The sequence below is a fragment of the Mycobacterium pinniadriaticum genome (assembly GCF_026242045.1).
Taxonomy (GTDB): Bacteria; Actinomycetota; Actinomycetes; order Mycobacteriales; family Mycobacteriaceae; genus Mycobacterium; species Mycobacterium pinniadriaticum.
This window is the reverse complement of sequence record NZ_JAPJDO010000019.1, coordinates 1-57,671: the sequence shown is the minus strand read 5'-3', so window position 1 is coordinate 57,671 and position 57,671 is coordinate 1. Positions and strand designations below refer to the sequence as shown.

General features: G+C 67.5%; 40 protein-coding genes (1 of these 40 running past the window's edge). 26 read left to right on the top strand and 14 right to left on the bottom strand.

Annotation, left to right across the window (positions count from 1 at the left end; translation table 11 throughout):
- The 3 genes in view from ORI27_RS19995 to ORI27_RS19985 are tightly spaced (each overlapping or abutting the next) and all read right to left on the bottom strand, a layout consistent with a single transcriptional unit that may run on beyond the window.
- Nucleotides 1–573, bottom strand: partial view of an ABC transporter permease gene (locus tag ORI27_RS19995; protein WP_265998754.1) — the 5' portion only. The gene continues 171 nt to the left of window position 1, outside the view; the window shows 573 of its 744 coding nt (coding positions 1–573); it begins with the start codon at nt 571–573; its stop codon lies off the left edge, out of view.
- Nucleotides 570–1,496, bottom strand: coding sequence for an ATP-binding cassette domain-containing protein (locus ORI27_RS19990; RefSeq protein WP_323055635.1), 927 nt, complete (start codon nt 1,494–1,496; stop codon nt 570–572). The genes ORI27_RS19995 and ORI27_RS19990 overlap by 4 nt, the downstream gene beginning before the upstream one ends.
- Complete coding sequence (locus ORI27_RS19985; protein ID WP_265998756.1) at nt 1,496–2,215, bottom strand: glycosyltransferase; 720 nt, start codon at nt 2,213–2,215, stop codon at nt 1,496–1,498. The genes ORI27_RS19990 and ORI27_RS19985 overlap by 1 nt, the downstream gene beginning before the upstream one ends.
- Nucleotides 2,216–2,376: 161 nt before the next feature.
- Between ORI27_RS19985 and ORI27_RS19980 the strand changes: the two genes are divergently transcribed.
- Nucleotides 2,377–3,723 carry a salicylate synthase gene (locus tag ORI27_RS19980; RefSeq protein WP_265998757.1) on the top strand — a complete coding sequence of 449 codons (1,347 nt, stop codon included), beginning with the start codon at nt 2,377–2,379 and terminating at the stop codon, nt 3,721–3,723.
- Nucleotides 3,724–3,728: 5 nt separating this feature from the next.
- On the opposite strand, the gene ORI27_RS19975 is transcribed toward ORI27_RS19980, so the two are convergent.
- A complete protein-coding gene (locus ORI27_RS19975; protein WP_265998758.1) occupies nt 3,729–5,324 on the bottom strand; it encodes a (2,3-dihydroxybenzoyl)adenylate synthase in 1,596 nt (531 codons plus the stop codon).
- Between the two features lie 111 nt (nt 5,325–5,435).
- Between ORI27_RS19975 and ORI27_RS19970 the strand changes: the two genes are divergently transcribed.
- The 16 genes from ORI27_RS19970 (at nt 5,436) to eccE (ending at nt 35,355) form a co-directional block, all read left to right on the top strand.
- Nucleotides 5,436–8,858: a non-ribosomal peptide synthetase gene (locus ORI27_RS19970; protein ID WP_265998803.1), complete on the top strand. Its 3,423-nt coding sequence runs from the start codon at nt 5,436–5,438 to the stop codon at nt 8,856–8,858.
- A complete protein-coding gene (locus tag ORI27_RS19965) occupies nt 8,851–15,282 on the top strand; it encodes a non-ribosomal peptide synthetase (RefSeq protein ID WP_265998759.1) in 6,432 nt (2,143 codons plus the stop codon). Before ORI27_RS19970 ends, ORI27_RS19965 begins: the two co-directional genes overlap by 8 nt.
- Complete coding sequence (locus tag ORI27_RS19960) at nt 15,279–19,541, top strand: amino acid adenylation domain-containing protein (protein ID WP_265998760.1); 4,263 nt, start codon at nt 15,279–15,281, stop codon at nt 19,539–19,541. The genes ORI27_RS19965 and ORI27_RS19960 overlap by 4 nt, the downstream gene beginning before the upstream one ends.
- Nucleotides 19,538–20,824 (top strand): NADPH-dependent L-lysine N(6)-monooxygenase MbtG, encoded by a 1,287-nt coding sequence (mbtG, locus tag ORI27_RS19955; RefSeq protein WP_265998761.1) that lies wholly within the window; start codon nt 19,538–19,540, stop codon nt 20,822–20,824. Before ORI27_RS19960 ends, mbtG begins: the two co-directional genes overlap by 4 nt.
- A complete protein-coding gene (locus ORI27_RS19950) occupies nt 20,805–21,002 on the top strand; it encodes an MbtH family protein (protein WP_265998762.1) in 198 nt (65 codons plus the stop codon). Before mbtG ends, ORI27_RS19950 begins: the two co-directional genes overlap by 20 nt.
- 94 nt (nt 21,003–21,096) lie before the next feature.
- Nucleotides 21,097–22,923, top strand: a complete 1,827-nt coding sequence (gene eccA / locus ORI27_RS19945) for a type VII secretion AAA-ATPase EccA (RefSeq protein WP_323055637.1) — start codon at nt 21,097–21,099, stop codon at nt 22,921–22,923.
- Nucleotides 22,920–24,449: a type VII secretion protein EccB gene (gene eccB / locus ORI27_RS19940; protein ID WP_265998764.1), complete on the top strand. Its 1,530-nt coding sequence runs from the start codon at nt 22,920–22,922 to the stop codon at nt 24,447–24,449. The genes eccA and eccB overlap by 4 nt, the downstream gene beginning before the upstream one ends.
- On the top strand, nt 24,446–28,441 hold the full coding sequence (gene eccCa, locus ORI27_RS19935) for a type VII secretion protein EccCa (protein ID WP_265998765.1): 3,996 nt from the start codon (nt 24,446–24,448) through the stop codon (nt 28,439–28,441). The genes eccB and eccCa overlap by 4 nt, the downstream gene beginning before the upstream one ends.
- On the top strand, nt 28,438–28,749 hold the full coding sequence (locus ORI27_RS19930; RefSeq protein ID WP_265998766.1) for a PE family protein: 312 nt from the start codon (nt 28,438–28,440) through the stop codon (nt 28,747–28,749). Before eccCa ends, ORI27_RS19930 begins: the two co-directional genes overlap by 4 nt.
- Complete coding sequence (locus tag ORI27_RS19925; protein WP_265998768.1) at nt 28,749–30,266, top strand: PPE family protein; 1,518 nt, start codon at nt 28,749–28,751, stop codon at nt 30,264–30,266. Before ORI27_RS19930 ends, ORI27_RS19925 begins: the two co-directional genes overlap by 1 nt.
- A 13-nt stretch (nt 30,267–30,279) precedes the next feature.
- Entirely contained in the window at nt 30,280–30,573 is a 294-nt protein-coding gene (locus ORI27_RS19920; protein WP_265998769.1) for a type VII secretion protein EsxS, read from the top strand.
- Nucleotides 30,573–30,860: a WXG100 family type VII secretion target gene (locus ORI27_RS19915; protein ID WP_265998770.1), complete on the top strand. Its 288-nt coding sequence runs from the start codon at nt 30,573–30,575 to the stop codon at nt 30,858–30,860. Before ORI27_RS19920 ends, ORI27_RS19915 begins: the two co-directional genes overlap by 1 nt.
- A 3-nt stretch (nt 30,861–30,863) precedes the next feature.
- Entirely contained in the window at nt 30,864–31,709 is an 846-nt protein-coding gene (locus ORI27_RS19910; RefSeq protein WP_265998771.1) for an ESX secretion-associated protein EspG, read from the top strand.
- An 18-nt stretch (nt 31,710–31,727) separates the two neighbouring features.
- Complete coding sequence (eccD, locus tag ORI27_RS19905; protein WP_265998772.1) at nt 31,728–33,122, top strand: type VII secretion integral membrane protein EccD; 1,395 nt, start codon at nt 31,728–31,730, stop codon at nt 33,120–33,122.
- Entirely contained in the window at nt 33,119–34,489 is a 1,371-nt protein-coding gene (gene mycP / locus ORI27_RS19900; RefSeq protein ID WP_265998773.1) for a type VII secretion-associated serine protease mycosin, read from the top strand. Before eccD ends, mycP begins: the two co-directional genes overlap by 4 nt.
- On the top strand, nt 34,486–35,355 hold the full coding sequence (eccE, locus tag ORI27_RS19895) for a type VII secretion protein EccE (RefSeq protein WP_265998775.1): 870 nt from the start codon (nt 34,486–34,488) through the stop codon (nt 35,353–35,355). Before mycP ends, eccE begins: the two co-directional genes overlap by 4 nt.
- Nucleotides 35,356–35,529: 174 nt before the next feature.
- Here eccE and ORI27_RS19890 read toward each other — a convergent pair whose 3' ends face one another.
- Nucleotides 35,530–36,735 (bottom strand): DNA polymerase domain-containing protein, encoded by a 1,206-nt coding sequence (locus ORI27_RS19890; RefSeq protein ID WP_265998776.1) that lies wholly within the window; start codon nt 36,733–36,735, stop codon nt 35,530–35,532.
- A 66-nt stretch (nt 36,736–36,801) separates the two neighbouring features.
- Here ORI27_RS19890 and fadD2 point away from each other — a divergent pair, with 66 nt between their 5' ends.
- Nucleotides 36,802–38,499, top strand: a complete 1,698-nt coding sequence (fadD2, locus tag ORI27_RS19885; RefSeq protein WP_265998777.1) for a long-chain-fatty-acid--CoA ligase FadD2 — start codon at nt 36,802–36,804, stop codon at nt 38,497–38,499.
- A gap of 181 nt (nt 38,500–38,680) precedes the next feature.
- The gene (locus ORI27_RS19880; RefSeq protein ID WP_323055634.1) at nt 38,681–40,462 is read left to right on the top strand and encodes a DUF1214 domain-containing protein; all 1,782 of its coding nucleotides are present in this window, start codon (nt 38,681–38,683) and stop codon (nt 40,460–40,462) included.
- Between the two features lie 12 nt (nt 40,463–40,474).
- Here ORI27_RS19880 and ORI27_RS19875 read toward each other — a convergent pair whose 3' ends face one another.
- From ORI27_RS19875 to ORI27_RS19860, 4 genes are read right to left on the bottom strand one after another with little or no spacing between them, the layout of a single operon-like run.
- Nucleotides 40,475–42,673: an acyl-CoA dehydrogenase gene (locus tag ORI27_RS19875; RefSeq protein ID WP_265998778.1), complete on the bottom strand. Its 2,199-nt coding sequence runs from the start codon at nt 42,671–42,673 to the stop codon at nt 40,475–40,477.
- Nucleotides 42,651–44,042, bottom strand: a complete 1,392-nt coding sequence (locus ORI27_RS19870; RefSeq protein ID WP_265998780.1) for an MFS transporter — start codon at nt 44,040–44,042, stop codon at nt 42,651–42,653. The genes ORI27_RS19875 and ORI27_RS19870 overlap by 23 nt, the downstream gene beginning before the upstream one ends.
- The gene (locus tag ORI27_RS19865; protein ID WP_265998781.1) at nt 44,020–45,006 is read right to left on the bottom strand and encodes a 2-hydroxyacid dehydrogenase; all 987 of its coding nucleotides are present in this window, start codon (nt 45,004–45,006) and stop codon (nt 44,020–44,022) included. The genes ORI27_RS19870 and ORI27_RS19865 overlap by 23 nt, the downstream gene beginning before the upstream one ends.
- Complete coding sequence (locus tag ORI27_RS19860; RefSeq protein ID WP_265998782.1) at nt 44,982–46,103, bottom strand: alpha/beta hydrolase; 1,122 nt, start codon at nt 46,101–46,103, stop codon at nt 44,982–44,984. Before ORI27_RS19860 ends, ORI27_RS19865 begins: the two co-directional genes overlap by 25 nt.
- Before the next feature lie 124 nt (nt 46,104–46,227).
- Between ORI27_RS19860 and ORI27_RS19855 the strand changes: the two genes are divergently transcribed.
- Nucleotides 46,228–46,806, top strand: coding sequence for a VOC family protein (locus ORI27_RS19855; protein ID WP_265998783.1), 579 nt, complete (start codon nt 46,228–46,230; stop codon nt 46,804–46,806).
- Here the strand turns inward: ORI27_RS19855 and ORI27_RS19850 are convergent.
- Nucleotides 46,803–47,423: a TetR/AcrR family transcriptional regulator gene (locus tag ORI27_RS19850; RefSeq protein ID WP_265998784.1), complete on the bottom strand. Its 621-nt coding sequence runs from the start codon at nt 47,421–47,423 to the stop codon at nt 46,803–46,805. The two genes, ORI27_RS19855 and ORI27_RS19850, sit on opposite strands and share 4 nt — an antisense overlap.
- Before the next feature lie 84 nt (nt 47,424–47,507).
- Between ORI27_RS19850 and ORI27_RS19845 the strand changes: the two genes are divergently transcribed.
- Together ORI27_RS19845 and ORI27_RS19840 are read left to right on the top strand one after the other, a co-directional pair.
- The gene (locus tag ORI27_RS19845; RefSeq protein WP_265998785.1) at nt 47,508–48,404 is read left to right on the top strand and encodes an oxygenase MpaB family protein; all 897 of its coding nucleotides are present in this window, start codon (nt 47,508–47,510) and stop codon (nt 48,402–48,404) included.
- Nucleotides 48,405–48,437: 33 nt separating this feature from the next.
- On the top strand, nt 48,438–49,337 hold the full coding sequence (locus ORI27_RS19840) for an SAM-dependent methyltransferase (protein WP_265998787.1): 900 nt from the start codon (nt 48,438–48,440) through the stop codon (nt 49,335–49,337).
- Nucleotides 49,338–49,366: 29 nt separating this feature from the next.
- On the opposite strand, the gene ORI27_RS19835 is transcribed toward ORI27_RS19840, so the two are convergent.
- Entirely contained in the window at nt 49,367–49,759 is a 393-nt protein-coding gene (locus ORI27_RS19835; RefSeq protein WP_265998788.1) for a hypothetical protein, read from the bottom strand.
- On the opposite strand from ORI27_RS19835, the gene ORI27_RS19830 reads away from it, so the two are divergent.
- Nucleotides 49,749–52,361 carry a hypothetical protein gene (locus ORI27_RS19830; protein WP_265998789.1) on the top strand — a complete coding sequence of 871 codons (2,613 nt, stop codon included), beginning with the start codon at nt 49,749–49,751 and terminating at the stop codon, nt 52,359–52,361. The genes ORI27_RS19835 and ORI27_RS19830 overlap by 11 nt on opposite strands.
- Nucleotides 52,362–52,370: 9 nt before the next feature.
- Here ORI27_RS19830 and ORI27_RS19825 read toward each other — a convergent pair whose 3' ends face one another.
- The gene (locus ORI27_RS19825; RefSeq protein ID WP_265998790.1) at nt 52,371–53,558 is read right to left on the bottom strand and encodes an alpha/beta hydrolase; all 1,188 of its coding nucleotides are present in this window, start codon (nt 53,556–53,558) and stop codon (nt 52,371–52,373) included.
- 58 nt (nt 53,559–53,616) lie between these two features.
- The gene (locus tag ORI27_RS19820) at nt 53,617–55,521 is read right to left on the bottom strand and encodes a glycosyltransferase family 39 protein (protein ID WP_265998791.1); all 1,905 of its coding nucleotides are present in this window, start codon (nt 55,519–55,521) and stop codon (nt 53,617–53,619) included.
- 29 nt (nt 55,522–55,550) lie between these two features.
- On the opposite strand from ORI27_RS19820, the gene ORI27_RS19815 reads away from it, so the two are divergent.
- On the top strand, nt 55,551–56,321 hold the full coding sequence (locus ORI27_RS19815) for a trans-aconitate 2-methyltransferase (protein WP_265998792.1): 771 nt from the start codon (nt 55,551–55,553) through the stop codon (nt 56,319–56,321).
- 13 nt (nt 56,322–56,334) lie between these two features.
- On the opposite strand, the gene ORI27_RS19810 is transcribed toward ORI27_RS19815, so the two are convergent.
- Nucleotides 56,335–56,817, bottom strand: a complete 483-nt coding sequence (locus tag ORI27_RS19810; protein ID WP_265998793.1) for a hypothetical protein — start codon at nt 56,815–56,817, stop codon at nt 56,335–56,337.
- 38 nt (nt 56,818–56,855) lie between these two features.
- On the opposite strand from ORI27_RS19810, the gene ORI27_RS19805 reads away from it, so the two are divergent.
- Both ORI27_RS19805 and ORI27_RS33180 read left to right on the top strand, forming a co-directional pair.
- Nucleotides 56,856–57,503, top strand: a complete 648-nt coding sequence (locus tag ORI27_RS19805) for a phosphatase PAP2 family protein (protein WP_265998794.1) — start codon at nt 56,856–56,858, stop codon at nt 57,501–57,503.
- Nucleotides 57,504–57,556: 53 nt separating this feature from the next.
- Nucleotides 57,557–57,671: DUF2563 family protein (locus ORI27_RS33180; RefSeq protein ID WP_410174324.1), on the top strand; the 115-nt coding region annotated here is incomplete at its 3' end.

Sequence of the window (57,671 nt, the reverse complement as noted above, 5' to 3'; positions counted from 1 at the left end):
CCAGTTCGGGAACGCCTCGGCGGGAGCCAGTCCCGTCGACACCAGAATCAGGATCAGCTGCGGCATCAGCAGCAGCTGAGTGCCGCCGATTCGGCGAAGCCGGGTGCCGGTGGCGTCGGCACCCAAGGAGATCGCCAACGTCAGGCATAGCGGGATCGCCACGAATGCGACAGTGCAGCCGAACCCGCCGGTCAACCGGAAGCCCAGGAGTAGATAGCCGACGGCAAGGGCCGCGGCCAGCGACAGCACTCCGCGAAGAAGGCAGTAGGTGATTCGGGCGATCATCGGAGCGAGAAGCGAAATCGGGTGTGTCCGTAAGCGGAATGTGAGTCCCGAGGATTGTTCGCGCCCGGCTCGATCGGCGCTCGTCACCGCACCGAGCAACATTGCCTGAACGATGATGGCCGGCACCAGGTATTCGGCGTAGCTCATCGCGCCGGTGTCAATGACGTTCCGCAATGCGCCATTGAGCCCCAGCAGAGTGCCCACCGGCACCAGCACTCCCAGCGCCAGATCGAAATCGCGGACGGCGGTGTGCACCACCCGCTCCGTCAGCGCGGTTACCGCCGTCATGGTGTCAGCGCCGTGCTCAGGTGCAGGAACACCTCGTCGAGAGTCGGTTTGCGCAGACAGATGTCGACGAGGTCGACGCGCAGCCGGTCAGTGCGGCGCACCACCTCGGCGAGTGTGCCGACGCCATCGCGAGCGCGCACCGAGACGGTGTTGGTTTCGTCGTCGGCGTCGACATCGTCGATATCGGCCAGTGTTGCGACGACGCGGGGGATATCCGCGGGACGCACGAGAGTGAGCTGACAGTAGGTCGTGCCGGTCTGACGCTTGAGTTCATCAGCGGTGCCGTGGGCGACGACCTGGCCGGAGTTGAGGATGACGATCGAATCGCTCAGCAAGTCAGCCTCTTCGAGGTACTGGGTGGTGAGCAATACTGTGACCCCCTGGGTGGCCAGCGTGGACACCAGCTCCCAGACCTGGCGTCGGCTGCGGGGGTCCAAGCCGGTTGTCGGCTCGTCGAGGAAGAGCACGTCGGGAGTCACCACCAACGCCGCGGCGATGTCGAGCCGGCGTTGCATCCCACCGGAATAGGTCGAGACGGGCCGGTCGGCGGCGCGGTCCAGCTCGAACTGGCCGATCAGCTCGTCCGCTCGACGCCGTGCCTCACCGCGCCGCAGCCCGCGCAGCCGGCCGAACAGTGTCAAGTTCTGCCTGCCGGTGATCACGTTGTCGAGGCTCGTGTTTTGCCCGGTGACACCGATGCAGGACCGCACGTGGTCGGCCTGATCGACGACGTCGTATCCGGCGACCGTGGCCCGGCCCCCGCTGGGCGGTATCAGTGTCGAGAGAATCTGCACCGCCGTCGTCTTGCCCGCGCCGTTGTGCCCGAGCAGCGCCAGTACCGAACCGGTCGGCACCGTGAAGCTCACGTCGGTCAGCGCCGCGACCCCGTCGTAGGTCTTTGTCAGCCCATCAAGTTCGATCATCAGCGGATCACCTTCCATTCCCTACTGACCGATCGGCTGAAGAAGAACACCGCGACCGAGTTGCTGAACCACTGCCACAGCAGCTTTCGCCAGCCGATGGCCTTCGCTCGCCTGCCGGAGTGGTAGACGGTCAGATCCCGGGCGAAATGTGTTCGCCCAACGCGGGACAGCCGCCGGAACAGATCCATGTCCTCGGAGGCGACGAGCTTCTCGTTGAACCCCCCGATCATCTGGAACGCATCGGCGGCGACCATCTGGAACTTCCCGCTGGCGGCGCCGACCCGCAGGACATTGTTCTGTAGCAGGAACTGCAATCCGAGCATCGTGAACACGAATCGATCCGCCGCGGTGGCAGATTCGGGCGTCACCCGGTACTGCCCGGTCAGCGCCACCAGGCGACTGTCCGACTGGAACCGGGTGTGCGAACTGCGGAAGAATTCGTCGATGTCCGGGATCACGACGTCGGCGTCGACGAACACCAGAAAATCGCCCCGGGCCGCGGCCGCGCCCCGGTTTCTCACCTGGGCGATGGTTTGTTTCTCCGGTTGGGTGTAGCGGACGACCGTGTGGGCGTATCTCCGGCAGATCTCGACGGTCGCGTCGGTGCTGTTGTCGTCGGACACGATGATCTCGTGTTCGCCCGAGTACCCGGCCAGGCACTCGAGTGTCTGCTCGACGGTCTGCTGTTCGTTGAGGGTCGGAATGACGAACGAGATCACCTCAGCCCCTTACCACCGTCGACTCGCAAATGAGCGCAGCCTAACCTTTGTATTTCGAGAATGGTGACCTACGGTTCCCCGTATCAACCCCGTGACGAGGGGCTATGTAGTCCGGGCGGGGAGCCCCCGATTCGTTAGGCAGGTTAGGCTACCCTCATCTGATGACCGAGACCGCGGCACCGCGATCGCCGACCGACGCAACTGGGTGGGCAGCATTGCCAGCGGGGATGTCCGCGGGGGAGGTGGCCGCAGCGCTGGCCGCCGCGGTTCCGGAGCGCAGCGGCGACGACTACCTGGTTTATGAGCAGGACGGCTGCTGGACGCTGGCGATCGGTACCCGCGCGTCCATCGAGCTCGACCGGGACGAGTGCCGCATCAGCGATGGCGGCCCGGTGGTGCGCCGGCGCTGGAGCGGACGGCCTGCCACCGTACTGGCCGACGCCCTCGATACCGTGCTGGCCGAGGGCGAACCGGCATTCGGATGGATCGCCTTTGAATTGGGCGCACATCGGCTGGGATTGTTCGACCGGGTCCCACCCGGCACACCGCTGGCCCGAATCTTCATCCCGGTCAGCCGTGTCTTGGTCTCGGCCAGCGGAATCGACATCGTCAACGGCGACGAAGACCTCCGCGCGGCCGTGCGGAACCTGCGGCCCGGCGTGCTGAGTCGCCGGGTCCGAGGCGTCGACGTGTCGGCCGATCACAGCCGATACCGGGACCGAGTCGCCACGGCCGTCACCGAGATCCGGGATGGCCGCTACCAGAAGGTGATCCTTTCCCGTTCCGTCGACATCCCATTCGCCGTCGACTTCCCGGCGACCTACAGCCTGGGCCGCCGGCACAACACTCCCGCCCGTTCATTCCTGATGCGGCTCGGTGGCATCCGGGCGCTGGGATTCAGTCCCGAGCTGGTGACCGCGGTACACCGTGACGGCACAGTGACGACCGAACCACTGGCCGGTACAAGGGCTTTCGGTCGTGGTGCTATCAACGACCGAGCAGCCCGCGACGACCTGGAATCGGATGCCAAGGAGATCGTCGAGCACGCTCTGTCGGTCCGCACGGCGTTGCTGGAGATTGCGGAAGTCGCGGAGCCGGGCAGTGTCGCGGTGACCGACTTCATGACCGTGCGGGAGCGCGGCAGCGTCCAGCACCTGGGCTCGACCGTCGGGGCCAGACTGAGTCCGGCGCAGAACCGGATGGATGCACTGGAGGCGTTGTTTCCCGCGGTGACTGCCTCGGGCATCCCGAAAGCACCTGGCGTCGAGGCGATTCTGCGACTCGACGAAATGCCACGCGGCCTCTACTCGGGCGCGGTCGCGACGTTCACCCCCGACGGCGGTCTGGACGCCGCGCTCGCGCTGCGTGCGGTCTATGAAGCCGATTCCCGGACCTGGTTGCGCGCCGGGGCAGGCATAATCGCCGCGTCGTCATCGGACCGTGAGTTCGAGGAGACCTGCGAGAAGATGGGGTGTCTGGCACCCCACCTCGTCCCGCGTGGTGATTGATCGACTCATGGACACAGGTGTGCGACGAGCGTCCGCTTGTCCACCTTCCCCACCGCCGTCGTCGGCAGTGCGCGCATCGGCACGACCATGTCCGGACGGCTGTGCGCGGCAACACCGCGGGCGTCGAGATGGTCGTTGAGTTCGGACAGTGGCACCGAGCGGCCCCGGAAAACGATGGCGGCACAGATCTTCTCGCCAAGATACGGGTCGGGGAGACCGACCGTGGCCGCCGCGTATACCGCCGGATGGGTCAACAGATGGCTCTCCAGGTCGAGGGCGGACACGGTCTCGCCGGCCCGCAGGATGACGTCCTTGACACGGCCGGTGACCTCCAGATAGCCGTTCGCGAATCGACGCACCGTGTCGCCGCTGCGGTAGAAGCCGTCCTCGGTGAATGAGCGCTGATTCTCCGCCTCGGCGCGGAAGTAGCCGTTGATCGTGTAAGGCCCGCGCACCAGCAATTCACCGGGCTCGCCGTCGGGCGACGCAATTCCGTTGTCGTCGACGATGCGCAATTCGTCATGCTCGGCCAGCGGGCGACCCTGGGTATGCTCGACGACCTCGGCGGGATCACCGATTCTCGTGTAACACAACAGCCCTTCGGCCATCCCGAACACCTGCTGCAGTCCGGGGGTGAGCACCGATCGGATGTGCCGGGCATCGTCGGCGGTCAGTTTGGCGCCGCCGACTTGCAGCAGACGCAGTGTGGTCGGGCGCTGTTCTTCCCACTCGCACGCCTGCGCCCACAACCGTGCCAGCGCGGGCACCAGTGCGGTGGCCGTGACGCGGTGGCGGGCAATCGTGGCGAAGGCCGCTTCCGGGCTCGGGTCCGTCCCGAAGACCACGCTCGCGCCGACCGCCATCGCGCCGAGCAGTCCTGGACACGCGAGCGGGAAGTTGTGGCCGGCCGGCAATGCGACGAGATAGACGTCGGCGTTGGTCAGGCGGCACAACCGGGCGCTGGCGGTGGCGTTGTAGACATAGTCGTCGTGGGTACGGGGGATCAGTTTGGGTGCGCCCGTGGTGCCGCCGGACACCAGCAGCAATGCCGGCGCGCCGGTGTCGGGGTGCAGGGGCGGTGGTCGGCCGTCACCCGAGCAGAGCGTTGACCACGAAACGTGCGGGCCCGCGTCGCCGTCGATGATGATGTGCCGCAGGTGATCGCTGCGGTCGAGTAGCCGCTCGGCCATGGTGCGGTAGTCGAATCCGGCGCCGGTACCGACGATGATGCCGGTCGCCGAGCTGACGTCGAGGAAATGCGCGAGCTCCGCGTCGCGGTGACCGGGCAGGCACATCACCGGCAATGCACCCGCGCGCACGAGCCCGAACAAGGCGACCGCGAACTGGCAGCTGTTCGGTAGCTGTACCAGCACACACTGGTCATTCCCGATGCCCAACGCGGCGAGTCCGGCTGCCGCCGCATCGGCGCGCTGGTCCAGCTCAGCGTAGGTGAGGGTGGTTCGCTCGTCGACGACGGCGGCGTGATCGGGCCAGCGTGCCGCAGCCGACCGCAGGATCTCGTCGAGGGGCTTCCCGGACCAATAACCCGCCTTCCGGTAGGCCGCCGCGCGGTCTGTCGGAAAGGGTGTGAACCCGGTCATTGCGCTCCCTGAGGTAGGCGTGTCGGCCCAGTCAGAATAGGGTAGCCTTCCCAAAATTAGGTGAGGCTCGTCTGGTGCAGGGAGGTGGCAGTGACCGCGGCTGAGGCGGCCATGATCACCGACCGGATCGCTGAAGTGCTCGGTATCGACCCCGCCGATGTCGACCCGGATGGCGATCTCATCGCCCAGGGCCTGGACTCGATCCGGATGATGACGTTGGCCGGACGTTGGCGCCGTGCCGGATTCGACATCGACTTCGCCCGGCTTGCTGCCGCCCCGTCGGTGCGTGGCTGGGCCGACTTGTTGGCGCCGGCCAGTCGACCCGATCCGGTGCCGGTCCAGCCCGAGCCTGTCGAGGGCGAGCCCTTCGGCATGGCGCCGATGCAACACGCGATGTGGGTCGGCCGGCATGCCGACCAGCAACTGGGTGGGGTCGCCGGTCACCTCTACGTCGAATTCGACGGCACCGCGGTGGATCCCGAGCGGATCCGCCGGGCGGCCGGTCACCTCGCGGCCCGCCATCCGATGCTGCGCGTGCAGTTCTTGCCGGACGGCACTCAGCGCGTCGGCAACTGTGCGGACCCGCTTCCGGTCACGGTCGTTGACCTTCGCGGCGCTGATGAGACCACGGTCGACGAACGGCTGACGAGCATTCGCGCGGCCAAGTCGCGCCAACAGCTGGACGGTCAGGTGCTCGAGTTGACGCTGACCCAACTACCCGGGGGGCGCACCCGCCTGCACGTCGACCTCGACATGCAGGCCGCCGATGCGATGAGCTACCGGGCCCTGATGGCCGATCTGGCCGCGCTGTACCGCGGTGATCCACTCGCCGAAATCGGATACACCTATCAGCAATATCGCCAACAACTTCCGCCGCCCGAACGATTCGACGCGGACCGGCGATGGTGGGCCGACCGGGTTCCCGGATTGCCCGCTGCCCCCGCGCTGCCGCTACGGCCGCTCGCCCAGCAGACCGACCCGCACCGACCCGGCCGCCGGTGGCACTGGCTGGATCCGGCCACCCGCGACGGCCTTTTCGATCGCGCCCGGCAGCGGGGAGTTACCCCGGCGATGACGCTGGCGGCCTCCTTCGCCGACACGGTCGCCGGCTGGTCGGCAGATCCCCACTTCCTGCTCAACGTCCCGCTGTTCGGCCGTGAACCGCTGCACCCCGACATCGACAAGATCGTCGGCGACTTCACCTCGTCGCTTCTGCTCGACATCGATCTCACTGCCGCCGACACCCCGACGCAGCGTGCACGCATGGTGCAGGACATCATGCACGAGACGGCGGTACACGCCGCGTATCCGGGCCTGTCGGTGCTCCGAGACCTCAGCCGCCATCGCGGGACGCAAGTACTCGCACCCGTTGTCTTCACCAGCGCACTCGGCCTCGGCGAACTGTTCAGCTCAGATGTGACAACACAATTCGGCACGCCGCAATGGATGATCTCGCAAGGCCCTCAGGTTCTGCTCGACGCCCAAGTGACCGAATTCGACGGAGGCATCCTGCTGAATTGGGATGTCCGGGAAGACGCCTTCTACCCGGGTGTGATCGATGCGATGTTCGCCCGCCACATCGAGGAAGTGCGGGGCCTGGCTCACGACGACGACGCCTGGGACGCCCCGCGCAAACCGCTGTTGCCGGTACATCAACGTGCTGCGCGGGAGGCGGTGACGACGACCACGATCCCGAGCGGGCGCATGTTGCACGACGGCTTCTTCGCCACCGCGGCCCGACAACCCGACGCCCCAGCAATTTTCAGCAACAGGGGCGACGTGACCTACCGGGAGCTGCACCGGCAGGCACTCACGATCGCTGCCGCGCTACGTGCCGCCGGGCTCGGTGATGGAGGCACTGTCGCAGTGCTCGGCCCCAAGACAGCCGAACAAGTACCGGCCCTGTTGGGCATTCACGCGGCCGGCGGGGTCTATCTACCGATCGGTGCTGACCAGCCCCTTGAGCGGGCGCAGCGGATTCTCGCGGACGGGGCGGTGGATATCGCGCTGGTGTGCGGCGCCGAGCTACCCGACGTGCCGGTGCCGGCGATGACGATAACCGGCGTGATCGCCCGCGGCGGAGAAGCCGAATTCGAGCCCTTCACCGGCGATCCGGACCGGCTGGCGTATGTGCTGTTCACCTCCGGCTCGACCGGCGATCCCAAGGGCGTCGAGGTCACCCACGATGCCGCGATGAACACCGTCGAGTTCATCACCGCGCACTTCGGGCTGGGACCCGACGACCGCTGCCTGGCGCTGTCCACGCTCGAATGCGACATCTCGGTGCTGGACATCTTCGCCACCTTGGGCACCGGCGGCGCGATCGTCGTCGTCGACGAACCGCATCGCCGGGACCCGGACCATTGGGTGCGGCTCATCGATACCCACCGGGTCAGCGTGCTGCACTTCCTGCCCGGTTGGCTGGAGATGCTGCTCGAGGTCGCCGGCCCCCTCCCGACGATACGCGTGGTCCCGACCGGCGGGGACTGGGTCACCCCCGCAATGGCCGGGAAATTGCGTGAGCGTGCTCCGCTGGTGCGTTTCGCCGGCCTCGGTGGCGCCACCGAGACGGCGATTCACAACACGGTCTGCGAAGTGGCAGATATCCCGGCCGGCTGGACCGCGATACCGTTCGGAAAACCGTTGCCGAACAACCGCTGCCGAGTCGTGACCGCCGGCGGTGCGGACTGCCCGGACTGGGTGGTCGGTGAGCTCTGGGTCGGGGGTCGTGGTATCGCCCGCGGTTATCGGGGCAGAGGAGACCTGACTGCCGAGCGGTTCGTCGAGCACGACGGCACCACCTGGTACCGCACCGGTGATCTGGCCCGCTTCTGGCCGGACGGGACGTGCGAATTCGTCGGCCGGGCCGACAACCGCGTCAAGATCAGCGGCTACCGGGTCGAACTCGGTGAGGTCGAGGCGGCGCTGCTGCGGGTCCCCGGTGTGCACGGTGCCGTCGCGGCGACCATCCCCGGCCGCACCGGCTCGCCGGACTGGTTGGTTGCCGCCGTTGCGCTGGCAGCTGAATCACTGCCGGTCGCGGAGTTGCGCAGCCAGTTGGACAAAGAGCTTCCACCGCATATGGTTCCGCGGCAGATTGACGTGTTCGACCGCATTCCCTATACGGTCGGCGGGAAGGTGGACCGGCAGGCCGTCAGGCGACGGCTCGCCGAGCGTGCCGAATCCGCAGTCGGAGGCCGGTCTCCGCACGGCCCGCTGCAGACGGCACTGGCTTCGATCGTCGCCGGCGTCCTCGGCGTGATGAGGCTGGGGGCCGACGACGACTTCTTCGGTGTGGGTGGGGATTCCGTCCTCGCCACGACCGTGGTCGCCCGCATCCGGCAGTGGCTGGATGTCTCGGCCGTGAGCGTTGCCGACATCTTCGCCACGCGCACGGTCGAAGGACTGGCGAACCGTCTGAGCCAGCTCGAACCCGGCGGACGGCTCGATGAGATTGCCGAACTGTATCTCGAAATCACCGACATGGATGCCGCCGAGGTTGCCTTGGCGCTCACCAGGAGATCCCATGACTGAAACCCTGGCCGCCGACCGACAGCGTCTGGAGCTGTTGCGCCACAAGCTCGCCCAACGCGGACTGCTATCGGAACCGACGACTCAGGCCGATCACCCGGTGATGTCCGATGGTCAGCGCCGCATGTGGTTCGTCCAGTCCATCGACACCACCGGTGCGCTGTTGAACGTCTGCGTGTCGTATCGGCTGACCGGTCAACTCGACGCGGCCCGGCTGAGCGCCGCGGTAGACGCTGTCGCGGCGCGTCACCCGGTCCTGCGCACCACGTACCGCACCGGCCCTGACGGCGAACCGGGCATGACCGTGCACGACGACCTCAAGCCCGGTTGGGAGCAGCACGACCTTTCGGAGCTCAGCCCGCAGGCGCGGGGGCTGCGGCTGGAGGTCCTTGCTCAGCGGACCTTCACCACGCCGTTCGATCTGGGCACCGAGGCACCGCTGCGGATCACGCTGGCCCAGGTCGGCCCCGGCGAACACGTCCTGTTGCTGGCGGCCCACCACATCGCCTGGGACGACGCTTCGTGGCGGGTGTTTTTCGCCGACCTCACCGGTGCCTATCAGGGCGACACCCTTGAGCCCCTGACTGCGGCCCCGCCGCCACCGTCGGGCACCGACGAGGCCGACGTGGAGTACTGGCGCGCACTGTTGGTCGACCCGCCCGAGCCGCTGGAATTGCCCGGGCCCAGTGGATCGGGGGTGCCGTCGGAGTGGCGGGCTGACCGCTGCACGACCCGATTGGACGCTGACACCGTCGACGCGGTGACGAAACTGGCCCACGAGTCTGGGGCGACCCCATACATGGTGCTGCTGGCCGCGTTCTCGGCGTTGCTGCACCGCTATACCCACACCGACGACTTCCTGGTCGCCGCACCGGTTCTCAATCGCAGCACCGATGACTCCATCGGCTACTACGGCAATACCGTCGCGCTGCGGATGCGGCCCGACCGCTGGGGCACCTTCCGTGATCTGGTCGGCACCGCGCGCGACACCGCGGTGGGGGCATTCGCCCATCAGCGGGTCAACCTCGACCGGCTGGTGCGAGAACTCAACCCCGATCGCCGCTACGGCGTCGAACGGATGGCTCGGGTGGGTTTCGGCATGCGCGAGTCCGAGGGTGAGGGTTTCAGCCCGACCGGTGTGCATTGCCGGCGAGCCGAGTACCGTGGCCAGTTCGCCCAGCTGCCCTTGGGTTTCATGGTCGAGTTCACCGGCGGCGAGGTCGAGGTGGAGGTCGAGTACCTGACCGAGGTGATCGGCCCTCGCCTGGCGCGGCAGCTGCTCGACAGTTTCACCGTGTTGGTGCGCGACGCTCTGGCCGACCCCGATTGTGCGCTCGCCTATCTGTGCCTATTGGACGAGGCGGACACCGCCTGGCTCGAGCGGGTGTCCCGCGGCGAAGAGTTCCACTGCCCGGCAATGACACTCGGCGACCTGATCGCCGAGCGCGCGGCGCGACAACCCGGTGCGATCGCCGTCGTCTCCGAGGGCCACCGCTACAGCTACCGCGAGATCAACGAAGCCGCCAACCAGCGCGCCCGCTGGCTCATCGCGCACGGTATCGGTGCCGAGGACCGGGTCGCGGTGCTGCTCGACAAGTCACCCGAACTCGTGGTCACCGCGCTCGGCATTGCCAAGGCCGGCGCCGTCTACCTGCCGGTCGATCCGGAATACCCCGCGGACCGCATCGCGCATATCCTCGCCGACGCCGATCCAAAGTTGACTGTGCGCAAGCCGATTACCGGCACCGAGGATCTACCGTCGAGCAATCTGGTCCCGTCGGATTTGGTGCGACCGTTCGGCCCGGACAACACCGCCTACCTGATCTACACGTCGGGCTCGACCGGTCTGCCCAAGGGTGTGCCGGTGCCGCACCGGCCCGTCGCCGACTATTTCCGGTGGTTCGCTCAGGAGTATCAGATCAGCACGGATGACCGCCTGCTGCAGGTGGCCTCGCCGAGCTTCGACGTATCGATCGGCGAGATCTTCGGGGTACTGGCTCAGGGGGCCCGCCTGGTGATACCGCGCAGCGACGGCCTGCGCGATATCGGCTACCTCACCGATCTGCTTCAGCGTGAAGCCGTTACCTCGATGCACTTCGTGCCGTCGCTGCTCGGCCTGTTCCTGTCGCTGCCCGGAGTCGAGCAGTGGCGGACTCTGCGCCGGGTGCCGATCGGTGGTGAAGCCCTGCCCGGCGAATTGGCCGACAAGTTCCATGCCACTTTCGACGCGCTGCTGCACAATTTCTACGGTCCCACCGAGACGGTCATCAATGCCACCCGCTACAAGGTCGAGGGCAGGCAGGGCGCTGGCATTGTGCCGATCGGGACGCCGAAGATCAACACCACGATCCGGCTGCTGGACGATGCGCTGCAGCCCGTTCCGGTCGATGTGATCGGTGAAATCTACATCGGTGGCACACACCTGGCGCACGGCTACCACAGCCGTCCGGTGCTGACGGCCGAACGGTTTGTCGCCGATCCCTTCAGTCCGGGCGGACGGCTGTACCGGACGGGCGACCTGGCCCGGCGGAACCACGACGGTGATCTCGAGTTCGTCGGCCGCGCCGATGAACAGGTGAAGATCCGCGGCTTCCGCATCGAGCTCGGCGAGGTGGCCGCCGCGATCACCGTCGATCCGAGTGTCGGCAATGCGGTCGTGATCGCGGCCGAGCGGCCGGAGATCGGGAAGAGCCTGATCGCCTACGTGGCGCCGGCCGCAGGTGAGAGCGCTGACATCGATCGGATCAAGACCCGGGTCGCCGCTGCGCTGCCCGACTATATGATCCCGGCGGCATACGTCGTCGTCGACGAGATTCCGGTCACCGCCAACGGGAAGCTGGATCGAGCGGCGCTGCCCGAGCCGGAGATCGGCCCCGTCGTCGAATATCGCGCACCGGTCACCGAGACCGAACGCGCCGTTGCCGCGCTGTTCGCCGAGCTACTCGGTTCCGGTAAGGTCGGCTGCGACGATTCCTTCTTCAGCCTCGGCGGACACTCGCTGCTGGCCACCAAGCTGGTCGCCGCGGTCCGCGAGGCCTGCGGGGTAGAGGTCAGTGTGCGTGACGTTTTCGAACGCGGCACACCCGGCGAGATCGCCGCCCTGATCGACGATCTGCGCAGCGGGCAACCGACTTCGAGCCGGCCTCGGCTTGTCGCCCGCAGCACCGATGCCGAGCATTCCCCGCTGTCGGCAGCACAGCTGCGAGGCTGGTTCCAGTATCGCGTGGACGGCCCCAGCCCGGTGAACAACATCCCGTTCGCCGCCAGGTTGACCGGTCCGTGCGACGTCGACGTGCTGGGCGCCGCGGTCGGCGACGCGGTCGCCCGGCACGAGATCCTGCGCACCCGCTACCGCGAGATCGACGGGGTGCCGCACCAGGTCGTCGAGACCGCCGACACGGTCGAGGTCCGGCGGCTCTCTGGTCCCGACGATGCTTGGCTGACAACGCAACTGGACATCGAGCGGGCGCACCGCTTCGAACTCGAGTCGGAGCTGCCGATCCGTATCGCGGTGTTGAGCACACCCGGAGGATGCGCGCTGTCGATGGTTGTGCATCACATCGCTGCCGACCACTGGTCGGCAGGTGTGCTGTTCACCGATGTGCTCACCGCGTACCGGGAACGGCGTAAGGGGAGTGTGCCGTCCCGCCCGCCGCTGCCGATCCAGTACCGCGATTACGCGGCCTGGCAGGTCGAGTTGTTGTCCGACACCGAGCTGATGGACGCGCAACGACGGTATTGGGCGCGTCAGCTTGACGGGCTACCGGAGGACACCGGGTTGCGGCCGGATCTGCCGCGGCCGCCGATCGCGGGCGGGGCCGGCGCGGCCGTCCCGTTGCGATTCGATGCCGATGTGCGGGAGCGCCTCACCGCGCTCAGCCGTGAGCTGGGCATCACCGAGTTCATGCTGCTGCAGACGGCCGTCGCTGTCGTCCTGAGCAAAGCTGGTGGCGGCTATGACATCCCGCTCGGTACCCCGGTGGCCGGCCGTACCGACACCGAACTGGACCGGCTGGTCGGGTTTTTCGTCAACATCCTGGTGTTGCGCAACGATCTGTCGGGCAATCCGACACTGCGCGAAGCTTTGCTGCGTGCCAGACAGATGGCGCTGGCGGCCTACGCCAATCAGGACCTTCCGTTCGACCGGGTGGTCGACGCGGTCAACCCGGTGCGATCGTTGTCCCGCAATCCACTGTTCGGAGTCGTCGTGCACGTCCGTGATGAGCTGCCCGAGAACCAGCTGATCGAGTCCGGACCCGACGGCGAGACCAGGTTCACCGCGCTGGAACCGACATTCGACGTCGCGCACGCCGACCTGAGCGTGAATATCTTCGTCGGCGACGACGGCTACCGCGGCCATGTCATCTACCGCACCGAGCTGTACCACCCATCGACGATGCAGCGCTTCGCCGGTTGGTTGAACCGGGTCATCGAAGCCTTCGCGACCGACCCCGACACCGCATTGCGGGACGTCAATCTGCTCGGCGATGCCGAACACCGCCAGGTGCTGGCACAGAGTCGAGGCCTCCCGTCGCCCACCGACCGACCCAGGACGGTGCCGGAAATGCTGGAGGGCAGCCGAGCCTGGGGCACCGGCCGGATCGCGCTGCGCTGCGGTGACGAGAGTCTCGATTACCCTGCGCTGCATCATCGCTCGGATCGTTTCGCGCACCTGCTCGCGTGCCACGGTGTCGGCCCGGGCGCCCTGGTCGGGATGTCGATGCGCCGCGGCATCGACCTCGTCGTCGCGCTGGTGGGGATCATGAAAGCCGGTGCCGGGTTCTTCCCGCTGGACCCGGCCTATCCGCCGGTGCGCAAGCAGTTCATGCTCGACGATGTCGCGCCGCAGGTCGTGGTCGTCACCGCCGAGGCCGGCGCGGCGATGCCCGCCACCGAGGGTGTCACGCTGATCTCGATGGACGATCCGGCGATCCGCGCCGAACTGGACGCTCCCGATGCGGTTGCACCACTGGCCTATCCGCGTCCGGACGACCCGATGTATCTGATGTTCACCTCGGGCTCCACGGGTAAGCCGAAGGGCGTGGTCGGCACCCACCGCGCCATGAGCACCAGGTTGGCGTGGCAACTGAAGCACTACCCGGTGCCCGGCGACGACATCCGGCTGGCGCAGGCGCCGATCTCGTTCCTGGAGGGGTGTATCGAGACGCTGGCCGGGCTGGTGGCCGGTTCGACGCTGATCGTCGCCGACGACGCCGAGCACCGCGACGCCGAGGCGCTGGCCGGACTGATCGAGCGGTACTCGGTGGCCCAGGTCACCGGCGTAGCCAGTCTGGTGTCCGCGCTCGTCGACAGCGCACCGGATGCGATCCGCGCGCTGCGCCGGTTGGTGACCTGTGGCGAACCGGTCAATGTCGCACTGCTGCAGCGGCTGGTCGGCTGCGTCGGCGACAGTACGTCCACGCAACTGCTGAACGCGATCGGTGCCACCGAAACCTCAGGCGCGCTGATCCGTGGTCCGCTGGACCTGCCCATCCCGAAGATCGGCAAACCGATGGAGGGGTCTGAGGTCTACCTGCTCGATGATGCGCTACAGCCGGTGCCGGTCGGTGTCGTCGGCGAGCTGTACTACGCGGGGGAGCAGATCGCGCGCGGGTACTGGAAGCAACCCGGGTTGACGGCAACCCGGTTCATCCCGAATCCCTATGCCGCCGAGCCGGGCTCGCGTTTCTACCGCAGCGGCGATCGGGGCCGGTGGACCGAGGACGGCCGACTCGAATTCGTCGGCCGCACCGATCACCAGGTGAAGGTGCGCGGATTCCGGGTCGAGCTCGCCGAAGTCGAAGCGGCGCTGCGGTCCGCGGACGGTGTCGCCGCCGCGGCCGCGCGTACCTGGGACGGACCGGGTGGCGCCAGCCTGGCCGGCTACGTGGTGCCCCACGAGCCGGTGTCCGACCCGGCGGCGTTCGTCGCGGCGGTACGCGCATGTGTGGCCGCGGCACTGCCCGGTTACATGACGCCGTCGACGATCTCGGTGCTCGACGTGATGCCGTCAACCGAGTCCGGAAAGTTGAACCGGCCCGGCCTGCCCCGGCCCGAGGTGCACACCACCGGGACGAGTGAGCCGGCCAGGACCGACACCGAGCGGGCCGTCGCGGCAATGATGGGTCGACTGCTCGATGTGGCCGGGATCGGCCGGGACGACGACTTTTTCGCGCTCGGTGGCGACAGCATCCGGTCGGTGCAGTTGGCGGCTCGGATGCGGGCCGTCGGTCTGCAGGTCGACCCTCGGATGATCTTCGAGTACTCGACCGTCGAGGCGCTGGCCGGCGCCATCGACGACAAGCCGGACGCGGGCCGGGCAGAGGTCCGCACCGACACGCGGCGCGCGGCAATGACTGTGTCGGGACTGTCGGCGGCCGATCTGGATGCGCTGAAATCGTCGTGGTCGAAGGCCCACCCCTCGTGACGGTTGCCGACATCGACGACGTTCTGGCGTTGTCGCCGCTTCAGCTGGGTCTGTACTCGCATGCCACCCTGATCGGACCCGACGGCGAGGACCCGTACGTCATCGCGATGACCGCGGATGTGACCGGGCCGCTCGACGTCACCCTGCTGCGGGACTGCGCCTCGGCGATGCTGGTCCGCCATCCCAATCTGCGTGCCAGCTTCTGGCATCAGGACCTGCCCCGGCCGGTGCAGATCGTTCCGTCGTCGGTGGAACTGCCGTGGCAGCAGGTGCGCGCCGATGACGATCAAGCGGCCGCGCTCGAAAAGCAAGAACGAGGTAGACCGTTCACGTTGGATGCGGGACCGCTGATCCGCTTCCTGCTCATCGAGTTACCGGAGGCGCGCTGGCGCCTGGTGGTCACCGCACACCACATCGTGATCGACGGCTGGTCACTGCCGGTGTTCATCGGCGAAATGCTCACGCTGTATCGCAGCGGCGGCAATCCGGACACGCTGCCCCCGCCGCGGCTGTATCGCGACTACATCGGCTGGCTCGCTGATCGCGATCTCCGAGTGGGCGAACGGATCTGGCGTCGGCATCTGGCGGGGATGCCGGGGCCGACCCTGCTGTCACCGGCCCTCGGCGGCGACGGCACCGGACTGCCCAAGCGTACCGAGCTGACGTTGCCGGCCGCCGACGCCGAGCGGCTCGCCGCAGCGGCGGGTGGCCGCGGTGTCACCCTCAACACCCTGCTGCAGATGGCCTGGGCGCTCATCCTGTCCCGGCTGACCGATCGCGACGACGTGGTGTTCGGCGTCACCGTATCCGGGCGTCCGCCGGAGCTGACCGGCGTGGAGACCATGGTCGGGCTGTTCATCAACACGATCCCGCTTCGGGTGCGTCTGAACCCGAACACGACGGTGGGAGGGCAGTGCTCGGCCCTCCAGCGGGATGCCGCGGAGCTGCGCGACCACAGCCACCTGACGCATTCCCAGTTGCGGAGCTTCGCCGGGGTGGGTGAGATGTTCGACACCCTGCTGGTGTACGAGAGTTTCCCCTCCGGCGGCATGGTCGGCGGCCAAGAGTTCATGGCAGGACGGGTGAGTTTCCGGCCGGCCGCGATGGAAAGCCTCACGCACTTCCCGGTGACCATCGCTGCCTATCGCGCTGACGCCGAACTGACGCTCCTGGTAGAGGTCACCGACAACGCACTCGGCGTGTCGACGGCCGAGACCCTCGGCAGACGAGTCCTGCAGACCATGAGCCGGCTGATCGACATGTGGGACCGGCCGCTGGGTGCTGTCGTCATCCTGCTCGACGGTGAAGTGCGACCCATCGCATCGATGCACCCCGGCACCGCATCCCAGCCGGGGGTCCCCGAGAGATTTGCCGACACTGCTGTGGCGCACAGTGATTCGACTGCACTGCGCTGGGATGGCGGCCAGCTGACCTATCGGGAGTTGCACGAAAGGTCGGATCGCCTCGCCGGGCTGCTGGCCGAATCCCGGGCGCATTGCGAAACCGCGGTGGCGATCCGGCTACCCCGGGGTGCTGACTACGTGGTCGCGATGCTCGGTGTGCTCAAGGCCGGCGGGATGTACGTTCCCCTCGAGCCGGGCATGCCGGCCGGACGGGTGGATTCGATTCTCGCCCAAACCGGCGCCGCCCTTGTCATCGACGAAGACACCATGGCAGCCGCCCGCACCGCGCCGAGAATCATGTCACCCACCGTGCCCGGCCAAGCCGCCTATGTGGTGTTCACTTCGGGTACCACCGGAGAACCCAAGGGTGTCATCGGGACCCATCAGGCGCTGCTCGCCTACGTCGACGACCACGCCGAGCGGATGCTGCGCCCGGCCGCCGACCGCCTGGGCCGGCCGTTGCGCATCGGCCACGCGTGGTCGTTCGCGTTCGATGCCGCGTGGCAGCCGCTGGCCGGGCTGCTGTACGGCCACACCGTGCACCTCATCGACGAAACGGACCGCCGCGACCCCGAGGCACTCGTCGACATCATCGACCGGCACGGCATCGACCTGCTCGATGTGACCCCATCACTGTTCACCAACCTGCGACGCGCGGGGCTGCTGGATCGCGGCACGCTGCAGGTGCTCGCCCTGGGTGGGGAAGCGGTGGGATCGGTCGACTGGACCGATATCCGCAAGGCCTGTACGCACACCCTGCTGGCCGCGCACAACTGTTATGGCCCAACGGAGACAACGGTCGAGGCTGTCGTCGCCGCCATCGCCGACCACGACGCACCGGTGATCGGTTATCCGACCCGATCAACCACCGCCGTGGTGCTCGACTCCTGGCTGCACCCCGTGCCCGACGGCGTGGTGGGCGAACTGTATCTGGCCGGTGAGCAGGTGACCCGCGGGTATCTCGGCCGTCCTGCCGAGACCGCGACGCGGTTCGTCGCAGCGCCCGGTGGCGCCCGGATGTACCGCACCGGCGACCTGGTCCGCCGGGATCGCGATGGCGCCTTGGCTTTCATCGGACGGGCCGACGCCCAGATCCAGGTCCGGGGTCACCGGGTCGAGCCGGGCGAGATCGAGGCGGTGCTGGCCGAAGTGCCTGGCGTGCGGCACGCCCACGTCGCCGTACACCGACAAGCCACCGATCTCAGGCTGATCGCGTACGTCGTGGGTGAGGTGGCCGCCACCGATCTGCGATCGCTGTTGCGAAACCGGCTGCCGCGCTACATGATGCCCCACCGGCTGGTGGTGGTCGAGGCCATACCGCTGACCGCCAACGGGAAGGTCGACGAGGCGGCGCTGGCGGCGGCGGCCACCCCCGACGAGACTCCGGAGCTTCCCGTTACGGCGACGGAAGTCGCACTCGGACAAGCGGTCGGCGAACTATTGGGCATCGCCGAGGTGGATGTCGACGCCGACCTGTTGGAGCTGGGGCTCGACAGCATCGTCGCCCTGTCGCTGGTGCAAGCCGCGCGCCGGTCCGGGCTGCCGCTACGGGCGCGGCTGGTCCTCGAATGCGGTACCCTTCGCGAGCTGGCGGCTGCGGTGGATCGGGACAGCGCCGGCGAACTGGCTGCCGTACCCGAACCGCAGGGGCCGATTCCGGCCCTGCCGGCTGTGCACTGGCTCTACGAACACGGCGATCCCCGCCGGCTGGCGCAGATCGAGGCGATCACTCTGCCAGCCGACGCGACCGCCGAGCGGCTGCGCCGGCTGCTGGACGGTATCGCCGCCGGGCACGAAATGTTCCGCAGCCGACTTGATCTGGCGACGATGACGTTCCTGCCGGCCGATTCCCAGACCATTCCGCTGACCGCGGTGGAGGTCACCGGTGAGCTCGGCGACGCCGTCACCGAGCTCACCGGCGCCGTGATCGACCGGTTGGATCCTGAGCGCGGACACTTGACCGAAGCGCTCTGGCTGCACCGGCCCGACGAGGCCGGTGTCCTGGTCCTGGCCGCCCATGTGCTGGCGATGGACCCCGCGTCCTGGCGCATCGTGCTGGGCGAGTTGATGGCCAATTGGTCGGTCGACGGTGCCGGCCTGGTGAGCGGAGAGCGGGTCAGCTATCGCCGGTGGGCTCACTCGCGCACCGAGCGGGCGGCCGAGCTCGACACCGTCGAGTTCTGGCTAGCACAACTCGACGGCGACGATCCGGTACTGGGGGACAGGCGAATCCGGCCAGGAGCGGATCGCTTCGCCGATCTCGCGATCACCTTGTCGGTCACCGAGGCCGATATCACCGGTGCACTGCTGCGCGCACAGACGCCGATCCAGGATGTGCTGGCTGACGCCTGTGCCCGGCTGATCACGTGCTGGCGCGACCAGCGCGGCCAGTCCGGCCCGATTCCGCTGGTGGCATTGGAGACCCACGGACGCAATGGTGCCGACGACACCGTCGGCTTACTCAGTGCCATCTATCCGCTGCGCATCCGCCCCGGGGAGCCCCTGCCCGAGATAGCCGGGGAACCAACCGACTACGCCATGCTGCGCTATCTGCGGCCTGATACCGCCGAGCGGCTGCGGGGGTTCCGCGGACCCCAGGTGCTGCTGAACTATCTGGGACGGTTGGACCTCGATGCCGGCTCGCTGTTGGACCGGGGGCTGCTCGCCCATGTCCCGATCATGACCGAGCCGAATGTCGCGGTGCGCCACGAGCTGACCCTGGTCGCCGCCGTCGCGGGTGGGAAGCTGGTCACCCAATGGCGTACGGTGCCCGATATCTTCAGTGACACCGATGTGGCTGCGCTGCAGTCAATCTGGCAGGACGTCCTGCGCGAACTGGCGGAGGTGTCCCGATGAGGTTGGCGATCCTTGGTGCGGGCGCCAAAGCGGTGGCGGTGGCGGCCAAGGCTGCGATGCTGCGGGAAATGGGCGTGGCCACACCCGACATCGTGGCTGTCGAGCAGACGACGATCGCCGCGAACTGGCGGGCGGGCGGCGGCTGGACCGACGGCCAGCACCGGCTCGGTACCAGCCCGGAGAAGGACGTCGGTTTCCCATACCGGTCCACGATCCTGCCAGGCCGCAACGCCGAGCTCGACCAGCGGATGCTGCGGCTGAGCTGGCAGTCCTACCTGGTGGCGACCGGACGTTTCGCCGAGTGGGTCGACCGCGGCAAGCCGGCTCCCACCCATGACAGCTGGGCCGGTTACCTGCGCTGGGTCGCCGACGCCGTGGGGCTCGACGTCGTCGAGGGTGAGGCCGTTCGGCTCTCGCTCAACGGCCAGTCATGGCTGCTGCACACCCCCGATGACACCGTCGCCGCCGATGCGGTGATGATCACCGGCCCCGGACAGCCAGACCGATCGGTGTTGCCGGGCCATCCGCAGGTCCTCTCCATCGCCCAGTTCTGGCAGCTGGCGGCCGAGCACCACCGCATCGACGCCGGCCGGGTGGCCGTGATCGGCGGCGGCGAGACCGCGGCGTCGATGCTCAACGAGCTGTTCAAACACCGGGTCTCGACGATCACGGTGATCTCCCCTCAGGCGACTCTGTTCACTCGCGGTGAGAGCTTCTTCGAGAACAGGATGTTCAGCGACCCGACGGATTGGGCCGGGTTGACCCTTGCCGAACGACGCGACGTGATGGCCCGCACCGACCGTGGTGTGTTCTCGGCGCGCGTTCAGGACTCACTGTTGGCCGATGAGCGGATCCGGCACCTGCGAGGCCGCGTCGCCCACGGTGTTGCCGCCGGCGACCGGATTCGGATCACCTTGCACACCGACCGGCACGGTGAACGGCTTGAGACGGTGCACGGATTCGACCTCGTGATCGACGGTTCGGGAGCCGACTCCCTGTGGTTCCTGCCGCTCCTCGGCCAGGACGCGTTGGACCTCCTCGAGGTCAGGCTGAACGGCCCGCTCACCAGCGACCGGCTGCAACAGGCCGTCGGCGACGACCTCGCGCTGACCGGGGTCGAGCCGAAGTTGTTCCTGCCCAACCTGTCCGGTCTTAGCCAGGGCCCAGGCTTTCCGAACCTCAGCTGTCTGGGCCTGCTGTCCGACCGCGTCCTGCGCGGGGGCGGCAACACCCGTCCGGCGAATTCGACAACCAGGAGGAACGTTGAGTACCAATCCCTTTGACGCCGAAGACGGCCGGTTCTATGTCCTCGTCAACGACGAGGAGCAGCACAGCCTCTGGCCGGCCTTCGCCAAGATACCCGCCGGTTGGCAGGTGGCGTTGGCCGATGCCGCCCGCGATGAGTGCGTGCGGTTCGTCGAGCAGAACTGGGCTGACATGCGCCCGAAGAGCCTGCGCTGAGGCCTCGACAGGTACCTTGTGCAATGCTAGCTTTTTGAGGTTAGGCAAACCTAAGGAGATGGGTGGCATCGACCGCTGCCCTGCAACGATGCCCATGGATAACGGTGTGGTGACTTCTGGGCGCGCAGCGCGCCTCGACACGGACCTGGTGAGCAGGTTCGCGACCTGCTGCAAAGCACTGGGCCTGCCGGTCTACGACCGGCGCCGACCCGCTGACATGGCGGCCGCTCGGCGGGCGTTCACCGAGCTCACCCGGGTGGCGCACGACCAATGCGATGCCTGGACCGGGCTGGCCGCCACCGGCTGCACCAACGTGGATGTGCTCGCCGCGGTCGTCCGTACCGCCGACACCGTCGGTGTGCTGCAGCGACATATCGAACTTCCCGCCGGGGTGCTGGGGTTCGACTACGACACCGGGCTGTATCTGCAGTTCCGCGCCACCACACCAGACGACTTCCGGCTTGCCCTCGGCGCCGCACTTGCCGTCGACGGGCAGTTCCATGCGGCCGATGAGATCGTCGCCGAGATCCGCGTCCGCCGGCCGCAATGGCGTGAAGCGCGCTGGGTCGATGTGGCCCTGCGATATCGGGCCCAGCGTTGGGCCGACGTCGTCAAACTGCTGACTCCCGTTGTCAATGACACCGGCCTCGACCCGATCTACACCCACGCCGCCAAGATCGCCCTCGGTGTGGCCCTGGCCCGCCTGGGCATGTTCGCCCCCGCGCTGACCCACCTCGAGGATCCGGACGGCCCGGTGGCCGTAGCCGCCGTCGACGGTGCGCTGGCCAGGGCGCTGTCCCTGCGCGCCTATGGGGACGACGACACCGCCACCGACGTGCTGCAGGATCTGTACGCCGCCAACCCGGCCAACGAGCAGGTCGAGCAGGCACTATCGGATCCGACCTTCGGCATCGCCACCACCACGGCGGCTCGTATCGAGGCCAGAACCGATCCGTGGGATATCGAAACAGAGCCCACTGCAGACGATTTCGTCGACCCAGAGGCCCGCGACCGCAAGGCCGCGCTGCTCGAAGAAGCCGAACGTGAGCTCGGCGAGTTCATCGGCCTCGATGAGGTCAAAGACCAGGTGTCACGGTTGAGAAGCTCGGTGGCCATGGCACTGCGGCGTGCAGAGCGCGGGCTGGCCGTCGCCCAGCGCACCCACCACCTGGTATTCGCCGGTCCGCCGGGAACCGGTAAGACGACGATCGCGCGGGTGGTGGCCAAGATCTATTGCGGCCTCGGACTGCTCAAGCGGGAGAACGTTCGCGAGGTGCACCGGGCCGACATGATCGGTCAGCACATCGGTGAGACCGAGGCCAAGACGAACGCCATCATCGACAGCGCGCTCGACGGTGTGCTGTTCCTCGACGAGGCGTACGCCTTGGTCGCCACGGGCGCCAAGAACGACTTCGGCCTGGTCGCGATCGACACCCTGCTGGCCCGGATGGAGAACGACCGCGACCGGCTGGTGGTCATCATCGCCGGCTACCGCGCCGACCTCGACCGCTTCCTGGACACCAACGAGGGTCTGCGGTCGCGGTTCACCCGCAGCATCGTCTTCCCGTCCTATTCGGCCGGCGAGCTCGTCGACATCGCCGTGTCGATGGCGGCCAACCGCGATAGCGCGTTCGAACCCGCGGCGCTGCATAGCCTTGAAGAACTGTTCGGCCAGCTGGCCAATTCGACCACTCCCGACTCGGCCGGCGTCGCACGGCGCAGCCTCGATATCGCGGGTAATGGCCGGTTCGTCCGCAACGTCGTCGAGCGCTCCGAGGAAGAACGAGAATTCAGGTTGGATCACCTGGATCTGGCCGGGGCGGATTTCACCGACGAGCAGATGATGACCATCACAGCCGCCGATGTGCGTAACGCGGTGGTGCCGCTACTGCGCGGCCTGGGGCTGACGGTGCCGGCATGAGCGACGATCGCCGGTCCTTCTCGTCGCGTACACCCGCCAACGACTACCCCGACCGGGTCACCTACCGGCGTGGATTCATCACCCGCCATCAGGTGACCGGCTGGCGATTCGTGATGCGCCGCATTGCATCTGGGCTCGCGTTACACGACACCCGGATGCTGGTCGACCCGCTGCGCAGCCAGTCCCGGGCGGTGATGACGGGGATGCTGCTGGCGGTGACCGCGGTGATCGGATGCCTGGTGTTCTCGGTGCTGCGTCCCGGTGGTGTGCCGGGCAGCGACCCGGTGCTGGCCGACCGTTCCACCTCCGCGCTCTACGTCCGCCTCGACGACCGGTTGCATCCGGTTCTCAACCTCACCTCGGCGCGGCTGGCCGTCGGGCGGCCGGTCGACCCGACCACTGTCAGCAGCGAGCAGCTGGACAAGTTCGCCCGGGGCAGCATGATCGGCATCCCGGGAGCCCCGGAACGTATGGTGCAGGGCACCTCTCACGATGCCACGTGGACCGTCTGCGCCGGCGCCGGCGGGTCGGCCGACGCCGAAGGTGTGTCGGTCATCGCCGGCCCCGTGCAACGCGGCGGCGCATATGCCGATGAATTGCCCGCCGGCCGGGCGATCGTGGCCGGCGGCGCCGACGGGAGCTGGCTGCTGTGGGACGGCCGTCGTAGCGCCATCGACCTCGCCGACCGCGCTGTCACCGATGCACTGGGGCTGCCGGCCATGACACCTCCACCGCCGGCGATCGCGCCGGGCCTGTTCAACGCGGTGCCGGAAGGTCCGGCGCTGCGGGTACCGCAGGTCCCTGACGCCGGACAATCCGCGGGATATCCGCTTCCCGTCGCGGCTCCGATCGGGTCCGTTGTCATCGCCTATGGCAACGACGCCACCCCGATGAACTACGCGGTGCTGCCCGACGGCCTGCAACCGATCAGCCCCGTGCTGGCGGCGGTCCTGCGCAACGCCAATTCCTACGGGCTGGCGCAACCACCGATCCTCGGTGCCGACGACGTCGCCCGGCTGCCGGTGTCGTCGATGCTGGACGTGGCGGCATTGCCGGCCACGCCCGTGAAACTGGTCGCCGCCGCCGACGCGCCGGTGACCTGTGCGCAATGGACCAAAATCGACGGTGCCGCGACCAGCTCGCTGACCTTGTTGTCGGGCTCGATGCTGCCGCTGCCCGCAGGCATCCGGTCGGTCGACCTCGTCGGCGGTGCCGATCCGGGCACGGCGACCCGTGTCGCGCTGCCGCCGGGCCGCGGGTACTTCGTGCAAACCGTGGGTCAGCAACCAGCCTCGCCGCCCGCGGGATCACTGTTCTGGGTTTCCGACACGGGCGTCCGCTACGGGATCGGTGGCGATCACCAGACAGTCGAGAAGTCCGTTGCCGCACTGGGTCTGGCGCAGCCACCGCTGCCGATCCCGTGGTCGGCATTGACTTTGTTCGCGCCCGGCCCGGCCCTTTCCCAATCCGATGCGCTGGTCGCCTATGACTCGGTCCGACCCGTGAACGTGCAGGAGATCCGATGAGCCGGCTGATCTTCGAGGCGGGCCGGCGGATGCCGGGCCCGAAGACCCACAAGGGCGCGATCGTGATCGAGGCGCCACCGGAGCTGCCCCGGGTAGTGCCTCCGTCGCTGTTGCGCCGGGCGCTGCCGGTTCTGATCGTGCTCCTGATCGTCGGCATGATCGTCGCGATGGTCGCCACGGGAATGCGGCTGATCTCACCGCAGACCCTGTTCTTCCCGTTCGTGTTGCTGCTGGCCGCGACCGCCCTCTACCGGGGTACCGACAACAAGATGCGCACCGAGGAAGTCGATGCCGAGCGCGCCGACTACCTGCGCTATCTGTCGGTGGTCCGGGACAATGTGCGGACCGAGGCGAGTGCGCAGCGGGCGGCGCTGTTGTGGTCACACCCGGAACCCTCCGCATTGGCGGCGATTCCGGGAACCCGCCGTCAGTGGGAGCGTGACCCGCATGACAGTGACTTCCTGGTGTTGCGGGCCGGAGTGCATATCGTGCCGCTGGGCACGACAGTGCGGGTCAAGGACACCGTCGACGAGGTGGACTTGGAGCCGGTGTCGCACAGCGCGTTACGCGCACTTCTGGACACCCAGCGCGTCGTCCGCGACGCGCCGCGCGGAATCGACCTGAAGACGGTGTCGCGGATCACCGTGGTCGGCGATGCCACGGAGGCGAGGGCGGCGCTGCGCGCCTGGCTGAGTCAAGCCGTCACCTGGCACGACGCCGCCGCCCTCGGCATCGCCCTGGCCAGTCCGGATCTGGAGTCGCCCGATTGGGCATGGCTGAAATGGCTGCCGCACAGCGACATTCCCGGCCGACTCGACGGCTGCGGACCGGCCCGATACCTGGCGGCCAACACCGACGCCCTGATCGCCTCGATCGGACCGGCGCTGGCGCAGCGCCCACTGTTCGGTGTCGACTCCGACGAATCGTTGCGCCACCTGCTGATCGTCGTGGACGACCCCGACCACGCTCCCGAGGATTCGGTGCTGGCGACCGGTTGGTCCGGGGTCACCGTGATCTACACCGCCGGGCCGGAGTCCGGCCCACGAGCCGGTCAGTACCCCGACCCGGAGCGACCGGTCCTGCGGGTGGCCGGCGGCGCGATCCAGCGGTGGGAGACCGGCGGCTGGCAACCGTATGTCGACCGTGCTGATCAGATGTCGGCAGCCGACGCGGTACACCTGGCGCGCGGGTTGGCGCGCTGGGACTCCAACCCGACCCACGCCGGGCTGCGCTCGCCCGCGACCCGGGGGGCGAGCTTCGCCACTCTGATGGGCATAGCCGACGCATCGGCGCTCGACGTGGCTGACGTGTGGGCGCCGCGCCTGCGGGACGACGAGCTGCGGGTGCCGATCGGTGTCACCGCCACCGGGGTTCCGCTGTACTTCGACCTCAAGGACGAGGCGGAAGGCGGTATGGGGCCGCACGGCCTGATGATCGGCATGACCGGATCCGGCAAGTCCCAGACACTGATGTCGATCTTGTTGTCGCTGTTGACAACACACTCGGCCGACCGGCTGATCGTGATCTATGTCGACTTCAAGGGTGAGGCCGGGGCCGATATCTTCCGCAACTTCCCCCAGGTGGTTGCCGTGATATCGAACATGGCCGAGAAGAAGTCCCTGGCCGACCGGTTCGCCGATACTCTGCGCGGTGAGGTGGCCCGCCGCGAAACCCTGCTGCGGGATTTCGGACGGCAGGTACAGGGCAGCGCCTTCGGTTCGGTGGCCGAGTACGAAGCCGCGCGCCCGGCCGCCGAAGAAATGGGGGTCGAACTGCCGCCGCTGCCGACGCTGTTCGTGGTCGCCGACGAGTTCACCCTGATGCTGGCCGAACACCCGGAATACGCGGAACTGTTCGACTACGTCGCCCGTAAGGGTCGTTCGTTTCGGATCCACATCCTGTTCGCATCGCAGACTCTCGACATCGGCCGCATCCGCGATATCGACAAGAACACGTCGTACCGCATCGGCCTCAAGGTGGCCAGCCCCGCCGCATCTCGGCAGATCATCGGCGTCGAGGACGCTTACCACATCGAATCGGGCAAGGAACACAAGGGCGTTGGCTTCCTGGTGCCCGCACCGGGAGCGGCGCCGATCAAGTTCCGCAGCACCTATGTGGACGGAATCTACGATCCGCCTCGCGCCGTCACGTCCTACGTGGTGCCGGTGGAGCCGGAGCCGGTCCCCTTCACGGCCGGACCCGCCGCGCTCGACGAAGAAATCGTGGTGCCCTCCGACGAGGAGCTCGCCCCGGCCGGGCTGCCGCGCAAGCTGATCACCACCATCGGCGATCAACTCGCTCAGTACGGCCCGAAGGCGCCGGCGCTGTGGCTGCCCCCCCTTGACGAATCGGTGCCGTTGGAGGAGGTGCTGGCCGGCGCCGCGGTGACACCGCGCCAGTGGTGCTGGCCGCTCGGCGAGATCGACCGACCGTTCGAGATGCGCCGCGACCCATTGATCTTCGAGGCGGGATCGTCGGCGGGCAATATGGTCATTCACGGCGGGGCCAAGTCCGGAAAGTCGTCGGCGCTCCTGATATTCGTGCTGTCGGCCGCGTCGCTGCACTCGCCGCGTGACGTCACGTTCTACTGTCTGGACTACGGCGGCGGGCGGCTGCGCGGCCTGGAAGGGCTCGCCCATGTGGGCAGTGTCGCCTCACCCCTGGAACCCGAGCGGATCCGGCGGACGTTCGGCGAGCTGGAGCAATTGCTGCGGTCGCGACAGGGTAACGCCGGTCGTCACAGTGGCTATCAGGATGCGTACGGCGAAGTGTTCCTGGTGATCGACAACCTGTATGCCTTCGGTCGCGACAACACCGACCAGTTCAACACGCGCAACCCGCTGTTGGCCACGGTGACCGAATTGGCCAACACCGGTCTGGCGCACGGTATCCACGTCGTGGTCACCACGCCGAACTGGCTGGAGGTTCCGCTGGCGATGCGCGACGGGCTCGGGTTGCGGCTCGAGCTGCGGCTGCCCGACCCGCGCGACAGCAACGTGCGCGTCACCGACAGCCAGCGCAGGCCGGCGGAATCGGTGCCGCATGATCAGCCTGGCCGGGGGCTGACGATGGCCGGGGAGCATTTCCTGTTCGCCGAACCCGATGTGGCTCAGATTCCGACGATCAATGCGGCGCACCCGGGTGTGCAGGCACCGCCGGTGCGACTGCTGCCGGCCGACCTCGAGCCCGCGGTGGTGGCGCCGCTGTACCGCGGTGGCGAGCGGGTGGTGCTGGGGCAGCGCGAATTCGATCTCGGCGCGGTGGTGCACGACTTCGCCGAGCATCCGCTGTTGATGGTGTTCGGGGACGGCAAGTCCGGTAAGACCACCCTGCTGCGCCACCTGATCCGCACCCTCCGGGAGAACTCGACCGCCGCGGAGGTCGCGTTCACGGTGTTCGACCGGCGCCTGCACCTCGTCGAGGAGCCGCTGTTCGCCGACAACGAGTACAGCGCGAACATCGACCGGGTCACTCCCGCCGTCATGGGACTCGCGGCTTTGATCGAACAGCGCCGCCCCCCGGCTGGATTGCCTGCGGCGGAACTCGCGGCGTGGAACTACCGCGCCAACAGCGGGTCGGGGCACACGCATTACCTGATCGTCGACGATGTCGACCAGATCCCCGACGGCCCTGCCCTGAGCGGGCCGTACGCCGGTCACCGGCCGTGGACGCCCTTGCTCGGGCTGCTCTCGGCGGCAGGCGATCTCGGCTTGCGCGTCATCCTCACCGGACGGGCAGGCGGTTCGGCGCACGCGTTGATGACCAACCCGCTGTTGCGCCGGATGAGTGATCTGCAGTCGACGGTGGTGATGCTGTCGGGCAACCCCGCCGACGGCGCGAAGATCCGCGGGCACCGCTTCACCAGGCTGCCAGTCGGTCGCGGCGTGCTGCTCGGCGACAGCGATCTCGTCGACCACATCCAGCTCGTCAATCCATTCGCCCGTGCGCACAGCGCATCTCGGATTCGGTTCGGAGAGGACCACTCATCATGACGTTACGTGTCATCCCCGAGGGTCTGACCTCGGCCAGCGCCGCGGTGGAAGCCCTGACCGCGCGGCTGGCCGCCGCGCATGCGGCCGCCGCCCCGTTGATCACCGCGGTGGTGCCCCCGGCCGCCGATCCCGTCTCGCTGCAGACGGCCGCCGGGTTCAGCGCCCAAGGCCTCGAGCACGCCGCGACCGGCGCCCAGGGTGTCACCGAGCTGGGCCGATCGGGTGTCGCGGTCGGTGAATCGGGTTCCGGCTACGCCGCCACCGATACAGCCGCGGCAGGCTCCTACCTGATCGCGCGGGGAGGCTGATGACGGCGCCAGTTTGGCTTGCTTCACCACCGGAAGTGCACTCGGCGCTGTTGAGCGCGGGACCCGGCCCCGGTGAGCTGCTGGCCGCAGCATCGGCCTGGCAAGCACTGAGTGCCGAATATGCCTCCGTGGCAGCGGAACTCACCCAGATTGTGGCGGCGGTGCAGGCCGGCGCGTGGCAGGGCCCCAGTGCCGAGCGGTACGTGGCGGCCCACGTGCCCTACCTGGCGTGGTTGGAACAGGCCAGCGTGAACAGTGCCGGGGCGGCCGCCCAGCAACACACCGCCGCCGCGGCGTACAGCGCCGCGCTGGCCGCCATGCCGACGCTGCCCGAGCTGGCGGCCAACCACACCGTGCACGGCGTGCTGATGGCGACGAACTTTTTCGGCATCAATACGATCCCGATTGCGGTCAACGAGGCCGATTACGTTCGGATGTGGATCCAGGCGGCCACCACCATGGGCGTCTATCAGGCCATCGCAGGCACTGCACTGGCGGCCGCACCGCGGACCATGCCGGCCCCGACGATCACGCTGCCGGGGTCAGCGGCGGTATCGATGACGGCCACCGTAACGGCGGCGCCCCAGGCCAGCGAATCCGGCTCCTCACTGACCAATTCGAACATCATCGTTCAGCTGCTCGAGGCCTACATCAAGTCCCTTCCGGACGGCGATCTGATCTGGGACTTCCTCACCCATCCGGTGCAGAGCATCCAGCAGATGATCGTCGACTTCCTGACCAACCCGGCCCAGGCGTGGGCGACCTGGGGGCCGTTGCTGTCCGCGCTGCTGTACCAGGCGATCTTGCAGCCGGTGGGGTGGACCACCTGGGGACTGGTGCTGAGCTCGCCACTGCTGATCCCGGCGCTGGCGGCTGCCGCACTGCCATTACTGGGACTGCTCACCCTGATTCCGAGCCCACCGGCGCCCGACGTCCCCCAGCCCGTTGCGATACCCGCCCAGCCCCAGCAGAACCCCTGGCCGATCTCGTCGACGGCACCCACCGCACCCGCCCCCGCGCCCGCCGCGCCGACCGCTCCTGCGGCTCCCGCCGCACCCGCAGCCTCGGCGGCGGCACCGGTACCCGCAGCGCAAGGCATCTTCTACGCCGTCGCCGGCGCCGACCCCGACGACGGCCCCGGCCCGACGTTGATCGAGGGCAGCGGAAACAAGGCACAGGTGCCCGAAGCGGCGCCCGCGGCCGCCGCGCTGTCGTCGGTGCAGGCCAGGGAACGGGCCAAGCGCCGCCGCGCCCAGCGAGTCAAGGACCGCGGCCACCGCGACGAGTACATGGACCTCGACAGCGACCCGGGGCCGCCGGCGGAGCCAGCCCCACACCCCACCACCTCGTCGTCGGATCGGGGCGCGGGGCCAATCGGATTCGCCGGCACCGAAACCCGTGCTCGTGGCGTCACCGCCGCGGGGCTCACCGAGCTCGCCGACGCGACGGGAGAGCGCCCCACCATGCCGATGCTTCCCACCACCTGGGACAGCAATCCGGACGAAACCGACAAGTGATTGGAGAACTGCAGTGAGCATGCTCGACGCCCACATACCGCAGCTCGTGGCCGCAGAGGCCGCGTTCGGCGCCAAGACCGCGCTGATGCGCAGCACCATCGCTCAAGCCGAGCAGGCCGCGATGACCGCCCAGGCTTTCCACATGGGTGAGTCGTCGGCCGCCTTCCAGGCCGCCCACGCACGGTTCGTCGAGGTCGCCGCGAAGGTCAACTCTCTGTTGGACATCGCCCAGATCAACCTCGGCGAGGCCGGCGCCACCTATGTGGCCGAAGATGCCGCCGCGGCAACGACATACGGAGGTCTCTGATGTCTCAGATCATGTACAACTACCCTGCCATGCTTGCCCATGCCGGCGATATGGCGGGCTACGCCGGCACGCTGCAGGCGGTCGGCGCCGACATCGCCACCGAGCAGTCCGCCCTGCAGGGGGCCTGGCAGGGCGAGACCGGCATGACATACCAGGCGTGGCAGGCCCAGTGGAACCTGGCCATGGAAGAACTGGTGCGCGCGTATCGAGCGATGGCCACCACCCACGAGAGCAACACGCTGTCGATGCAGGCGCGCGACCAAGCCGAAGGCGCTAAGTGGGGCTGAGACTTGCCCGCACATGACGCGGTCGAGTTGACGGCCGACGCTGCCTGGCTCGTTGCCGAAAGCGTTGGTGCCGGTTCGTTTCCCTGGGTGTTGGCGATCACGCCATCCCTGGCCGAACCACGCGGGTCGGGAGCGATGCTCGCTCGGTTGCGTGCGGACCTGACCCGCTCGGGTGTGATGTCGGCCGACGGATCGGTGCACGCAGCAGTGGCACGGTGGATGCGGATCGTCTGTGCGCCGGAGCGATGGCTGGAGCTGCGCTATGTGCGGGGGAGTGGCGCCGACCTGCTGCGGGGGCTGATCGCCCGCCGTGGCGAGGAGACCGTGGTCGCGCTGCGCAGTGGCGAGCTGGTCACGTTCACCGCACTCGACATCAGCGATCCCACCCTCCTCGCTCCGGTGGTCACCGCGGGCCTGGCGGGCCGCGCGCCCGCGAGGTTCGCCGAATTCGTTCTGCCGACCCGGGTGGGGGTGCGTGCCGATGAACGATTGCGTGCCGGAGCCGATCTCGGCGCCGTCCTGGATCACCTGGGCCTACCTGCCTCGGCCGTCACGGTAGTGCGGTCGGCCCTCACCGGTGCGCGCAGCTACGTGGAGGTCCGCGCTGGCTCGGCCCGCGACGGTGTGCACAACCTCAGCGAGGTCGGCGTGGGCATCATCGACGCCGAAGCCGGCCGGGTATTGGTGAGCGCGGAGCGCGCCGCTGACGCGGAGTGGGTCTCGACCTTCTCGCCCGGAACACCGTTCGCCATCGCCCTGGCGCTCGACCGGCTCACCGAGACCCTGCCCGACGGGCGCTGGTTTCCCGCCGCCACGCTGGTGCGCGACTTCTCCAGCAACACAATCTGATCAGGAGAGAGAACAACGATGACCGAAACCCCGGTGCTGCCGATCGTGCGCGTCGCCGTCCTGGCGTACGGCCGGATCACCGATGTGGCATTGCCCGCCGAGCTGCCGCTGCGCGAGATCCTGCCCGCGGTGAAGCGGCTGGTGCCGCAGCCGGACTCCGATACGGAGACGTCGGTCCCCACGCCGATGACGCTGGCACCGATCGGCGGTGCGCCGTTCAGCGTGGAGGCGAGCCTGGACACGGTCGGAGTCGTCGACGGCGATCTCCTTGCCTTACAACCGGTTCCCGCGGGTCCGACGACGCCCGGTGTCGTCGAGGACATCGCCGACGCCGCGGTGATCTTCTCCGCTGCGCGCACGCGGCCCTGGGGTCCGCACCGCCTGCAGCTGGGAGCCACGATCGCCACCGCGGTGTTCGTGGTGGCGCTGACGGCCATCGGCATCGCCCATCGGGCCGCGACCGCCTCGGTGATCGGTCTCTACGCCGTAAGCGCGCTCGCGGTCCTCACCGCGGTCGCCGGGCTGCTGTTGCGTGCCCGTTGTGCTCGGCTGGCCACCGGAGTGTCGGCCGCCGCCCTGCTGCCGATCGTTTCGGCTTTCTGGCTTGCCGTACCCGGCCTGTGGGGAGCGTCGCAGGTGATGCTGGCCGCCGCCGGCGTGGCCGCCTGGTCGCTGATCGTCCTGACCCAGACCGAGGATGGTGTCGGATTATTCACCGCCACAGCAGTTGTCGGTCTCGGGGCGCTGCTGGTCGCGGGCGCGACAGCCCGGTGGCAACTGCCCGCGTTGACGGTGGGATGCGCACTGATTGTGGTGGCCCTGCTGATCACGGTGTCCGCCCCGGGACTGGCGGCGATGTGGGCACGCTTTCCGTTGCCGGTGATCCCGGCCCCCGGTGATCCGACCCCGTCGAGCCCGGCCGCGCGACTGCTCGCCGATCTGCCCCGCCGGGTGCGTATCGGCGAGGCCCATCAGACCGGGCTGATCGCGGGTGGGGTGTTGTTGTCGTCGGCCGGATCGTTGATGGTGGCCGGTCGGAGCGAAGGCCCCGGCGCCTGGGGCTGGTACCTGGTTGCGGCGGCCGCGGCAGCTGCGGTGCTGCGGGCCCGGGTGTGGGACACCGCGGCGTGCAAGGGCTGGCTGCTCGCCCAGCCGTTCCTGGTGACCGGTGGACTGCTGGTCGCCTTCGTCGCCGATCAGCGGTTCCTGGCCGCATGGTGGGTGGTTGCGGCACTCGGTGCGCTCACCGCCGCATGGGTGGTGGCGGCCGTGAACCCGGATACGGCGTCGGCGGACCGGTACTCGCTGCCGCTGCGCCGGCTGATCGGGTTCCTGGCCGCGGGTATCGACGCGTCGCTGGTCCCGGTGATCGTCTATCTGGTCGGTATCTTCACATGGGTCCTCGATCGATGATCCGGCCCGCCGTGATCGCCGCGGTGGTGCTTCTGGTCGCGGCACCGGTGGCCGGTGCCGTCAACCCGCCCGTCGCCGACCCCGCCACACCGCCGCCACCGGGCACCGCCGGGCCGACCGCGGGCATGAGCCAGCGCTCCGAATGCGTGACCACCGGCATCCGGCCGGGTAGCGACCCCGGCGCGGTCAACCCCAATCAGGTGATGCTCGATCTCGCTGGCGCAGGGAGATATTCGCGCGGCGAGGGCCAGACGGTAGCCGTCATCGACACCGGGGTGCGCCCGGGACCTCGGCTGCCCAACGTTGTCGGCGGCGGTGACTACCTCGCGGCGGGGGACGGTCTCACCGACTGCGACGGCCACGGCACGCTGATCGCCGGAATCATCGGCGGGCAACCCGGTCCGGACGGATTCAGCGGTGTCGCTCCTGGCGCCCGGCTGCTGTCGATCCGGCAGGTCTCACCGAGGTTCTCGCCCAACGCCGCTGGCAAAGACCCCGCGTCGGTGCGGGCCGGCATCGAGATCGAGACGCTGGCCCGAGCCGTGGTACGGGCAGCCGATCTCGGCGCCACGGTCATCAACATCTCGACCGCCGCCTGTCTGGCCCCTGATCGGCTCGGCGATCAGCAGACCCTCGGTGCGGCGCTACGCTATGCCGCGATCGACAAGGATGCGGTAATCGTCGCCGCTGCGGGTGATTCGGGTGGGGCAGGAGCCGGTGCAGTTGGAATGCAGTGCGCGTCGAATCCGGTCGGCGATCCCGCACCGCTTGGTGATCCCCGCAACTGGGCAGGTGTGACGTCGGTGTCGGTGCCGTCCTGGTGGCAGCCATACGTGCTGTCCGTGGCAGCGCTGACCGCCGAGGGGCAACCCACCGATTTCACCATGGCCGGACCGTGGGTGGGCATCGCCGCGCCGGGCCAGAACATCGTGTCGGTGAGTAACGACGCCGCAGGTGGCCTGGCCAACGGCATGCCCGACGGCCGCGGCGGGATGGTTGCGCTGGACGGCACCAGCTTCGCCGCCGCCTATGTCGCCGGTGCGGCCGCTCTGGTCCGCGGCCGCTATCCGGGCATGTCTGCCGACGAGGTGGTGCGGCGGTTGACATCGACGGCGCACAACGGCGCGCAGGCGCCGTCGAACCTCGTCGGCGCCGGAACGCTCGATCCGGTCGGAGCGCTGACCTGGACCATCGATTCCGCCGGCGACACCGCGCCGGCACCGACCAGCAGACGTATCGCGGCGCCTGTCCCGCCGCCACCGGTCGACCACACCCCGCGCACGGTCGCGTTCATCGGCACGGCGGTGCTCGCCGCCGTCGTCGTCGCCGCTGTCGTCACGCGCAGACGCAAGGAGGAACGGGAATGAGCGGGATCCCTGGCCCGGGTGCGGCGCGGCTCACCGTCGTTCTGCTGGCGGTCGTGTCGGCCGTGCTGGCCTATCCGTGGCGGTCGACCAACGATCAGTGGGCGCTGGGAGTGGCCGTCGCGGTGGCGCTGGCGTCGCTGCTCTGGTGGCGTGGCCGGTTCCTCACCACGATCGTCGCCCAGCGCCTGCGGGTGCTGCTGCACCGCAAGGCCATTCACCCGGCACCGGCCGAACTGCGATCGACGGGCGCGGACGTGATCACCACAGTGCTCGCCCGCGTCGAGAGCCGGGAGCGCGAACTGCCGCTCGGGCTTCTCGCCGGTTACCTCGACCGGTACGGGTTGGTGTGCGATTCGGTGCGGATCACCACCCGCACCACCGGATCGGACGCGACGACCTGGATCGGGCTCACGGTCAGCGGTGCACGGAATCTGAGTGCTCTGCAGGGCAGGTCGGCGCAGATACCGCTGCGCCAGACCGCCGAGAACGCCGCCCGCCGGCTCATCGGCCAGTTGCGTGAGACCGGCTGGACGGCAACGCTTGTCGATTCCCACCAAGTCCCGGATCTGGCGACTGCGGGCGCGCGTGAGCGATGGGGCACGGTCACAGACGAGCGCGGCTACCTCACCACCTACGCCGCGAAGAATCCCGAAGCGCTCGCGGCAGTGGGCGCGGATGCCGACGAAGCGTGGACGGTGGTGGAGATCGCCGGAACGTCGCCGCTGGACCGGATCCGAGCGGCCGCCACGATCCGCACCGAAAGCCGGCCGGACGCGCCGCCGCCCGGGCTGGTACGGATTCCTGGTCGGCAGGCCCGCGCGCTGGCCGCACTGCACCCGTTGTCCGGTGCACGCCTGCTCAATTGACGAAAGGGCCCGACATGGTGGAGATCACGCCTCAAACTCTTTCGGGCCGGAGAATACGAAGTGACGGTGACCGGTCGCGAGCAGATCAGCGAACACTACCCGCGGGCATCGTCACGACGCCAGTGTCGCCGGCTTTGATCGCCCTATGCGTGGGCGGTGGGTTGCGCTCAGCGCTTACGGCCGGCCTTGGCGACCCGAATACCCTTCCCAGGGACTGTAATCCGCCAGCAGCTCCTCCTGGGCCGGGCGTGCGGCCTCGGGTACGTGTTCGAGATTGATCCGGATGCGGTACCAGATCGAGCTCGGCCCGCGCATACCGTCGACCAGGATGTCGGTCGGGTGCAGAACCCGAGCGGCCTCGGGGTGGCGGGCCCGCCAGACATCCAGGGCCGCCATCGCCTCGTCCCGGGTCTTGGTCCGCGCGATCTCGATCAGCGGCTTGCCGCCCTTCGGGGCTTTCTCCGCCGGCCCGAGTTCCTCGGCCAGCCGCAGCAGCGCGTCCAGCGAGCCGACCGCGTCGTCCATCGGCGCCCACGGGTCTCCGACGTCGGCGACCCGGGACGGGACCGTGGCGATGGTGAATTCCTCGGCCCGGCACCCCGGTACCTCGTCCCATGTCAGCGGCGTGGAGACCCGGGCGTCCGGGGTGGCCCGGACCGAGTACGCCGATGCCACCGTCCGGTCCTTGGCGTTCTGATTGAAATCGACGAACACGCCCTGGCGTTCCTCTTTCCACCATTGGCTGGTCGCCAATTCGGGCGCACGGCGCGCCACCTCGCGGGCCACGGTTTCGGCGGCCAGTCGCACCTGCTTGAACGGCCACCGTGGCGCGATGCGGGCATAGATGTGAAAGCCGCGCGATCCGGAGGTCTTGGGCCAGGCGGTCAGCCCGTGATCCTCGAGCACCTCCCGCGCGACCTGCGCCACATCCACGATCTGCGGCCACGCGACACCGGGCATCGGATCGAGGTCGATGCGGAGCTCGTCGGGATGGTCGAGGTCGCCCGAGCGGACCGGGTGCGGATTGAGATCGACGCAGCCGAGGTTGACCGCCCACACCAGCCCGGCCGCGTCGTGCAGCACCGCCTCCTTGGCCGATGTTCCCCGCGCGTACCGCAGCTCGGCGACGTCGATCCAGTCCGGACGTTTCTCGGGGGCGCGCTTCTGGAAGATCGCCTCCTCGGTGATGCCCTTGACGAATCGCTTGAGGATCATCGGCCGGTCGGCGACGCCGCGCAGCGCGCCGTCGGCCACGGCCAGGTAGTAGGTGATGAGGTCCAGCTTGGTCACCGGCTCGCGTCCGCCCGCGGCCGGGAAGACCACCTTGTCAGGATGGCTGATGGCGACCCGGCGGCCCCCGATCTCCGCGAAGTCGGCCATGTGGCCATGGTAATTAGCCTGCTCGTTCCGTCCTGACTGCGACCTACGTCACATAGGGTTGCAAGCATGCCCAGTCTGATGGATCTGCCTGCTCAGGCGTTGGCCACGGTGCAGCGATTGGCCGAACGCGGCTCCTCTGAGCTGCACTACCTGCACAAGATGATCTCGTCGGGCGCGTTGCGGCTCGAGCCACCACAGAACCTCGTCGCGCTGGTATCCGACATCCGCCGGTGGGGTGAGATCGGGATGGTTCCGGCGCTCAACGCCCGGCGCACCCCCGACAAATTGGCGATCGTCGACGACGAGGGGTCGATGACCTACGCCGAACTCGACGCCGCCGCCCACGCGGTGGCCAACGGGCTGCTGGCCATGGGCGTCAAGGGCGGCGACGGGGTGGCCATCCTGGCCCGCAACCACCGCTGGTTCGTGATCGCCAACTACGGCGCCGCGCGGGTCGGTGCCCGCACCATCATGCTGAACACCGAGTTCTCCGGGCCGCAGATCAGAGACGTCTCCGACCGTGAGGGCGCCAAGCTGATCATCTACGACGACGAGTACGCCGAGGCCGTCAAGCTTGCCGAGCCGCCGCTGGGCAAGCTGCGCGCGCTGGGAACCAACCCGGAGAAGGGTGAGCCGTCGGGCAGCACCGACGAGACCCTGGCCGACCTCATCGCCCGCAGCAGCACCGAACCGGCGCCCAAGGTCACCAAGCGGTCGTCGATCGTCATCCTGACCAGTGGCACCACCGGCACACCCAAGGGAGCCACCCGCAACACCCCGCCGACGCTGGCCCCGATCGGCGGGGTGCTCTCCGCCGTGCCGTTCCGCGCCGGAGAGGTGACCGCGCTGCCGTCGCCGATGTTCCACGCGCTTGGTTATCTGCACGCCACCATCGCGCTCACCATGGGATCGACGCTGGTGCTGCATCGGAAGTTCAAACCGGCCGTCGTGCTCCAGGACGTCGAGACGCACAAGGTCACCGCAATGGTGGTGGTGCCCGTCATGCTCTCGCGCATGCTCGACGCGTTGGAGGCCCTGGAGGCCCTGGAGGCCGGGGACACCAAGCCCGACCTGTCGTCGTTGCGGATCGTGTTCGTCTCGGGATCACAACTCGGCGCCGAACTGGCCACCCGCGCGCTGAAGGATCTCGGTCCGGTGATCTACAACCTCTACGGCTCAACCGAAGTCGCGCTGGCCACCATCGCCGGGCCGAAGGATCTGCAGATGAACCCGGCTACCGTCGGTCCGGTCGTCAGGGGCGTGAAGATCAAGATCCTCGACGACGACGGTAACGAGGTGCCCCAGGGTGAGGTCGGCCGGATCTTCGTCGGGAACAGTTTCCCCTTCGAGGGGTACACCGGTGGTGGCGGCAAGCAGATCATCGACGGCTTGCTGTCGTCGGGTGACGTCGGCTACTTCGACCACAACGGGCTGCTGTTCGTCAGCGGCCGCGACGACGAGATGATCGTCTCGGGCGGGGAGAACGTCTTCCCGGCCGAGGTCGAGGACCTCATCAGTGGCCATCCCGACGTCGTCGAGGCGACTGCGCTCGGTGTCGACGACCCCGACTGGGGTGCTCGCCTGCGCGCGTTCGTCGTCCTGCGGGACCAAGCCGAACTCAGCGAGGAAGCCGTCAAGAACTATGTGCGCGAGCACCTTGCGCGCTACAAGGTTCCGCGCGAAGTGATCTTCCTTTCCGAGCTGCCGCGCAATCCCACCGGCAAGATCCTCAAACGAGAGCTGCGCCAGATCGAGGTGCAGTAGCCCGGATTTAGACATCCTTACTCATATGTCTCACTAATGAGTCAAAGGTAGTGGGGTGTTGCACTTGAATTGTGATCTGTGCTACACCAGATTCACCAAGTGACACCCCACACAGTGCGGAGGCGTGATGCGTCCAGCGGCCCGGGCAATCCCAAGCGTCGACGGCGGTTCGCGACCGACCGTGAGCTCCGCAAAGTACGTCGGTCGGGTGGGTGCACTCGCCGTTTTCCTGGGTGTCGGTGCGGCGCTCGCCATGCCGACCGCGCAGGCCGACACCGGCGGCTCGGCCCATTCGTCGGGCTCGGGATCGTCGTCGCACTCGGCGAGCGCCAAGAAGTCTCCTGGCTCGGCCAACCACCGCGCTCAGGGCAAGTCGGCGCGGGTCGCGATCGCGTCGACCTCGTCCAGGGTGACCGCCGTGCACCGCACGATCGGGTCGTCGGGCCGCAGTGGGGCCAACGATCCGGGCACTCCCGTCACATCGCCCGCGGATCTGGCCGCGGTGGCGTACACGCGCCGCCGGCCGGTGGCACTGCAGCAGAGGGCCGAGGTGACCACTGCGGTCACCCTGACCAACGAGGTCAGCCCGCTGGGCACCCAACAACAGATCTCCCGCGAACAGCTCGCCATGCAGGCCGTCAACACGTTGCCGGTCAAGTTGATGAAAATCATTCTGCGCCAGGGGTTCCTCGCCGCGGCCAACAAGCAATTCGCCCTGGTCGGCGGCCCCGACGCGGCGAACCTGGCGGCGCTGGACAACGCGGTCGACGAGTACGCGCTCGCCTCGGCGTTCTCCGAGCAGATCCTCAACCCGATGAACCCCGCGGTGGTCACCCAGGTCGCGCCCCCGCACAGCTGGTACGGCGTCGACGTCGGCGGATCACGGCTGCTGTATGACAACCCCGACACCATCTATCGGTTCATCCCGGTCAACAAGACGTCGGACTACGTGATCACGGGCCGCTTCTACGACGAGATCCCGGCGGACACCACCTTCAGCGTGTTGGAGGGAAGCTCGGGCAAGACGTCGACGATCCTGAGCCTGTCCGATATCGACGTCAGTGACGACGGTTCGTTCGTGATCACCGTCAACGGCGATCCGGCCGCACCCGGGGAGAAGAACCATCTGCAGCTGACGTCCAGCTCCACTCTCGTCGCGGTGCGAAACACGTTGGGCGACTGGAACACCGAAGAACCGATGGATCTGGCGGTACACAAGGTGGGCGGGCCGCCGAACAGCCTGTTCGCCCAGCTTGGCGGATTCTTGTTCTTCGGGTCGGTGGTCAACGACAACCCGGTGCTGGCGAATTTGGTGTCGTTGGTCCCGCCGTTGCCGATCGCGGACGCACCGATCGTGCGCGGGACGCTGACCGCATTGCTGATGGTGATTCGGGGCGCCAACCAGGAAGCCAAGTACATGGCATTGGCCACCACGGACCCCGAGACCGGTATGCCGCGACAGCCCAACACCATGACGCAGCCGGCCAGTAACGCCGAGTTCCTGGCCAACCAGCTACAGAGCAACGGCTACTTCCAACTCGCCGACGACGAGGCCCTTGTGCTGACGATCGATCCCGGCAATGCCGGGTTCGTCAGCATTCCGGTCTACAACGACTGGACGATCACCGACGACTACTGGAACGAGCTGACCAGCCTCAACTCCGACCAGGCTGTGCGCAACGACGACGGAACCTACACGGTGGTGATCTCGCCCACGGATCCCCTTGTGGCGAACTGGATTTCGACCGGCGGCCTCAACCAGGGCATCATCTCGATGCGATTCCAGGACCTGAACACCGACGATCCGGCTCAGCCGGGTGTCCAAGCCGAGGTTGTCAAGCTCAGTGAGCTCACCCACGACACCAACGGCACGGCCGTGATCACACAGGCCCAGCGGGACGAACAGCTCACGCTTCGCAAGGCCGGCTTCGACAAGCGTTGGGCGCCCTACCCGCAGGCCTGACCGGCCGTGGGGTTACGGATCGCGGGGCAGGCCGAGTAGCCGCTCGGCGATGATGTTGAGCTGCACCTCCGAGGTGCCGCCGTAGATGGTGGTCGACCGGCTGCCGAGCAGGTACTCGGCCCATTTACCTTCCAGCGCTTCGGGATCCCCGATGGCGCCGTCGATGCCGAACGACGATACCGCGAACTCGGCGTAGCCCTGCCCGGTACGCATCGACAGCAGTTTCGAGATCGCCGCGGACGGCATCGCGTCGCCGCCGGCCAGCGTCAGCAGGGTCGACCGCAGGTTCATCAGCTTGGCGGCATGCCCCTCGGCGATCAGTTCACCGGCCCGGTGATGACCGATCTGATCGAAGTGGCCGTCGCCGACGAAGCTGACGAACGCGTCGAGGTTGGCCAGGAATCCGGGCTCACTGCTGCCGATCGAAACCCGCTCCGCGGTCAGGGTGTTGCGGCTGACCTCCCAGCCGCGGTCCACCTCGCCGAGTACCAGCTCGTCGGGAACGAACACGTCGTCGATGAACACCGTGTTGAACATCGCGTGGCCGGTGAGTTCACGGAGCGGCTTGACCTCGACCCCTTCGCTTTTCATGTCCAGCAGGAAATAGCTGATGCCATTGTGTTTCGGTGCGCTGGGATTCGTCCTGGCCAGAAGCGCGCCCCAGCGTGCGTACTGGGCGCCGGTGGTCCAGATCTTCTGGCCGGTGATCCGCCAGCCGCCGTCGACCTTGGTGGCCTTGGTGGTCAGGCTGGCCAGATCGGATCCCGCGCCCGGCTCGGAGAACAGCTGGCACCAGATCATCTCGCCGCGGAAGGTCGGCGGCAGGAAGCGCTGCTTCTGCTCGTCGTTACCGAATGCCACGATCGACGGGATGAGCCAGGCCGCGATGCCCATCTGTGGGCGCCTGACCTGGCCGGCGGTGAACTCCTGGGCGATGATGATCTGTTCGACGGGGCTGGCCGCCCGGCCCCACGGCCTGGGCAGGTGCGGCTGCACCCAGCCGGCCTCGGCGATCGCGGCCTTGCGCTCCTCACGTGGAATGGCCTTGAGCGCAGCCACTTCCGCGCGGATCTCGGCACGCAACTGTTCCGTCTCGGGATCGAGGTCGATGTTGATCGCCCGCATGCCGGTGGTCGTCGCGGTGTCGAACACCTTCTGCGGATACTCCGACGACCGTCCGAACGCGGCCACCAGGCCGAGGGTGCGTCGGTAATACACGCCTGCGTCGTGCTCCCAGGTGAAGCCGATGCCACCATGCACCTGGATGCAGTCCTGCGTGCAGTGCTGGGCGGCGGCCGGTGCCAGGCTGGCGGCGACCGACGCGGCGAATTCATACGCGGTTTGTTCGTTGTCCCAGGCCTTTTCGGCGGCTTCATCGAGTGCGCGGGCGGCATCCCAGACCGCCGCGGTGGCGCGCTCGGTGGTGGCGATCATCTCCGCGCACTTGTGCTTGACGGCCTGAAACTGGCCGATCGGGCGGCCGAACTGCTCGCGGATCTTCGCGTAGGCCGCGGCGGTGTCGGTGGCCCACCGGGCGATCCCGACGGCCTCGGCGGACAGCAGCGTGGTGAGGATCGCCCGCCCGGCCGGCTGTGACAGGTTGGACAACACCGCGTCGCCGGTGACCTCGACGGCGTTGGCGCGCACGTGGGCGACCGGGCGCAGCAGGTCCACCGAAGTCACCGGCTCGATCTCGAGTTCGGCGGCATCGAGGATCACCCATTCGACACCGCCTTCGAGGGACACCGGCAATACCAGGATCGAGGCCTGCGCGCCGGCGGGCACCGAGCGGGCTTCGCCGCGGATCACCAGCGTGGTGTCTTGCCGGGTCGCGGTCAGGCCGGACTCGAGTGCACAGGTGGCGATGAGTTCCCCGGCGGCCAGTTGGCTCAGCAGCTTGGCATCGGGGTCATGCGCCGAAATCAGTGCGCTGGCGATGGCCGACGGCACGAACGGGCCCGGTACCGCGCCGTAGCCGAATTCGGCGATCACGATCGCCAGCTCCAGCAGGCCGAAACCCTGGCCATCCACCGCCTCGGCCAGATGCAGGCCGTGCAGTCCCTGCTCGGCCGCGGCCTTCCAGTATGGCGGCGGGTTGGGCACCGGGGTCTCCAGCGCTTCGTGGCGGACTTCCGACGGTGCCACCCGCGCGACGAAGGACTTCACCGAGTCCGCGAGGTCGTTGTGCTCAGGTGTGATCGCGATGGGCATGGTGGATGCCTTCCCTATTAACCGGTGGGTTGGGACCGAGGGTACCCGCCCGACTAGCTGTCCCGATCGGGGTGGCGCGCAGGACCACCACCACGACCGCGGAGACGATCATCATGATCCCCACCGCCCACATGCCGGCTTTGTCGCTGCCGGTGAATTGGTTGAGTGCACCGGTGGCGTACGGGGCGGCGAATCCGCCGAGATTGCCGATCGAGTTGATCAGACCGATCCCTCCGGCGGCCGCTGCGCCGGTGAGAAACTGCGCCGGCAGTGTCCAGAAGCTGGGAATCGCACTGAACACGCCGATGGCGGCGATGCTCACCGGGATCATCACCAGCACGGGGCTGTCCAGATACAACGCGACCGGAATCGCCAGGCCGCCCAGTCCCATGGGGATGGCCACATGCCAGACGTGTTCGCTCCTGCTGTCGGCGTGTCGCGACCACAGGTACATCGCGATCGCGGCCAGGGTGTAGGGCACCGCGGTGATCAGGCCCACCTGCACGATCGACAGCTGCATGCCGAAGGACTCCTTGAACCCCGAGATGATCGACGGCAGGAAGAACGCCAGCGCGTACAGGCCGTAGGCGATACCGAAATAGACCAACGACAGCAGCCAGATTCGTGGGCTGGTCAACGCGCGTCGCAGCGGGAAGTCGAAGGAACCGGCGACTTCGCGTTCCTCGGCGGCCAGCACGTTGATCAGCCATTGCCGTTCGTCGGGGTTCAGCCAATGCGCGTCGGCCGGGCGATCGGTGAGGTAGAACCAGCAGATGATGCCCAGGATGATCGCCGGCAGGCCGACGCCGATCATCATGAACTGCCAGCCGGCCAGCCCGAACACGCCTTCACCGGCCTGGATCAACCACGCGGACACCGGGGTTCCGACGGCCGCCGCGATCGGACTGGCCAACATGAACATCGCTACGATGCGGGCCCGGTAGGCGCCGGGAAACCAGCGGGTGAGATAGAAGATCACGCCGGGAAACAACCCGGCCTCGGCCACACCCAGCAGGAACCGCAACACCAGGAGGGTGGCCGCATTGGGCGCGAAACCGATTGCCACCGCGACGATTCCCCACGACACCGCGATGCGCGCGAGCCAGCGGCGCGCGCCGAAACGCTCCAGTGCCAGGTTGGACGGCACCTCCACCAGCACATAGCCGATGAAGAAGATGCCCGACGCCAGCCCGAACATGCTCGCCGTGAGCTGCAGGTGCTCGCTGATGTCGGCCTTGGCGATACCGAGGTTGGTGCGGTCGAGATAGTTGACGAAATACAGCGCCATCAGGAAGGGCACGACACGGATGATGACCTTGCGCAGCGTGCGGGTTTCCAGCGTTTGCTCACCGGTGGATGCGGCGGACATCCTGCCTCCCGTTCACGACGTTGACCAGGTCGCGGCCGTCGTGGAGACGGCGACAATTGTCGACCGCGTGAATAAGGTACCGCCGCATGGTGTCGACCGTGTACCAGGTGACGTGTGGAGTCACCACGACGTTGTCGAGCTGTAGCAGCGGATTGTCCGGGTCGACGGGTTCGCTGGCGAACACATCGAGCCCGGCGGCGGCGAGCCGCCCATCGCGCAGCGCATCGGCGAGTGCCGGTTCATCGATGACTCCGCCGCGAGAAGTGTTGACCAGGACAGCATGTGGCCGCATGGTGTCCAGCGCGGCGGTGTTGATGAGCTTGTCGGTGGCGGGAGTCAGCGGAAGGTGCAGGCTGACGATGTCGCTTTCGGCGAGCAGGCCGGAAAGCGGTCGCCAGGTGTCGGTGCCGTCGTCGGCGGTGTTGGTGTGCACGACGGTGCCGCCCATGGCGAGCACTATCTTCTCGACGCGTTTGGCGATGTTGCCGTAACCCACCAGTCCGACGGTGCAACTGCCGATATCGCGCACCGTCTCGCCCAGACTGGTGTCCGTCGGCCAGCCGAGCCCCTGGCGGGTCGCGCGGTCCAGCGCGGGGAGCCGCCGCAGGGCGGCCAACATGAGCAGCACGGCGCCCTCGGCGACCGACGGAGCATTGGCGCCGGGCATGTTGGCCACCGCGATGCCCAGTTCGGTCGCCGCCGCGACGTCGATGGTGTTCACACCCGCGCCCAGCTTGTGCACCAGGCGCAGCCGCTGCCCGCGACTCAGGTCCGCGCCGGACAGCGGACGCAGCACGTGCCAGATCACCTCGGCCTCGGGCAGTTCGCGGTGCAGCGTCTCGTCGTCGTCTTCGTGACACCACCGGACGTCGAGCCAACCCGTTTCCGGCGCAACGATGTCCAACACACTCTGACCGGGAAGGAAATGAGCCAGAACCCTTACCGCCACCGTTTGGTGATCCACTTCGCGATGGTGTCGGCCTGCTCGCTGCGGGCTCCCGGGGTGGTGAAGTAGTGGTCGGTATCGATCGAGCACTGGGTCTTGTCGGTGCTGGCCAGTGCGTCGAAAATCCGCTGGGCGTCCGACGGGAACACCCCGGTGTCCTGGTCGGCGTTGATCACCAGGGCCGGACAGGTGACCCGGCCCAGGTGGGGTTCGGCGCGGGTCTGCGCGGTCTTGAGGCTCCACATGCCCAGCCAGTTGCGCAGCGTGCAAGCGGCAGCGATGCCGTGAGCGGAGCGGTTCGCCTTCACCGGTACGCCCGCATAGCAGAGGTTGGGCTGACGTCGAGTGGGCTCGATGGAGGGGTCGACCATGCGCGGATCGGCCCAGGTCCGCATCACGGTGAACGGCCGGTCGGTAAAGCCGGCGGACTGGACCCGCTTCCATTCGGTCTCGACCCAGTCGGTGATCGCGTGGTTGCGGGCGACCTGGGCGGCCCGATAACGGGTGAGGAAATCGGGGGAGAACGGCGGGCCGTTGTGTTCGGCAAAGAGATCGAGCTCGGGATCGCTGGCCAATGGGTCGTTTTCGTCGATGACGGCCGCGTCCATCCAGGCCGTCAGTACCTCCGGGCGGCCGGGGTGAGCCGCACTGGCGATGTAGCCGTCGGCCGGCGTCAGCTCGGTCAGCCCGGCTGCGGGGCGCATGCCTTCCAGCGGTGTGACGTTGGGCTCGACCGCCTGCGACTGGTAGGCGGCCATCAACGAGCCGCCACCAGAATTGCCGAGCAGGACAACCGTTTCCACGCCCTGGATCTCGCGCAGCCAGCGCACCCCGACGCCGATGTCGACCAGGGCGTGGTCGAGTAGGAAGCTGCTCTCGAAGCCGCGGAAGCGGGTGTTCCAACCGAGAAAGCCGACACCGCGGGTGGCCAGGTAGTCGGCGAGGTAGTGCTCGGAGAAGTCGATCTGGTAGTGGCTGGCGATGACGGCGACTTTGGGCTTGCGGCCCACCCCGCGGTGGTAGAGGCCCTGACAGGGATGCCCGCCGGCGCCGGCCCGCCGTGCAGTCGGGGAGGTGACCCCGATGAACTCACGAACGACTCCGGGGGTTGGCATGGTCAGTGGGCCTCCTGGGGTGTCGAGTCGATGAGGAGACCATATTCGCCAGCGTCGATGTGCACGCCTGAATCCGGTGTTAGGTTCGGATGGGAGAGTTGACCAGTATCTGTAAGGGCACGTGATGATCAAGCCGCACAACACCAACCCCGAATTCGAGCTCGGCGGTATCAACCACGTTGCGCTGGTGTGCTCCGATATGGAGCGCACGAAAGACTTCTACTCGAACGTGCTGGGTATGCCGCTGATCAAGTCGCTCGATCTGCCCGACGACATGGGTCAGCATTTCTTCTTCGATGCCGGTAACGGCGACTGTGTCGCGTTCTTCTGGTTCGCCGAGGCCCCGGACGGTACGGCAGGCAACACCACGCCGGCGGCGCTGCCCGGCTTGGGCTCGATCGTCAGCGCGGTGGGTTCGATGAACCACCTGGCATTTCATGTGCCCGCGGAGAAGTTCGACGAGTACCGCCGCCGGCTCAAGGAGAAGGGGGTTCGGGTCGGGCCGGTGCTCAACCATGACAACAGTCCCCGTCAGTCCACCCGCGAACTGCACCCCGGGGTGTACGTGCGGTCGTTCTACTTCACCGATCCGGACGGGATAGTCCTCGAATTCGCCTGTTGGACCAGGGAATTCACTGATAGCGACGCGGTGACGCGGCCCAAGACCGCAGCCGACCGCAGGCAGCCGATCACCGCGGGCTAGTCGCGGAACAGGCGTGGAGCGCCGAGTTCGTCGATGATCGCGCTGAGCTGATCGGCGAGCTCGCCGGGTGTCAGCTCGATCTCCCCGCCCAGCCACGCGCTGATCGTCTGGCCGACACCGCCGACAACGAAGTGCGCGAACGCCTTGATCCGATCGTTGGCCGGACGTCGCAGCATCTCTTCGAGGTGCTGGCCCGACAACATGGCGAACAGCGCGCCCGATTCCTGCCGCTTGCGTACCACTGTGGCGTTGGACAGTTGCGAGCTGAACATCAGCCGTCCGACCCGGGGATCGAGTTCGATGGTCCGGACGATATTGGCCATCGCCGCGCGATTCTGCGTCTCGACCGGGGCCGTCGCGACCGCCGCCTGGGTGGTGGCGGCCAAGTCGGCGACCACCCAGTCGAATACCGCCGCGACGAACTCGTCCTTGTCGGTGAAGCTCTCGTAGAAGTAGCGGGTGGCGACCCCGGCCTCTCGGCAGATGCCCCGAACGGTGAGCTCAGCGGGGTCGACGTCGCTGCCCAGTAATTCCAACCCAGCCTGCAACAGGCGGGCTCGTCGCCGAGCCAGCCGATCGGCGGCGTCCACGCCGCCATAGGGGCGCGCCTGCGTCATTAGCCCATCTTGACATTGCTGCGGCCTGGGCGGCAATATTGGGAAACATTTGTTGTCAGAATTGATCACGATAGGTGACGCGCAGTGGCGATCCGAGAACCCGTCATCAGCCACGTCGACCGCGCCGTGAGCGCGCCGCCGCTGCGGTCACGGCGCCGCAGGCTGGGTCCTGGCTTCGACGACGGCCTGATGGGTGTGGCGCTGCTGGCCGGGCCGGCGAACGTGATCATGGAGCTGGCCCGACCAGGCGTCGGCTATGGCGTCATGGAGAGCCGGGTCGAGAGCGGGCGGGCCGACCGGCACCCGGTCAAGCGGGCGCGCACGACCTTCACCTATCTCGCGGTGGCCACCCGCGGCAGCGAGGAGCAGAAAAAGGCGTACCGACGCGCCGTGAACAAGTCGCACGCCCAGGTGTACTCGACTCCCGACAGCCCGGTGCAGTACAACGCATTCGACAAGGACCTGCAGCTGTGGGTGGCGGCCTGCCTGTACAAGGGTGGCGTTGACGTCGCCCGGATCTTCATCGGCGAGATGGACGACGAGACCGCGGATCGGCACTACCGAGACAGCATGGCATTGGCGACCACCTTGCAGGTGCCCGCCGAGATGTGGCCGGCCGACCGGGCGGCGTTCGATCGGTACTGGCAGGAGTCGCTGGACAAGGTCCACATCGACGATACGATCCGCGAGTACCTCTACCCCTTCGCGGTGTCACGGTTACGCGATGTTCGATTGCCGGCGCGGGTGCAACGCGCCCACGAGGGACTGAACCTGCTCATCACCACCGGTTTCCTACCGCAGCGCTTCCGTGATGAAATGCGGCTCGAGTGGAACGCGGACAAGCAGCGCAAGTTCGACCGGCTGATGGCGGCCATTCGGTTCGTCAACAATCTGACACCGCGATTCCTGCGCGAGTTCCCGTTCAATCTGTTGTTGCGCGACGTGGATCGGCGGATTCGCACCGGCCGGCCGTTGGTGTGAGCCCCGCCAGGATGCGCGCGTACCCTCGCGGACGTGCGAACTGACGACGACACCTGGGATATCACCACCAGCGTCGGCTCGACGGCCTTGTTCGTCGCGGCCGCCCGGGCGCTGGAGGCGCAGAAGGCTGATCCACTGGCTGTTGACCCCTTCGCCGAGGTGTTCTGCCGGGCAGCCGGCGGTGTGTGGGCCGCGGTGCTCGACGGTCGGGCGCCCGAGCATCCACTCACGTCGCTCGAGTTCGGCCAGTACTTCGTCACGTTCCAAGCCGCGCGGACCCGCTACTTCGACGCGTACTTCCGTCGTGCGGCCCGGGCCGGAGTGCGCCAGATCGTTCTGCTGGCCGCGGGACTGGACTCCCGCGCCTTCCGGCTCGATTGGCCCGCCGGCACCACGGTGTACGAACTCGACCAGCCACAGGTGCTGGACTTCAAGCGCGACGCGATCACCGCATACGGTGCCGCCGCGCGGGCCGAGCGGCGTGAGGTCGCGGTCGACCTCCGCGATGATTGGCCGCAGGCGTTGGCCGACAGCGGCTTTCAAGCGGGTCTTCCGTCGGCGTGGATCGCCGAGGGGCTGCTGATCTACCTGCCCGCCCGCGCCCAGGAGCAATTGTTCACCGGGATCGACTCGTTGGCCAGTGCGGGCAGCCACCTCGCGGTCGAGGAGGGCAAGCCGATGGATCGCGATGCGTTCCGGGTGAAGGTCCAGGAGGCCAAGGCCATCGACAACGAGCGCGGCCAATGGTGGCAGCTGGTGTACAACGAGCAGCACGCCCCGGCCGCGCAGTGGTTCGGCGAGCGCGGATGGACGGCCCAGGACACCGCGTTGTTGGACTATCTGACGACGGCCGGACGTTCCGTCGCGCCTACGAGCGCCGAGGCGGCCAATATGCTCGCCAGCGTCACCCTGGTGAGCGCGGTCAAGGGCTAGTCGGCGAGTCACCTTGGGACGCAGGGTGATCAGCGAGCGTCTGTAAGTCGAACGACCTGCCATGAACTGCTGAACAGACAGTTTGAAACCGGCAATAAATTGGCTGAGCTGATAAATATTCGAGTGCCGCCGCGCAGTCGTCCAGCGCGCCCACCGCTACGGTCGGAGGACTCGATGAAACCAGTCATGCTCACCACTCGTGCGGCGGCCGCAACCGTCGCACTGGGGCTCGGGGTGGCGTTGGCCAGCAGTCCCGTTCCCGTCGCCGAGGCCGACACGTCGTCCGACGACAGCTCGTCCTCGGCGTCGACCGGTCCGGCGACCACAACGAAGACCGGATCGGCGAAGCCGAAGCCGAGGGGGTCGGCCGGCAAGCCGAAGACCGGACCCGCGAAGCCGAAGCTGAGCGCCTTGACCGTCACGTCGAAGACCGGATCACCCCGCACCACAACACATGTCACGACGAAGACGGAGACCGCCGGCCTCGTCGCTGCTACGCGGTCATCCGTCGGCACCGGACCCGACGAACCTTCCGCCGACACGACGAAGACGACCAGAGCGCTCGCCGTGGCACCCGTCGCCGCGGCGGCCGCCGCGACACCGACGCTTCGGGTCGCCAGCCTGCCGGCGCCCGCCTCCATCATGCGTTCCGGCACCGACCTGGTGACGGCGGTGTTGAGCTCGTTGGCCACGCCGCTGACCAATACCCCGGGTTCCCCGGCAGAATGGATGCTGGCGGCCGCCGCACGCCGGGAAGTGGGCGACACGGACACCGCGACCGGCCAACTCGCCACGCAACCAGTGGCCGCGTCGGGCCCGGTTCCTCTGGGGCCTGTCGGCACTCGCGTTGTGCTGGCATTGAATACGCTGCTGCAACCGGTCCAGGCATTGGTTGCGGACCTCACCGGCCGCAGCGCGGAAGAAGAGTTCCCCGGCTCGTGCGTGGATTCGAAGTGCGTGTCCAGCACCGATATTCCCGTTCCGCAGCCCAGCATTCAGCTCACGTTCATCAACCTGACCGGCCGGCCGCTGACCCTGACGAACCTGTCGACGTATGACCCGCTGGCCTTCGGCCCGCAGAACGGATACGTCCTCGACACTGCCCGCCAGGTCGAAATGGGGTTCTACACCAACAACGATGACGACACGTCCAGTCGGGCCACCATGGATTGGACGGACGGAACCAGCAGCTTCGATGTCTACGTCCGGTTCGACAGTGCCTTCGTGACGCCGTCGAGCAGCGACGTGCAATCGGATGTGTTCAATACCCCGAATCCGGTGACGGGGGACCCCCAGGCGGCGGTAAGCCAGACGGTTCTCTTCCTGCCGAAAGCGGGCACCGAAATCACCATCAGCCCCACCGATGGGGTGGGACAGGCGATCGTCGCCACGGCCCTGTGCGGGAACCGTGGCAGCTGCACCCAGGACGCCGTCGACGAGACGATCGTGTACTCCGCCGCCAAGAATGTCGGCAACACTGTCTTCAACTACGGGACCGTGGACTCGAGCAACACCTACGAGGTGTTCCATGAGGCGGTCAAGACCAACGGGATAGAACAGAACTTGAAGATCGCGGCCGGCGGCTCGATCAAGTTCTCCCTCGGCCCACTGAATTTCGAGTCGGAAGTCAGTGCGGTAATTCAGGAGAAGTACGGGCACAGCTGGACCGACGGCGTCATCACCAAGCAGGGTGCGACGGTGAATGTGGCGCCTGGGATGTACGGTCAGATCCAGCTGTCCTACGGGGAATATCACGACATCGTCGATATGACGTTGACCGACAAGGACGTCACCATCAAGATCCCGGATATCGAGTACGTGAGCCCGGTTCCCGCTGACGCCAAGAACGAGGATGGGACACCGGTTGCTGCGCCCATCTGGACTACCGTCGACTACGCGATCGGAACCGGCCCGGATCCCTATCCCAACTCGACGTCCGTCCCGACCGCCCCCACCAACACGTCGGCACCGGTCAGTAATCCGACACCGGCGGATATCGCGGCACCCGAGGCTGATCCCGCTCCGGCTCGTAAGACGTTCGGCGCGGCGATTCGGGATTTCGTGAAGTCCGAAACGCGGGCGATCCTGAGCCTGCCCCAGGTTCTGCTCACCGGTCATCCCGACCAACTGTCCACGCGCGGTTTCGAAATCGTCAACCTGACGCCGTACCCGCAGAAGCTCATCGCGATCGGTGGGGAGATCGAAGAAGATGAATCCCCGACGGAAGGCTATGTCCTTCAGCCGTTCCAGATGGTGCGGATCGAAGTGGACTACGCCGCCTATGGCGCCCAAGAGGCCGTGGTGAAATGGCAGCGCAACGACGGCGGGACGGCGACCATCAGCGAGGCGATCCTGAAGAACTTCCCCGACGGTGGGTCAGCCGTTAAGTGCCAGACGTCGGCCTGTATGGACGGCGGTGAAGATGAAGTGAATTCCGCTGAGGTCATGTACATCATCCAGCCCACCCTCAGCACCTTCGACCTCACCGCGGATCCGAACCTTGCCGCCGCGGCGGTCGATGCCGCGTGTTATTACAACTCGGCGGGCCAGACCCCCGGCTCGTGCGGCGTCAACGTCATCGGCCAGAGCTATTACACCGCACCGGTAACCGCGCCCTCCCGGTACAACTACAACAACGCCTCGCAGGAAAACTCGTTCTCCGAAACCCTCACGACCTACAAGTCCGAGACCAACAGCTGGTCTACCGGCGGGGGGATCAAGGTCAAGGAGAAGGCGGGCGTGTTCCTAGGCCTGCAGATCGAAGCTGAAGCAACCGTTCTGTATACCGGTTCCGTCCAGGAGAAGGACTCCGAATCCACCACCGTCAAGCAGAATGTCCCGCCGTACTCCACCGGCACACTGTCCTACGGCGACACTTACCTCCGCACCTACGGTGACGCGATCATCTGCCTGCCGAACAGCACCATGATCGTCAGGGACCAATGGATCGAGAATCCGTCGGGCCTGGCTGCTACGGGCCCGGTGGTGAGCCTCACCGACTATCCCGGCCCGCCGCAAGTCTGAGCAGCCGCCCTAGTCCCACATGAACGCCCGCAGGAACCGATTGATGCGGCGCAGATACTCCGGCTGGCTGACGTGCAGGATGTGGTTACCCGGGAACCAGTGCAGCGCACAGCGATCCCAGTGTTCCCACAGCGCTTCGGATTGCTCGGGCGGGGCCAACCGATCCCCGAGGCCGGTGATGATGAGCCGCCGATCCCGTGCCACCAGCGGAGCGTAGTTCAGCGCACAGTGGTACGCCGAGGCGGCGGCCGAGTCGTCGCGGCTGATCGTGCCGAACCTGCGGCCCAACTCGATCAGCTTGTTGGCCGGCCACCATTCGTCGAATGTCCGCTCGGGAGTGACCACCGGAACATTGGGGATCACCGCCTCGAGCCGATCGTCGGCCGAGGCGACCAGAGCCGAGGTGTAGCCGCCCAACGACATTCCGGTCAGCGCGATGCGCTCCACGCCGGTGTCGCGCAACCAGTCCATCACCGAGCGGAAGTCGTGGACCGCCTGGGCCATGGTCTCGGCGAATCCGGCCATCCCTTGTGAGAAGAAGCCGTAACCGCTGAACGGGGAGCCCTTTTCGGCGCGGCGGCCGTGGAAGGGCAGCGTGTAGAGCAACACGTCGTACCCGGTCCGGTAGAACCACGGCAGCGAGAAGAACAAGCCGTTGAACAGGTAGGGCGAACCCATGAACCCGTGGATCACGCACAGGGTCGGTCGCGGACCGTCGTCGTGACGCCAGTGCTGGGCCCAAACGGTGTTGTTGCGCTCCAACCGTTTCCACTGCTTGCGCATCTTCGGGTTGACCGGTTCGAAGCTGCTCTCGAAACGGATGTTGTGCACGTTGCCGCGTGCGATGTGGTGGGCGATCCGGTTCGCCGGCCGGGCCGACACCGTGGGGAGCACCGTGGGGGCGGGGAACGACGCTGCCGGGTCGTGGCGTGCGGCGAGCTCGGCGTAGAACTCGAGGTTGCTGCGCTCACGGTGCAGGTCGGAGCGGCGGACGATGCCCTTGGCGACCGTCGGCAGCATGGATACCCCGACCAGGGAGGCGATCGCCGTACGCAGGCCGATGTCGGCGACGGCCGACGAGTCGACGACGAGTCGTTGCACTGCCGTCAGGTCGGAGCGGTCGGGAAGCCCCTCGTAACCGGCATCGGCACCCGCAACATCGGGCACGGGGATGGGGATATCAACGTCCGACGTCATTGTCGCGGCCTTTCCGAGCGGGTATCACCTTGCCGAGGATGCTAGCCGCGCGGGCGCCTCACAACAGGCGATACACCGTTGCGCCGCCCACCTTCATCGGTTGGTAATGATGCTGTACCCAGTCGGCGATCTGCCCGCCGACGCGGTCGTGGCGGCGCATCCGCCCGCTCTCGACGTAGTAGGTGATCTTGCCGGCGTGTACGGCGTCGACGAACTGGTGGAGGGTGGGTACCGGGTCCTTGCTCCATCCGCCGATCGCCATGACCGCGGTGCCGGACGCGATCTCCAGCGAAGCGGCGGCCTGCGATCCCGAGGTCGCTGCTGACCACCTGGTGTGCGTGGCGCCCAGCGCTGCGGCCAGCCGCGGGTCGACATTGCCCGAACTGGCGCCCATCACCAGGGTCTTCGCGAAGCGGGACCCGATGGTCGGCCATACGTTGGCTGTGTGAGCGGCGTTCGGGATCGATCCGTTGTGTGGGGTGGCGGCGGTGGCAACGGAGAACATCGCCGTTCCGCAGAGGCTCGCGAACAACGCTATGACCAGTGCGAACGGTGTCAGCCGTGGCCAAGCCGTCAGTGCCATCGCGAGAAGCACCACCGCCGCGACGGCAGTGGCCCCGATGAGCCAGCGGGTCCACGTCGGGCCCAAGTCGGCGCGGTGTAACAGGACGATGCCCCAGCCCGCGGCGACGGCCACCATGGCCATGGCCGCCGGCCTGCTCAACACGGCCGCCAGGCCGATCAGTGCACCTGCCGCCGGCGCCAGGGCGATGGTGTAGTACGGGTGGACCATGCCGGTCATGTAGCTGAACACCAGGCCGCACACGACGAGCCACACCGTCCACATGAGGAAGCCGGCCGCTTCCATCCTGGTGAGTCTGCGGCGGACGGCGAGATACGCCGCGGCCACGATCGCGATGGCGACGGCGGGCAGCAGCCAGGACACCTCGTAACCCATCTCCCCGGAGAGGATTCGGAGGACCCCGGCCCGGCTGCCCCAGCCGCCGTGGAACCCTATCGAGCCCGTGCCGCCGCCGATGATGCGGTCGACGCCGTTGTAGCCCAATGCCAGATTGAGCACCGTGTTGTCGGTCGAGCCGCCGATATAGGGGCGCGAACCGGCGGGCCACAACTGGACGATCGCCACCCACCAGCCGGCGGAGATCACCAGCGCCAGCGTCGCGCCCAGCAGATGCAGTACACGCCGCCACCAATTCGTCTGCGCGAAAAGAAGATAGGCGAGGCCGAAGGCGGGCAGGACCATCAGACCGGCCAACATCTTGGTGAGGAAAGCCAATCCCAACGCGACACCGACCAGCGCGAGCCATCGCCACGACGCGGTGGCGACCGCGCGTACCAGGAAGTAGGCCGCCACGACCATCAGCAACACCAGCAGGGCGTCGGGGTTGTTGTAGCGAAACATCAACGTCGCTGCGGGTGTGAGGGCAAGGACAGCGCCGGCGATCAGCCCCGCGATCGGGCCGCGGGTCGGTTCGGTCACGATGCGGCGGACCGTCCCGTACAGGATGGCCACGGCGGCGACACCCATCAACGCCTGCGGCACCAATACGGCCCAGCTGTTCATCCCGAACAGTCGTACCGACAGCCCGGTCACCCACAGTGCCGCCGGCGGCTTGTCGACGGTGATGAAGTTGTTCGGGTCCAGGGAGCCGAAGAACCATGCGGTCCAGTCCTTGGCGCCTGACTCGGCGGCCGCCGCGTAGAACGAATTGCCGTAGCCGTTGATGGGCAGATTCCAGAGGTAGAGCGCAGCCGTGACCACCAGCAGGCAGCTCAGGGCGATGATCGGCCACCTCAGCGCCGTGCGTTCCTCGAAGGCGGGCCCGGGCACGGCGACGATGTCGGCGCGGTCGGCGGTGGCGGTGGCGGTCACCGCACCACGGTGCACGACGGTGCTGACGTGCTCACGGCGCGACAGCTGGGAAGACGCTGTGGATTTCATGATGGGCGCCGGTGTGGTGAAGTGGCTGCATGTGGAATCCGCAGACGTATCTGGCCTTCGCCGATCAGCGTGGACGCCCGTTCTTCGATCTGCTCGCGCGTATCGGGGCCCGGTCACCGCGACGGGTGGTGGACCTGGGCTGCGGGCCGGGCAATCTCACCGAACAGCTTGCCCAGCACTGGCCGGACGCCGCACTGGAGGCGGTCGACAGCTCACCGGAGATGGTCGCCGCCGCGCGCGAACGCGGTATCGACGCCGAACTCGGCGATATCAGCGCTTGGACGCCACGCTCGGACACCGATGTCGTGTTCAGCAACGCGGCGTTGCAGTGGATCCCCGGCCACGGCGAGCTGATGGTGCGCTGGGCCGGCCTGCTGGAGCCGGGCGGCTGGATCGCCGTTCAGGTCCCCGGCAACTTCGATGCCCCCTCGCACGTCGCGATCCGCTCGCTGGCGGATCAGGCGCACTGGTCAAAAGTGCTGGGCGATTTCGCTTTCCGGAACGTTGACGCGGTGGAGACGCCCATTCGGTATGCCGAGTTGCTCACCGGCGCGGGTTGCACCGTCGACGCGTGGGAGACCACCTACATCCACGAACTGACCGGGCCGGATCCGGTGCTGAACTGGATCAGCGGCACCGCGCTCACCCCGCTACGCGATCGGTTGACCGACGATCAGTGGCAGCAGTTCCGCGCCGAGTTGATCCCTTTGTTGAACCAGGCCTACCCAGTGCGGCCCGACGGCCGCACCTACTTCCCGTTCCGGCGTATCTTCTTCGTCGCTCAAGTCGGGCCGAGGTGATGCTGCGGCCCGGTCACGGGTTGTGTGGCACTCCGACCGCGCGGTAGACGTATTCGGCCGGGACTTCGAACGCGAGGTTCCTCCTCGGCAGGCGAGTCAACACATCGTCGGGGATTTCCGTCTTGTAGGTGAGTGACAGGTGGCCGCTGAACTGAGGGTCGATGGCGGCGATGTCGACCTCCAAACTGACTCCAGCACTGGAAATTTCAGCATTTACGGCGCCCTGCTGCGGATCGTCCCAGCGGACATCCATGGTGCGGCCGGCGACCTTGGGAACGCTCGACAGCGTGGCGACGGCACGCTGGGAGGTGAACACCAGGGACCCGACATAGCTCGCGAAACTTCCGTTGGCGCGGAATCCCGGTATCTTGCCGCTGAACCGGCGGCTGACCGCGACGTACTCGGCGAGGTAGATGATGCCCTCGCTGTCGAACTGCTCGCGCATCTCGCGCGGCAGCTTCCCGATTCCGAACAACCGACGCAGGAACACGGCCACGTCGAGATCGTGCCAGATGCCGTGGTACTGAAGAAGGGATGGCGTCGAAGAAATTCTGGTTGATCGTATCGGCCGCGATCGCCGCGCTGGTCTACGCGGCGATGTGGGTCGGCTACCTGCAGAACTGGGCCTGGCTGGACACCGTCGACACCCAGATGCTGCAGGCGTTCCACACCATCGGCGCCTCCCGTCCCGGATGGGTGTCGTTCTGGACGCTGTTCTGCGCCGTGTTCGGGCCGAACGGTTTTCGGTTGCTCGCGCTGGTGCTGCTGATCGTGGCGCTTCTCCGTCGAAACGTGCTGACGGCGTTGTTCTTGGTGCTCAGCATCGGGTTGATGGGGATGGTGACCGAAGGCGCCAAGTCCCTGGCCGACCGGCCGCGACCGGCGACGGCGCTGGTCTACGCTTCGTCGACGTCGTTTCCGTCGGGGCATGCCCTGGGGGCAATGGTGGGGGTGTTGGCATTGCTCACCGTGCTGTGGCCGAGTCTCACCCCCGGACTGCGAGCGTGGCTGGGCGTTCTCGGTGGCGTGCTGATCGTTTTGGTCGGCTTGGCGCGGGTGGTGCTCAACGTTCACCACCCGTCCGATGTGCTGGCCGGTTGGGCGCTCGGCTACCTCTATTACCTGGTGTGCCTGCAGCTGGTACCGCGCCCTGAGACTGGCGTGCTGGTGCGACTGAGTTGACCAGCAAACCATGCGTAGTACCCTTTAGCGACAGCTAACTCGTTAGGGGGTGTGTGGTGCAGGTCGACGTGGGTGAGTTGCGCTCGGGTGCAAACCGGTCGTACAGTGCGGCCGCGCTGGCGATGGAGGGTGCTGACCAGCTGCGTCGCGTGTCTCCGGCGTCGGGAA

What these genes read in the sequence shown, in the direction of transcription:
- ORI27_RS19855 (WP_265998783.1), top strand. Translation starts at nt 46,228, where the DNA reads ATGATCAAGCCGCACAACACCAACCCCGAATTCGAGCTCGGCGGTATC.
- ORI27_RS19860 (WP_265998782.1), bottom strand. Translation starts at nt 46,103, where the DNA reads ATGCCAACCCCCGGAGTCGTTCGTGAGTTCATCGGGGTCACCTCCCCG.
- ORI27_RS19870 (WP_265998780.1), bottom strand. Translation starts at nt 44,042, where the DNA reads ATGTCCGCCGCATCCACCGGTGAGCAAACGCTGGAAACCCGCACGCTG.
- ORI27_RS19805 (WP_265998794.1), top strand. Translation starts at nt 56,856, where the DNA reads ATGGCGTCGAAGAAATTCTGGTTGATCGTATCGGCCGCGATCGCCGCG.
- ORI27_RS19925 (WP_265998768.1), top strand. Translation starts at nt 28,749, where the DNA reads ATGACGGCGCCAGTTTGGCTTGCTTCACCACCGGAAGTGCACTCGGCG.
- ORI27_RS19930 (WP_265998766.1), top strand. Translation starts at nt 28,438, where the DNA reads ATGACGTTACGTGTCATCCCCGAGGGTCTGACCTCGGCCAGCGCCGCG.
- eccA (WP_323055637.1), top strand. Translation starts at nt 21,097, where the DNA reads ATGGATAACGGTGTGGTGACTTCTGGGCGCGCAGCGCGCCTCGACACG.
- ORI27_RS19915 (WP_265998770.1), top strand. Translation starts at nt 30,573, where the DNA reads ATGTCTCAGATCATGTACAACTACCCTGCCATGCTTGCCCATGCCGGC.
- eccB (WP_265998764.1), top strand. Translation starts at nt 22,920, where the DNA reads ATGAGCGACGATCGCCGGTCCTTCTCGTCGCGTACACCCGCCAACGAC.
- ORI27_RS19965 (WP_265998759.1), top strand. Translation starts at nt 8,851, where the DNA reads ATGACTGAAACCCTGGCCGCCGACCGACAGCGTCTGGAGCTGTTGCGC.
- ORI27_RS19825 (WP_265998790.1), bottom strand. Translation starts at nt 53,558, where the DNA reads ATGACGTCGGACGTTGATATCCCCATCCCCGTGCCCGATGTTGCGGGT.
- ORI27_RS19815 (WP_265998792.1), top strand. Translation starts at nt 55,551, where the DNA reads ATGTGGAATCCGCAGACGTATCTGGCCTTCGCCGATCAGCGTGGACGC.
- ORI27_RS19980 (WP_265998757.1), top strand. Translation starts at nt 2,377, where the DNA reads ATGACCGAGACCGCGGCACCGCGATCGCCGACCGACGCAACTGGGTGG.
- ORI27_RS19890 (WP_265998776.1), bottom strand. Translation starts at nt 36,735, where the DNA reads ATGGCCGACTTCGCGGAGATCGGGGGCCGCCGGGTCGCCATCAGCCAT.
- ORI27_RS19990 (WP_323055635.1), bottom strand. Translation starts at nt 1,496, where the DNA reads ATGATCGAACTTGATGGGCTGACAAAGACCTACGACGGGGTCGCGGCG.
- ORI27_RS19820 (WP_265998791.1), bottom strand. Translation starts at nt 55,521, where the DNA reads ATGAAATCCACAGCGTCTTCCCAGCTGTCGCGCCGTGAGCACGTCAGC.
- mbtG (WP_265998761.1), top strand. Translation starts at nt 19,538, where the DNA reads ATGAGGTTGGCGATCCTTGGTGCGGGCGCCAAAGCGGTGGCGGTGGCG.
- fadD2 (WP_265998777.1), top strand. Translation starts at nt 36,802, where the DNA reads ATGCCCAGTCTGATGGATCTGCCTGCTCAGGCGTTGGCCACGGTGCAG.
- eccD (WP_265998772.1), top strand. Translation starts at nt 31,728, where the DNA reads ATGACCGAAACCCCGGTGCTGCCGATCGTGCGCGTCGCCGTCCTGGCG.
- ORI27_RS19850 (WP_265998784.1), bottom strand. Translation starts at nt 47,423, where the DNA reads ATGACGCAGGCGCGCCCCTATGGCGGCGTGGACGCCGCCGATCGGCTG.
- mycP (WP_265998773.1), top strand. Translation starts at nt 33,119, where the DNA reads ATGATCCGGCCCGCCGTGATCGCCGCGGTGGTGCTTCTGGTCGCGGCA.
- ORI27_RS19970 (WP_265998803.1), top strand. Translation starts at nt 5,436, where the DNA reads ATGATCACCGACCGGATCGCTGAAGTGCTCGGTATCGACCCCGCCGAT.
- ORI27_RS19875 (WP_265998778.1), bottom strand. Translation starts at nt 42,673, where the DNA reads ATGCCCATCGCGATCACACCTGAGCACAACGACCTCGCGGACTCGGTG.
- eccCa (WP_265998765.1), top strand. Translation starts at nt 24,446, where the DNA reads ATGAGCCGGCTGATCTTCGAGGCGGGCCGGCGGATGCCGGGCCCGAAG.
- ORI27_RS19975 (WP_265998758.1), bottom strand. Translation starts at nt 5,324, where the DNA reads ATGACCGGGTTCACACCCTTTCCGACAGACCGCGCGGCGGCCTACCGG.
- eccE (WP_265998775.1), top strand. Translation starts at nt 34,486, where the DNA reads ATGAGCGGGATCCCTGGCCCGGGTGCGGCGCGGCTCACCGTCGTTCTG.